The sequence below is a fragment of the Paenibacillus agricola genome (assembly GCF_011440305.1).
GTDB classification, from domain to species: domain Bacteria; phylum Bacillota; class Bacilli; order Paenibacillales; family NBRC-103111; genus Paenibacillus_S; species Paenibacillus_S agricola.
The window spans coordinates 1-57671 of record NZ_JAAOIW010000014.1; the positions used below are offsets into that span (position 1 = coordinate 1).

Annotated in this window: 56 protein-coding genes and 2 riboswitches (1 of these 58 running past the window's edge); of the genes, 50 read left to right on the forward strand and 6 right to left on the reverse strand. The window is 46.9% G+C overall.

Annotated features, from left to right (window positions below; all coding sequences use genetic code 11):
- Together G9U52_RS28620 and istB are read left to right on the forward strand one after the other, a co-directional pair.
- Window positions 1-1055, forward strand: a 1055-nt coding sequence (locus G9U52_RS28620; protein WP_166154098.1) for a Mu transposase domain-containing protein, incomplete at its 5' end; no start/stop codon positions are given.
- The gene (istB, locus tag G9U52_RS28625) at window positions 1052-1831 is read left to right on the forward strand and encodes an IS21-like element helper ATPase IstB (RefSeq protein ID WP_166154100.1); all 780 of its coding nucleotides are present in this window, start codon (window positions 1052-1054) and stop codon (window positions 1829-1831) included. The genes G9U52_RS28620 and istB, both read left to right, overlap by 4 nt.
- Window positions 1832-1886: 55 nt before the next feature.
- On the opposite strand, the gene G9U52_RS28630 is transcribed toward istB, so the two are convergent.
- Window positions 1887-3800 (reverse strand): histidine kinase, encoded by a 1914-nt coding sequence (locus G9U52_RS28630; RefSeq protein WP_166154102.1) that lies wholly within the window; start codon window positions 3798-3800, stop codon window positions 1887-1889.
- 85 nt (window positions 3801-3885) lie between these two features.
- On the opposite strand from G9U52_RS28630, the gene G9U52_RS28635 reads away from it, so the two are divergent.
- From G9U52_RS28635 to G9U52_RS28655, 5 genes are all read left to right on the forward strand, one after another.
- Window positions 3886-4101, forward strand: a complete 216-nt coding sequence (locus G9U52_RS28635) for a hypothetical protein (protein WP_166154104.1) — start codon at window positions 3886-3888, stop codon at window positions 4099-4101.
- Between the two features lie 349 nt (window positions 4102-4450).
- Entirely contained in the window at window positions 4451-6193 is a 1743-nt protein-coding gene (locus tag G9U52_RS28640) for a HAMP domain-containing methyl-accepting chemotaxis protein (RefSeq protein WP_166154106.1), read from the forward strand.
- A gap of 203 nt (window positions 6194-6396) precedes the next feature.
- Window positions 6397-7017 carry an RNA polymerase sigma factor gene (locus G9U52_RS28645; RefSeq protein WP_243767623.1) on the forward strand — a complete coding sequence of 207 codons (621 nt, stop codon included), beginning with the start codon at window positions 6397-6399 and terminating at the stop codon, window positions 7015-7017.
- On the forward strand, window positions 7014-7544 hold the full coding sequence (locus G9U52_RS28650) for an anti-sigma factor (protein WP_166154108.1): 531 nt from the start codon (window positions 7014-7016) through the stop codon (window positions 7542-7544). Before G9U52_RS28645 ends, G9U52_RS28650 begins: the two co-directional genes overlap by 4 nt.
- Window positions 7544-8680 (forward strand): hypothetical protein, encoded by a 1137-nt coding sequence (locus G9U52_RS28655; RefSeq protein WP_166154110.1) that lies wholly within the window; start codon window positions 7544-7546, stop codon window positions 8678-8680. Before G9U52_RS28650 ends, G9U52_RS28655 begins: the two co-directional genes overlap by 1 nt.
- Before the next feature lie 36 nt (window positions 8681-8716).
- On the opposite strand, the gene tadA is transcribed toward G9U52_RS28655, so the two are convergent.
- A complete protein-coding gene (tadA, locus tag G9U52_RS28660; protein WP_243767624.1) occupies window positions 8717-9175 on the reverse strand; it encodes a tRNA adenosine(34) deaminase TadA in 459 nt (152 codons plus the stop codon).
- Window positions 9176-9311: 136 nt separating this feature from the next.
- Entirely contained in the window at window positions 9312-9749 is a 438-nt protein-coding gene (locus tag G9U52_RS28665; RefSeq protein WP_166154112.1) for a thiol-disulfide oxidoreductase DCC family protein, read from the reverse strand.
- 166 nt (window positions 9750-9915) lie between these two features.
- Window positions 9916-10006, forward strand: a riboswitch (cyclic di-GMP riboswitch).
- 86 nt (window positions 10007-10092) lie between these two features.
- On the opposite strand from G9U52_RS28665, the gene G9U52_RS28670 reads away from it, so the two are divergent.
- From G9U52_RS28670 to G9U52_RS28695, 6 genes are all read left to right on the forward strand, one after another.
- Entirely contained in the window at window positions 10093-10809 is a 717-nt protein-coding gene (locus G9U52_RS28670; protein ID WP_166154114.1) for a PilZ domain-containing protein, read from the forward strand.
- 165 nt (window positions 10810-10974) lie between these two features.
- The gene (gene ychF, locus G9U52_RS28675; protein ID WP_166154116.1) at window positions 10975-12075 is read left to right on the forward strand and encodes a redox-regulated ATPase YchF; all 1101 of its coding nucleotides are present in this window, start codon (window positions 10975-10977) and stop codon (window positions 12073-12075) included.
- Window positions 12076-12178: 103 nt separating this feature from the next.
- Window positions 12179-13252 carry a peptide chain release factor 1 gene (gene prfA / locus G9U52_RS28680; protein ID WP_166154118.1) on the forward strand — a complete coding sequence of 358 codons (1074 nt, stop codon included), beginning with the start codon at window positions 12179-12181 and terminating at the stop codon, window positions 13250-13252.
- Between the two features lie 3 nt (window positions 13253-13255).
- Window positions 13256-14365, forward strand: coding sequence for a N5-glutamine methyltransferase family protein (locus G9U52_RS28685; protein WP_166154120.1), 1110 nt, complete (start codon window positions 13256-13258; stop codon window positions 14363-14365).
- Window positions 14366-14631: 266 nt separating this feature from the next.
- Entirely contained in the window at window positions 14632-15468 is an 837-nt protein-coding gene (gene spoIIR / locus G9U52_RS28690) for a stage II sporulation protein R (protein WP_166154122.1), read from the forward strand.
- 99 nt (window positions 15469-15567) lie between these two features.
- Window positions 15568-16638: an L-threonylcarbamoyladenylate synthase gene (locus tag G9U52_RS28695; RefSeq protein ID WP_166154124.1), complete on the forward strand. Its 1071-nt coding sequence runs from the start codon at window positions 15568-15570 to the stop codon at window positions 16636-16638.
- A gap of 131 nt (window positions 16639-16769) precedes the next feature.
- Here G9U52_RS28695 and G9U52_RS28700 read toward each other — a convergent pair whose 3' ends face one another.
- Together G9U52_RS28700 and G9U52_RS28705 are read right to left on the reverse strand one after the other, a co-directional pair.
- The gene (locus G9U52_RS28700) at window positions 16770-17873 is read right to left on the reverse strand and encodes a ligand-gated ion channel (protein WP_166154126.1); all 1104 of its coding nucleotides are present in this window, start codon (window positions 17871-17873) and stop codon (window positions 16770-16772) included.
- 120 nt (window positions 17874-17993) lie between these two features.
- Window positions 17994-19115, reverse strand: coding sequence for a cache domain-containing protein (locus G9U52_RS28705; RefSeq protein ID WP_166154128.1), 1122 nt, complete (start codon window positions 19113-19115; stop codon window positions 17994-17996).
- A gap of 446 nt (window positions 19116-19561) precedes the next feature.
- Here G9U52_RS28705 and G9U52_RS28710 point away from each other — a divergent pair, with 446 nt between their 5' ends.
- The 36 genes from G9U52_RS28710 (at window position 19562) to murA (ending at window position 55909) form a co-directional block, all read left to right on the forward strand.
- On the forward strand, window positions 19562-20401 hold the full coding sequence (locus G9U52_RS28710) for an ion transporter (protein WP_166154130.1): 840 nt from the start codon (window positions 19562-19564) through the stop codon (window positions 20399-20401).
- Window positions 20402-20631: 230 nt separating this feature from the next.
- On the forward strand, window positions 20632-21195 hold the full coding sequence (locus G9U52_RS28715; RefSeq protein WP_166154132.1) for a manganese efflux pump MntP: 564 nt from the start codon (window positions 20632-20634) through the stop codon (window positions 21193-21195).
- A 164-nt stretch (window positions 21196-21359) separates the two neighbouring features.
- Window positions 21360-21944, forward strand: a complete 585-nt coding sequence (locus tag G9U52_RS28720) for a low molecular weight protein arginine phosphatase (RefSeq protein WP_166154134.1) — start codon at window positions 21360-21362, stop codon at window positions 21942-21944.
- A gap of 103 nt (window positions 21945-22047) precedes the next feature.
- Window positions 22048-22127, forward strand: a riboswitch (ZMP/ZTP riboswitch).
- A 161-nt stretch (window positions 22128-22288) separates the two neighbouring features.
- Window positions 22289-22750, forward strand: coding sequence for a ribose 5-phosphate isomerase B (gene rpiB / locus G9U52_RS28725; protein ID WP_166154136.1), 462 nt, complete (start codon window positions 22289-22291; stop codon window positions 22748-22750).
- Window positions 22751-22785: 35 nt separating this feature from the next.
- The gene (locus G9U52_RS28730; protein ID WP_166154138.1) at window positions 22786-23355 is read left to right on the forward strand and encodes a TIGR01440 family protein; all 570 of its coding nucleotides are present in this window, start codon (window positions 22786-22788) and stop codon (window positions 23353-23355) included.
- Window positions 23356-23397: 42 nt separating this feature from the next.
- A complete protein-coding gene (gene glyA, locus G9U52_RS28735) occupies window positions 23398-24645 on the forward strand; it encodes a serine hydroxymethyltransferase (RefSeq protein WP_166154140.1) in 1248 nt (415 codons plus the stop codon).
- Between the two features lie 388 nt (window positions 24646-25033).
- Window positions 25034-25894, forward strand: coding sequence for an ABC transporter permease (locus G9U52_RS28740; RefSeq protein ID WP_243767625.1), 861 nt, complete (start codon window positions 25034-25036; stop codon window positions 25892-25894).
- 12 nt (window positions 25895-25906) lie between these two features.
- Window positions 25907-26782: a carbohydrate ABC transporter permease gene (locus G9U52_RS28745; RefSeq protein WP_166154144.1), complete on the forward strand. Its 876-nt coding sequence runs from the start codon at window positions 25907-25909 to the stop codon at window positions 26780-26782.
- 33 nt (window positions 26783-26815) lie between these two features.
- Window positions 26816-28456: an extracellular solute-binding protein gene (locus tag G9U52_RS28750; protein ID WP_166154146.1), complete on the forward strand. Its 1641-nt coding sequence runs from the start codon at window positions 26816-26818 to the stop codon at window positions 28454-28456.
- 141 nt (window positions 28457-28597) lie between these two features.
- Window positions 28598-30817 carry a helix-turn-helix domain-containing protein gene (locus tag G9U52_RS28755; protein WP_166154148.1) on the forward strand — a complete coding sequence of 740 codons (2220 nt, stop codon included), beginning with the start codon at window positions 28598-28600 and terminating at the stop codon, window positions 30815-30817.
- Window positions 30818-30983: 166 nt separating this feature from the next.
- Entirely contained in the window at window positions 30984-31613 is a 630-nt protein-coding gene (gene upp / locus G9U52_RS28760) for a uracil phosphoribosyltransferase (protein ID WP_166154150.1), read from the forward strand.
- 52 nt (window positions 31614-31665) lie between these two features.
- Complete coding sequence (gene wecB, locus G9U52_RS28765; protein WP_166154152.1) at window positions 31666-32808, forward strand: non-hydrolyzing UDP-N-acetylglucosamine 2-epimerase; 1143 nt, start codon at window positions 31666-31668, stop codon at window positions 32806-32808.
- A gap of 173 nt (window positions 32809-32981) precedes the next feature.
- Window positions 32982-33215, forward strand: coding sequence for an AtpZ/AtpI family protein (locus G9U52_RS28770; RefSeq protein ID WP_166154154.1), 234 nt, complete (start codon window positions 32982-32984; stop codon window positions 33213-33215).
- A 1-nt stretch (window position 33216) separates the two neighbouring features.
- Window positions 33217-33582, forward strand: coding sequence for an ATP synthase subunit I (locus G9U52_RS28775; protein WP_166154156.1), 366 nt, complete (start codon window positions 33217-33219; stop codon window positions 33580-33582).
- 25 nt (window positions 33583-33607) lie between these two features.
- Window positions 33608-34381: a F0F1 ATP synthase subunit A gene (gene atpB, locus G9U52_RS28780; RefSeq protein WP_166154158.1), complete on the forward strand. Its 774-nt coding sequence runs from the start codon at window positions 33608-33610 to the stop codon at window positions 34379-34381.
- A gap of 112 nt (window positions 34382-34493) precedes the next feature.
- Window positions 34494-34709, forward strand: coding sequence for a F0F1 ATP synthase subunit C (gene atpE, locus G9U52_RS28785; RefSeq protein ID WP_054796275.1), 216 nt, complete (start codon window positions 34494-34496; stop codon window positions 34707-34709).
- An 82-nt stretch (window positions 34710-34791) separates the two neighbouring features.
- Window positions 34792-35277, forward strand: a complete 486-nt coding sequence (gene atpF, locus G9U52_RS28790) for a F0F1 ATP synthase subunit B (protein WP_166154160.1) — start codon at window positions 34792-34794, stop codon at window positions 35275-35277.
- The gene (locus G9U52_RS28795) at window positions 35274-35825 is read left to right on the forward strand and encodes a F0F1 ATP synthase subunit delta (RefSeq protein WP_166154162.1); all 552 of its coding nucleotides are present in this window, start codon (window positions 35274-35276) and stop codon (window positions 35823-35825) included. Before atpF ends, G9U52_RS28795 begins: the two co-directional genes overlap by 4 nt.
- 16 nt (window positions 35826-35841) lie before the next feature.
- Window positions 35842-37359, forward strand: a complete 1518-nt coding sequence (gene atpA, locus G9U52_RS28800) for a F0F1 ATP synthase subunit alpha (RefSeq protein ID WP_166154164.1) — start codon at window positions 35842-35844, stop codon at window positions 37357-37359.
- A 120-nt stretch (window positions 37360-37479) separates the two neighbouring features.
- Window positions 37480-38340, forward strand: a complete 861-nt coding sequence (atpG, locus tag G9U52_RS28805) for an ATP synthase F1 subunit gamma (protein WP_166154166.1) — start codon at window positions 37480-37482, stop codon at window positions 38338-38340.
- Between the two features lie 152 nt (window positions 38341-38492).
- Window positions 38493-39899: a F0F1 ATP synthase subunit beta gene (atpD, locus tag G9U52_RS28810; protein WP_166154168.1), complete on the forward strand. Its 1407-nt coding sequence runs from the start codon at window positions 38493-38495 to the stop codon at window positions 39897-39899.
- Between the two features lie 101 nt (window positions 39900-40000).
- Window positions 40001-40402 (forward strand): F0F1 ATP synthase subunit epsilon, encoded by a 402-nt coding sequence (locus G9U52_RS28815; protein WP_166154170.1) that lies wholly within the window; start codon window positions 40001-40003, stop codon window positions 40400-40402.
- A gap of 259 nt (window positions 40403-40661) precedes the next feature.
- Complete coding sequence (locus G9U52_RS28820) at window positions 40662-41027, forward strand: NADH-quinone oxidoreductase subunit A (protein ID WP_166154172.1); 366 nt, start codon at window positions 40662-40664, stop codon at window positions 41025-41027.
- Window positions 41012-41530, forward strand: a complete 519-nt coding sequence (locus G9U52_RS28825) for a NuoB/complex I 20 kDa subunit family protein (protein ID WP_166154174.1) — start codon at window positions 41012-41014, stop codon at window positions 41528-41530. Before G9U52_RS28820 ends, G9U52_RS28825 begins: the two co-directional genes overlap by 16 nt.
- On the forward strand, window positions 41527-42753 hold the full coding sequence (locus G9U52_RS28830) for an NADH-quinone oxidoreductase subunit C (RefSeq protein WP_166154176.1): 1227 nt from the start codon (window positions 41527-41529) through the stop codon (window positions 42751-42753). The genes G9U52_RS28825 and G9U52_RS28830 overlap by 4 nt, the downstream gene beginning before the upstream one ends.
- A gap of 6 nt (window positions 42754-42759) precedes the next feature.
- A complete protein-coding gene (locus G9U52_RS28835) occupies window positions 42760-43860 on the forward strand; it encodes an NADH-quinone oxidoreductase subunit D (protein WP_166154178.1) in 1101 nt (366 codons plus the stop codon).
- Window positions 43860-44891 (forward strand): NADH-quinone oxidoreductase subunit NuoH, encoded by a 1032-nt coding sequence (gene nuoH, locus G9U52_RS28840; protein ID WP_166154180.1) that lies wholly within the window; start codon window positions 43860-43862, stop codon window positions 44889-44891. Before G9U52_RS28835 ends, nuoH begins: the two co-directional genes overlap by 1 nt.
- Before the next feature lie 15 nt (window positions 44892-44906).
- Complete coding sequence (gene nuoI, locus G9U52_RS28845; RefSeq protein WP_166154182.1) at window positions 44907-45350, forward strand: NADH-quinone oxidoreductase subunit NuoI; 444 nt, start codon at window positions 44907-44909, stop codon at window positions 45348-45350.
- Between the two features lies 1 nt (window position 45351).
- Window positions 45352-45876 carry an NADH-quinone oxidoreductase subunit J gene (locus tag G9U52_RS28850; RefSeq protein WP_166154184.1) on the forward strand — a complete coding sequence of 175 codons (525 nt, stop codon included), beginning with the start codon at window positions 45352-45354 and terminating at the stop codon, window positions 45874-45876.
- 2 nt (window positions 45877-45878) lie between these two features.
- Window positions 45879-46205 (forward strand): NADH-quinone oxidoreductase subunit NuoK, encoded by a 327-nt coding sequence (gene nuoK / locus G9U52_RS28855; protein ID WP_166154186.1) that lies wholly within the window; start codon window positions 45879-45881, stop codon window positions 46203-46205.
- Between the two features lie 103 nt (window positions 46206-46308).
- A complete protein-coding gene (gene nuoL / locus G9U52_RS28860) occupies window positions 46309-48192 on the forward strand; it encodes an NADH-quinone oxidoreductase subunit L (protein ID WP_166154188.1) in 1884 nt (627 codons plus the stop codon).
- Window positions 48182-49810, forward strand: coding sequence for a complex I subunit 4 family protein (locus G9U52_RS28865; protein ID WP_166154190.1), 1629 nt, complete (start codon window positions 48182-48184; stop codon window positions 49808-49810). The genes nuoL and G9U52_RS28865 overlap by 11 nt, the downstream gene beginning before the upstream one ends.
- Before the next feature lie 43 nt (window positions 49811-49853).
- Window positions 49854-51329 (forward strand): NADH-quinone oxidoreductase subunit N, encoded by a 1476-nt coding sequence (locus G9U52_RS28870; protein WP_166154363.1) that lies wholly within the window; start codon window positions 49854-49856, stop codon window positions 51327-51329.
- Between the two features lie 297 nt (window positions 51330-51626).
- Complete coding sequence (locus G9U52_RS28875) at window positions 51627-54167, forward strand: S8 family serine peptidase (RefSeq protein ID WP_243767626.1); 2541 nt, start codon at window positions 51627-51629, stop codon at window positions 54165-54167.
- A gap of 24 nt (window positions 54168-54191) precedes the next feature.
- Entirely contained in the window at window positions 54192-54443 is a 252-nt protein-coding gene (locus tag G9U52_RS28880) for a DUF1146 family protein (protein ID WP_166154192.1), read from the forward strand.
- Between the two features lie 134 nt (window positions 54444-54577).
- Window positions 54578-55909: a UDP-N-acetylglucosamine 1-carboxyvinyltransferase gene (murA, locus tag G9U52_RS28885; RefSeq protein WP_166154367.1), complete on the forward strand. Its 1332-nt coding sequence runs from the start codon at window positions 54578-54580 to the stop codon at window positions 55907-55909.
- Window positions 55910-56030: 121 nt separating this feature from the next.
- Here the strand turns inward: murA and G9U52_RS28890 are convergent, their stop codons facing one another.
- Window positions 56031-56693: a DUF2238 domain-containing protein gene (locus G9U52_RS28890; protein ID WP_243767627.1), complete on the reverse strand. Its 663-nt coding sequence runs from the start codon at window positions 56691-56693 to the stop codon at window positions 56031-56033.
- Between the two features lie 321 nt (window positions 56694-57014).
- On the opposite strand from G9U52_RS28890, the gene spoIID reads away from it, so the two are divergent.
- Window positions 57015-57671: the 5' portion of a stage II sporulation protein D gene (gene spoIID, locus G9U52_RS28895; protein ID WP_243767628.1), read on the forward strand. It continues 378 nt past the right edge of the window; only the first 657 of its 1035 coding nucleotides appear in the window; its start codon is at window positions 57015-57017; its stop codon lies off the right edge, out of view.

A 57671-nucleotide genomic window follows, 5' to 3' on the forward strand; every position in this document is an offset into this window, starting at 1 on the left:
TCACAACCGCCTATGGCAACTACCGGTATGCCTGCTTATTCACCAAACAAAAGACAGAATGCTTCCAGGAAGCCCATGCCCGGTTCTTCGGGCATGTAGGTGGTGTGTACCAAACCCTTGTCTATGACAACATGAAAGTCGCCGTCAAAAGCTTTATAGGGGTAGAGAAAGAACCGACGGAAGCGCTTTTGCAGCTTTCTATTTATTATGGATTCCAGTTCCGGTTCTGTAATGTCCGCAGTGGAAATGAAAAAGGGCACGTAGAACGCACGGTGGAAGTGGCCCGCCGTAAAGCCTTCTCGGTTCGGGATACATTTGATACCTTGGAGGAAGCGAACGCTTACTTGCTTGCGGTCTGTGGGAAGCTAAATGGTAAACCCCAGGATAGCCGCGAAGGGAAAAGCGCAGAAGCCTGCCTGGAAGAAGAACGTTCTTGCCTGTTGCCGAAGATGCCCCTATTCGATGCGTCACGCAGCTTTTTCGCCCGTGTGGATAAGTATGCAACCGTCATTGTTGACCAGAACCATTACTCCGTACCGGATCATTTCGTCGGCCAATTAGCGATGGTCAAGGTCTATTCAGGCCGGATCCAATGCTTCCATGACGGTAGGCAAGTCGCAGAACATGCCCGGCTTGTGGGGTGCCACGAATGGCGTTTGGAGCTTAGCCATTACCTGGAAACCCTAAAGAAAAAACCTGGTGCATTGGCCGGTAGCACGGCACTGCAGCAGGCACAAACAAAATGGAAAAACATCTATGAAACCTATTATACCAGACGGGAGAAAGATTTTGTAGAACTCCTGCAAATGATTGCAGATGGAGTTACCCTCGTGGAGGTGGAGCATAGTGTGGCAGAGCTGTGCCGGATCCATCCGAGCCACGTAACTACCGATAAAATTAAGGCGTTGTGTGCCAGGGCACGGGAAGTCCTGCCGCCACAAGCCTTGTCCTCACAAGAGTCCCAAGACATTGAGGCGCATGCCCAGCAACATCTGCGCCTATATGACGAACTGTTCCAAACCCAGCCTGTACCGCCCAAGGAGGCCGTTGCATGAGCCAACTGTCACGCAAAGCGTGGATGGAAAAAGTGACCGCCTACAGCAAGGAATTGAGGCTGCCCATGATGGCCCAGCATCTGGAAATGCACGTACAAGAAGCGAACCAGCTGGACCTGTGTTATGAGGAATTTTTGGCGCACTTGTTGCAGAAAGAGTGTGATGCCCGGGCGGAGGCCGCACGTACCAGCCGCATTCGACTCGCCCAATTTACCCACAAGAAGTATTTGGAGGACCTGTCCCTTGTAGATTTGCCTGAGGATGCCCAGAAAAAGCTAAAGCATCTCCAGTCCTTAACCTTCATCGAGGAAGGCCGAAACGTCATTTTGTCCGGAAATCCAGGGACCGGAAAAAGCCATATTGGGATCGGATTGGGCCTGAGGGCTTGCCAAGAAGGGTATAAAGTGTGGTTTACCACGGTCCCATTGCTCATTAACCAGATCAAGGAATGCCGCTCCCAGCAGACGCTGCGGGCCTTCCAGAACCGTTTTGAAAAATATGACCTGGTCATTGCCGATGAAATGGGCTATATCTCTTTTGACAAGGAAGGCTCCGAGTTGTTATTTACCCATCTGTCCCTTCGTGCAGGCCGAAAATCTACGATCATTACGACCAACTTATCCTTTGAGCGTTGGGGTGAAATTTTCCGTGACCCGGTCATGACCGCTGCGATGATTGACCGTTTGACCCATCAATCCTACCTTGTGAATATGAACGGAAATTCGTACCGGTTGAAGGAAACGAAGGAGTGGCTGCAAACTCAGCAATTAACTTAAAACCATGGCTGGATAGGCCTTTATTTTTTTGACGGAGTGGCTGGTTTTTAAATGACTACGTGGCTGGATTTTCAGTTGACAAATACAGGTGCAGCTCGAAGCAGTTTTGGCGAAGATTCGTATTAATAATTTCTATGTAATCAATAATGCCCTTCATTTGCTCGATATCCTCTTGAGGAAAACGCGGCTTCTCAATCAGCGAAGTAAATCGTTTCTTCAGGAAAAATAAATCCTGCATGGTTGTATCATGGAGATCGCTCGCAATCCGCTTGCGCTCATCCTCCTGAAGCTCGAACATCAGCTTGCGGAACCAAAGCAGATCTTGGGCTGTTTGCTCATTGGGTATCTGTGAGGCGAGATGCTGCAACTTCAGGTTCAGCTTGTGGATCAAATGCATATTTTCCAAGCTTACGGCGAGGTAAGAAATTATAAAATTCAACCATTGGAGGTCTTCCTTGCTGAGAGTTGTGTTCGTTTTTTTATCCGTTAAGATCAAGTAGCTGGTGTAATCTTCATGGTGGTTAATTTCCAAATAGGTGAGTGAGGAGTGATCCCATTGCTCGTCCCTTACTAATAGATCCACGGCCGATAAGGAAATGATACCTTCTGTAACGGTTTCTACTCGATCCTGATACTTAAACACAATGGCAGCACCAAATACTTGCAGCGTCTGGACAATATCGACGAGAACCATTTCTTTAAGCTCCCGGAAGCTGGTGATAAAACGCAGATTGCTAGCGATCTTTTTCAAGGCTTTATTGAGATAGTATTTTCGCGGAAACATAATAGACTCTAGCTTTGTTGCGATATATTCAAACGAATACAAAACGAAAGTAAAGATCAGTAGGGTGCCAATAAAGCTGAATAATACATGCATCCACGAAACATCCTGCTGCAAAATTAGCGCATTGAGCGCGACGATCCCCAGACTTGGAAGGATGGAAAGCGATAAGGTGAACATAACACGACGCAAAACGAGATCAATGTCGTAAAGCTTTTTGGCAAGGATCAAATAGGCAAAGGATAAGGGAAAGAACAGAATGAACCAGGATGTGTATAAGGAGCTAACCCAATCATATCTGAATAATAATTGGGGAATGAAAGATAGGCAGGCAAAAGGAACGAAGGATATGATTAAGGCCCACCAGACAGTTTTTATCATTATGGATAAGTGATAAGACTCTTTAGCATACTTGTAATAAACATACAGAAGGAAAGCAAAATTTAGCGTGAGACCTGTTAAAAAAAACGCAATTACAATGTTTTCGTAGAATGAGTAGAAATAATGGGCAACGTCTTCTATAAAAAACGTTTGTCTAAGTATAAATAATAGTAAGATGCTCATATATAAAGGTTTAACTATTTTTGAAAGAAACGATATTTTCACCTTTTCATTAAAAAATATGATTAAAAAATGTAGGAACAGAATAGGAAGAACCATCATTAAAGTAGATATACAAATTTTTCCGAGTGTATCGCCTCTCTGAGAGGCTCCTAAACTTGCAAAAATAAAGCCAATATTCATAAAAACGAGAGAAAGAAGACGTGCTGAGATAGAGTGTGGTGCTTTCCAATATAATAAAATGGCAAGGTATATAGTCAGAAGCTCCCCCAATAATGGAAGGACATCCGTGCTTGGAGCAGCTCGAACGTTGCCGACTATTACTTCAAACTCCTCGCCATTGCGGAAAATGGTGATGTTGTCTGCTTGATCAATTGATTTCCATTTTCGTATTGAGAAATAATCATTCGGATGCTCGCCATTAACTTTCTCGATCAGATCCCCAATTTGTAAATTCATTTTTAAGCTAGCACTATCCGTCTCTAGCGTTCGTATGGCCCATTCACTTTTTTCATTCTGTGACAGCAGTATACCTAAATACGGATATTGTAAAGTAATATAGGTAAGCCACCCATGCAAAATAACAAGTGAGATAAAGGTTAGCCTGAAAAAAAATTTAGATTCCAACGCTATTTACCCCCTTGCTTTTTCATATTTTCTGATATAATAAAAATGTAATTAATGTAAATAATTGTAGAAAGGAGGTGGTAATATGTCAACTGTTGTATATTCTTCCGAACTACATCAAGTGATTCGTAATTTAAAACAAAGCGATCCTCAAGAAATTTCCAATTTGTTTAAAGATAGTAATTGGTTCCAAGCATGGTCTATCACAGCAGAAGAGGCTCAAAATATCGTAAAATTATTTTCCCAATCCGCTAAGGATTACATAAAGGGATCAAATGGGACAAACACTTCATGGCAATAATTTTATTTCTTAATTTTACCAAAAAAATAAGAGATTGTATATTAGGACAAGTCCTATTATGCAATCTCTTATTGCTTTTTGTCGATAGTCCAAGAATGCAAATATGTTTGTATGTTATTGCAAACATTTTGCGTGAGCCTTAATGATCAATCAGCAGATGAAAGATATAGGATGGCATTACCCTTGGATATATTACCCAATAAGGGACCTTTGGACTATAAAGTAAAGATACAATCCTACCGAAGTAAAAGAGAAGGTAAACGACCTATATAGATAGGAACTGCGATTTTTTGTGAAATAGTAGTTTTTAATGGGACCTTACTAGAGAGAAATAATCGGAGGATTAGAGATGAAGCTAACACTGTTTAAAAAATTGTTATTCAGTTTTTTTGTGATCTTGCTGCTATTGTCAGTCACAAGTATAACGGCCATTATGAACATGGGAACGATGGGCAACAAGTCGAAGCAAACCACGCAGGTAGGTCTGCCGAATGTCATCCTGCTCGGCAATCTGAACCATGAGCTGATGGAGCTCGACGATCTTATCCTGCGGATCCAGTTAAACCTGGAGGATCCATCGAATAACCAAGATTTGGGTGATTCTATGAAAGGAAGCAGTGAAGTCGTCACCCAACCGGAAAATGCGAGGCGTATCTTCCAACAGATTCAAGCTAAAGTGGCAAAGATGGACGGAATAGCCTCACAAGCCAGTGATGGTAATCTTGTTAAATATTTTAATGAGAATTGGGGCAAATATGCAGCCTTGTTCCCCTCCCTCCTGAGTGCGGTAGAAAAGCATGGACCAGAAGGGCTAGCGCTTATTCAGCAGGCCAATGGATATGTAACTGGATGCACAGTAGTGATTAATGAGCTCACGAAGAACAACCAGAAGTATGCAAATGAATGGGGAGAAGAATTAACAGATTCCTATCGCACTGGTGTGATTTGGGTCATTATTCTCAGCGTGCTTGCCATTCTTTTAGGATTGGCGATTTCCTTTGTAATCGCGCGCCATGTTTCTTTGCCAATAAGGCAGATGAGCGTTGTTGCTAAGCGGGTGTCAGCTGGAGATTTATCGATTGCCTATGTAACCATGGCCCGACAGGATGAAATTGGCGATTTGAGTGGGGCTTTTGGGCAAATGACAGAGCATATGAAGCAAATGATCTTGAAAATTAATGAGCATGCCGGGTTAGTTGCCGTTTCGGCAGAGCAGCTTAAGACAAGCTCCGGGGAGATGCAGACGGCATCCCGGCAAATTGCCCAAACGGTTAAAGGTGTAGCGGAGGGTGCCAGCGAGCAAACCGTCAGCATGGAAGAAACCTCGCGTTCCATGGAGGAAGTGGGCGCAGGGATTGGGCGTCTTGCGGAGAATGCGTCGACCATTGCCGAAACGGTCGAATCGTCGAGGCTGCAAGCGGAAAACGGCGGTGCTTTGGTGCAAAAGACAGTCGAGCAAATGGACTCGATCAACGATTCCGTTTCACAAACGGATCAATTGATCCAACTGCTGGACCATAAGTCGCAAGAGATTGGCAGCATTCTTCATGCGATCCAGGATGTTGCCCAGCAAACCAATCTGTTGGCGCTGAATGCGGCTATAGAGGCAGCACGCGCTGGCGACCAAGGGCTAGGCTTTGCTGTAGTCGCTACGGAGGTTCGCAAGCTAGCCGAGCAATCGCGCTTGTCCTCAGAGGAAATTGCCTCCTTGCTAGGCGAGATCCAGTTGGGTATCAAAGAGTCAGCTAATGCCATGCTGAAGGTCAAAGAAGAGGTCATGACTGGAATCGCAAGCGTTCGTGAGACGGAGATCAACTTCGACCATATTCTGCAGTCCACATCGCTTATTGCTTCGCAGGTTCAGGAAATGGCGGCGACCTCGCAAGAAATGTCTGCGGGTGCGGAGCAAATTACGGCCTCGGTCTACCAGGTAGCCGACATTGCCAGAAGATCAGCCTCCGCCTCACAAGGCGTGTCTACCTCTGCGGAGCATCAATTCCAGGCTACAGAGGGTGTGCAGTCGTCAGCGCAGTCTTTATCCGAAATGACTGAAGAGCTGCACGAGCTTTTATCCCAGTTCAAGGTTTCATAAGGGAGTAGGGGCGGGCAATAGCACATCGGCATAGCTTATAATAACCGTACTACCATAAAGAGGATCCTCCATCATCAGTGGGGATCCTCTTTATGAATTAAGCGGCTGGCGATTCAAAATTCGCTCAAGGTGGCAAAGCCGATAAACGCACGCCGGCAATCGCTGGAGCGGGCTTTTTTTGCTTACTTGATTGGTTTGCCGATATGATTGTCGATAAGTGCAGTGATTTTACACTAATGTTCGTCTATGTTATGGAGAGGAGGGGGAGAACGATAACTGAAGAAACCGATTGGATTAAACGGATTGTGGCTGGCGACCACGAAGCATTTCGATTATTGATGGACAAGTACAACACCTATTTATTCCACGTTGCCTATTCTATACTGCGGTCCACTAAAGATGCAGAGGATGTTACACAGGAAGTGCTGCTCAAAATTTATGCTTCTCTCCCTCACTACCAGCATAAAGGGCTGAAAACCTGGATGACCCGGATTGCCATTAATAAAGCGATCGATTACAAGCGCTCCTTGGAGCGCAAGCGGGAACAGCTTACTGGCCAAATGGAAGAGCTGGACCTACCAGAAGCGTCGGAAACATCCGTAGAGGATGAAGTGATATACGTCCAGCTCCAGCAGCGGGTCAAGGATTACTTGCACGAGATTCCGGACAATTACCGCCAAGTGGTCGTTGCCTACTATATTGAGGATAAAAGCTATCAGGAAATTGCTAGCCAACAGGGTGTTGCAATCAAAACCGTAGAATCTAAGCTATACAGGGCCAAACAATGGATTCGCAAGCATTGGAAGGAGGAGGAGTGGAGATGAGTCACGGTACATTGGAGCAATGGCTTGCCTACGTAGAACATAGACTTTCTGAGGGAGAAAGTGATACATGGGAACTGCATCTTGAGGCCTGTGATGCTTGTATGGAGCTGTATATACAAAGTTTGGAGCTTGCTTCAGCTGCTTATCCCTTGCTGCTTCATGAGGCGGCATTAGCGGATAACGTTATGAAAGCCATCCAGAGTAGCTATGACCGGCCAGCTGACAGCTTATCTAGGGACAAGGCAGCTTCCTCTATAAGCAAAAGGTGGAGCCTAGGAACATGGACTTGGACGCGACATCCTCTATTCCATTATACGGTGGCTGCCAGTATTACGATGCTGCTGATGGGCTCGGGGTTATTTCAATCCATTGCCGTTGGGGGGAGCCCAGAGGAGCCGCTAACTTCAGGCACCATGCAGGCGGAACCAGCACCTATGCCTATATCTGTTTCCCAACAATTGCTGGATAAAACAATCGTCATGCTGGACGCGATCCAGCCTAAACATGAGAGAGGGGGAAGTCGCTAATGCGGTCTAAACATCCGATGACAGCTCTGCTGTTATCCTTCATTCCCGGACTAGGGCATTTATATTTGGGTAGGATTATAAGGGGATTATTATATGGGGCTTGTTTTTTCGGCCCCTTAATGTTGGTATTTCTGGTGGCTATTTTGGGAGAGGCGCGCCATTATGAGCTGCCGCTGATTGCTCTGCTTATTGTTGCCTTTCTAGTGGGTGTTGTTAATTTGCTGGATATGATTGTGGCGGTTGTCAATAGCAGGCAGCCTGGTCCAAGGGGATCGGCGGCTGGGGAGGGGCCAAACCCATACGCTGGCACTTCCCCTTCCCAGGAGCCAGGTTCCTATATAGCTTGGCAACCGATGCAGGATAAAGAGCGGTTTTTTACGATATTGCTTTCGTTGGTTCCGGGGCTGGGTCATCTCCAGCTAGGCATGGTGCAGCGCGGCTTGGCGTTTTTGGCCACTTTTTTCGGGTCCTTCACGATGATTATGTTTGTCGCTTCGATATCAAGCAGCGATGTGTTAGTATTTCTGGGCGTATTGCCGATCATTTGGCTCTATGGCATGTTTGACTGCATCCAGCAGTTGAACCGCAAACAACGGGGAGATGCGCTAATAGACCAGACGTTTTTAGAGGATTTCCAGGATATGCGTGAGGATGGCAAAAAAAGCAAGGTCATGGCCACCTTCCTATCCATCGTTCCGGGCGCGGGGCATATGTACCTGGGCCTGCAAAAACGCGGGCTGCAGCTTATGGTTGCTTTCTTTGGATGTATTTATATTTTAGATGTGCTGCATCTTTCCTTATTTTTATTCCTGATTCCGATTTTGTGGTTTTACAGCTTTTTCGATGCGCTGCAGCTCATTTCCAAGCCCAACCATGGGCATTTGCCGGACATCCCGATATTCGATTGGTTGGTAAACCACCAGAGGTGGATCGGCATTGTGCTGCTGGGGCTTGGGCTCTATTACGTAACGGACACGATGCTGCTTAGGCTGTTGGACATTTGGTTCCCGATGCAACGAATATCGACGTACTTCCATCGTTATTTTCAGACGATTGTTGTTTCTGTCGTGCTAATAGGTGGAGGGTTATGGCTAATGGCAGGAAGCAACAGGCAAAAAAAGCAACCATATAGGTGAGAAGCGCAGAAGCCGGCAACGTCCAAGGCTTCTGCTTTATTTTTGGCTCCGCAGCTTGCGAAAAAATTGGGTAAGCAGTAGGCTGCACTCTGCTTGCAGTACCCCACTAATAACATCAACCCGGTGGTTGAAGCGTTCCTCTTGCAGCAAATTCATCAAGGTGCCCGCGCAGCCTGCTTTGGGATCGACAGTTCCATAAATGACCTGGGGAATCCGCGACTGCACAATAGCCCCAGCACACATCGGACAGGGCTCCAAGGTTACATACAGCTTGCATTCGAGCAGCCGCCAGGCCTGCAAATAGTCGCTGGCCTGCTTAATGGCAATCAACTCGGCATGGGCGAGCGGATCTCGGGTAGTCTCACGAAGGTTGTAGCCGCGGCCAATAATTTGGTCCTGCCAGACGACTACAGCACCAATCGGCACTTCTAGCAATTGTTCGGCTTTACGCGCTTCTTCAATAGCCGCTTGCATATAATCGATATGTTCCTGCATATGAAATACCTCCATTAGGCTTGTGGATGAATGGCGAACAAACATTCGTTTGTTAACATGTTGTGGACAACTCTGTGGATAACTGGCTAGTTATGCACAAATTCATATAAATAGCTGTGGAAATCATTAAAGAACGTTAATCCATAAACTTGCTTCTGACATTGGCATCAGGGATCATGCAGCTATCATACTTGCCGAATAACTGGTATCTGCGTTTGGCAATAAATCGGTAAACGGCTTCCCTGATCGGCCGCGGTACTGCCCTGAACCAAGATAGCAAGCTCCAGCCCCCGCCCAATTGCTTGAAAATCTGGAGGACTGCTGAAGAATGGGTATAAACCTTACTGCCATCAAGCAGTATAACCGAATCCATGGATATGTTGTGGAGATGGCCAGCCATCAGTAAGCCTTGTACGAAATCCGATTGCAGTGGGGAAAACCGGAATTGGTCATGCTTATCGTGCTTGAGTATAAACTGTACCCAACCGTTGCAAAAGCGGCATACACCATCAAATAAAACAATGGAATGGCCGGAATCGAATTGTTCGGTTTTTGGTTGTTTTTGTGCCGTCATAACGTCACCTTCTTCATAATTGTGGAGAAATTATATCATAAAGCCTCAAAAATAAATAAAAGTTTTGTAAATTTTCTGAAAATGATTGCGTCCCTTCCAAGGAAACCGTATAATGAGACCAAGGATCTAATGTAAATAAATTACATATTTTAACATAAGTACTGCATTACGGAAAAGGCAAACTTGCCGAAAGGCAAGGACGCAAAGCTTAGGGTCTAAGGTCCTCAACAAAGGGCTAGGGCAGCCTAGCCGCCGATTATTATAAATCCCGGTGCGCAGCAGCTGTTTTCCGAACCAAGGTTCGGACGGCAGTTTTTTCTATTATAACGCGAGGAGCGGGTTTATGGTGATATCTAAATCTTCAGCTGCGGGGATAAACTACGAATATACAAGCGAAATTTTCAAAAACCCGTCAACGGTCCTCATTCATAGTCGTACTGTAGTTGAGAAGGATAATTTTGTATCGACAGGTCTTTTAACCTATGCAGAGGGCGATATCCTGGAAGTTGAAATTCCAGAATTCAAAGTATTTGAGCTGGGCGATTCCGTTAAATTGACGGTCTATTCGGCGGGCGGCATCTTTACTTTTCAATCTACTGTCGTTGCCAAGGACCAAGGCAGCTTAATTATAATTAACCCACCGCAAAACCGGCGCCGTTTTATCGAAAAACGGAGTAATCCACGGGTAGAAGTTAATGAAAAAGGCAAAATCCATGCGCTCACTAGCCAAGATACGAATGAAAGGCTGCCATTGGATGATGCAATAGGGCTGGTTATCTATAATATAAGCATTAGCGGACTTGGCTTTGCTTTAAAGCATGATACCGATCTAGGAAACTCAATGGTTATTGAAGTAGAACTAGATTTGGGTTTCTCGATGCCTTGTATAGCAGAGATTCTCAGGCGTGAGAAGATCGAGGAAGGCTACTATTATGGAGCCCGATATGTGGAAATAGCCGCAGATAAAGCAAATTCATTAAGGGCGTTCGTGTTGAAAAAACAGGTCGAATTGCATTTTAGTAATAAGAAACTAGACCAGATCAAGCGGACATTTAAGTAAGGGAATTGAATAAGCTCGTTCATTCCGCCAATAAGGCGGATTTTTTGGTATTATACGGTTTTAATTGCTTTTAACTACGAGTTTAAGGTGACAACATGGCTCCATTTGCGATATAATAACTATTTAGGGATATTGAAAACAATTAATTAAGGAGTTGTCCTATACATGGCTTTAAAAGCGGGAATTGTGGGTCTTCCGAACGTTGGAAAATCCACTTTATTTAATGCAATAACACAAGCGGGTGCCGAAATGGCGAATTACCCTTTTTGTACCATTGACCCGAATGTGGGTGTGGTGGAGGTTCCCGACGAGCGGCTGCAAAAGCTTACGGAGATTGTGGTTCCTAAAAGCGTCGTTCCTACGGCATTTGAGTTTGTAGATATTGCCGGTTTGGTTAAGGGCGCAAGCAAAGGTGAGGGGCTTGGCAATAAGTTTCTGGCTCATATCCGTGAAGTGGATGCCATTGTCCATGTCGTACGCTGCTTTGAGGATGAGAACATTACGCATGTATCAGGTGGCATTAACCCGATCAGCGATATTGAAACGATTAATCTGGAGCTCGTCTTGGCAGATATCGAATCGGTGGAGAAGCGCATTGAGCGCTCCCGTAAAAATATTAAAGGCGGCGACAAGAAATATGCGGCCGAAGTTGAATGCTTGGAGCGTGTGAAAGAGGCATTGTATAACGATAAGCCAGCACGTAGTGTGGAGCTGACCGATGATGAAAAGCTGCTGATCCGTGACCTGCACCTTTTAACCATGAAGCCCATGCTGTACGCGGCCAATGTGAGCGAGGATGAGGTTGGAAATGCGGACGAGAATCCATTCGTGAAGCAGGTTCGTGAATTTGCCGCTATTGAAGGTGCGGATGTTGTTGCCATTAGCGCCAAGGTAGAGTCTGAAATTGCCGAGCTAGAGGGCGAAGACAAGGCGATGTTCCTGGAGGAGCTGGGCTTGCAGGAATCCGGCTTAAACCGCCTTATCAAAGTAGCGTATAAGCTGCTTGGCCTGTTTACGTATTTTACTGCGGGTGTCCAAGAGGTTCGTGCATGGACGATAGTCGTAGGTACCAAAGCACCACAAGCGGCGGGTGTGATCCATACGGACTTTGAGCGAGGCTTTATTCGTGCCGAGGTGGTTGCTTACCACGATCTAGTAAATGCAGGCTCGATGAATGCGGCTAAGGAAAAAGGCCAGGTTCGTTTAGAAGGCAAGGAATACGTAGTTAAGGACGGCGATGTTATGCATTTCCGTTTCAACGTATAGCTTAGCTACACAAAGAGCACGATGATGGTATGGCTGAATGTCGGGCTGTTAAAAAGACCTATACGGATGAAATGGAAATAACGAGGATAAGAGGTGAACGAATATGATAGACAGACTACAGTCATTAGCTGGGCGGTATGAGAAATTAAGCGAGCTTCTATGTGACCCCGATGTATCTAGTGATACGAAGAAGCTAAGGGAGTATTCGAAGGAGCAATCTGACTTACAGGAAGCTTATGATGCCTATATCGAATACAGAGGCGTAGTTGAAGAGTATGATGCAGCGCGCATTATGCAGAACGAGAAGCTGGATGACGATATGCGCGAGCTTGTAAAAATGGAGCTGGATGAGCTGTCCGATCGCAAGACGGAGCTGGAAGCCCGTATCAATGTATTGATGCTGCCTAAGGATCCGAATGACGACAAGAATGTAATTGTGGAAATCCGCGGCGCAGCGGGCGGGGATGAAGCCGCATTATTTGCTTCTGACCTATATCGGATGTATACCAAATTTGCCGATGTCCAAGGCTGGCGTACGGAAGTTATGGATGTCAGCATGAATGATTTGGGCGGATTTAAAGAAATTATTTTTTCCATTAATGGCAAAGGTGCCTACAGCAAGCTGAAATACGAGAGCGGTGCGCACCGTGTTCAACGAATTCCGACGACTGAATCGGGTGGACGGATTCATACCTCGACTTCTACAGTAGCGGTTATGCCCGAAATGGAAGAATTCGATATTGAAATTCATGATAGTGATATTCGTGTAGATACCTTCTGCTCCAGTGGAGCGGGTGGACAGTCTGTTAATACGACTAAATCGGCGGTTCGCGTGCTTCATGTGCCCACAGGCATTATGGCGACTTGCCAGGATGGTAAATCACAAAACTCGAATAAAGAAAAAGCACTCCAGGTGCTGCGTGCACGGATTTTTGACAAGTTCCAGCAAGAGGAAATGTCCAAATACGCCGGTGACCGTAAAAGCAAGGTCGGAACAGGTGACCGCAGCGAGCGGATTCGTACCTATAATTTCCCGCAAAGCCGCGTGACCGACCACCGTATCGGCCTGACGTTGCATCGTCTGGATGCAGTACTCAATGGAGATATGGATGAGATTATCTCCACATTAACGATTGCAGCGCAATCGGATTTGATGGATAGAGGAGAGCAAGCCTAAGCTATGGTTGCCCTACAAAAGTTAACGATTCGTGAAGCCTATGTGGAGGCTTCTTCTTTTTTTCGGGAGCATGGCGCCAGTGAGGCAGAAGGCAGCGCCGACTTGCTATTGCAGCACCTGCTGGGGCTTAGCCGTAGCGAGCTATTGCTCAGCTGGCAAGAGCCATTCCCGGAGGAGCGGAATGCAAAGTGGCGGGAGCTGCTGGAGCGGCGGGCGGCGGGCGAGCCGGTGCAGTACATCATAGGGGAGCAGGAGTTCTACGGGCTCCCTTTTACGGTGACGCCGGCGGTACTGATCCCGCGTCCGGAGACGGAGCTGCTGGTCGAGCAGATCGTGCTGCTTGGCAAGCAGCTCTGGCCTGAAGCGTGCGGCGAAGGCGCCAAAGCACGGCGCGGCGTAGAGGCACGTGGTACGGAGACGCGTGGCGCGGAAGCACGCAGCACGGGAGCGGGAGTGCGTGGAGTGGAAGTAAGTGGCCTAGCAGAAGAAGTGGAGCAGCACGCGGAGCGCGGCGGACTGGACGGAAACGAGGCAGAGGCGAAGCAACGGCTGGAACCTGCAACGGCTGGCCGCAGCAGGCTGTTGGTTGCTGATATTGGAGCAGGCAGCGGCGCGATTGCTGTCAGCCTGGCCGTACAGTGCCCGCAATGGCGCGTGGTCGGCTCGGACATATCGTCGACAGCGTTAGCTGTAGCTCAAGCGAATGCGAAGCGCCACGCCGTTGATGGGCAAGTCACCTTCATGGAAGGCGACTTGCTCATGCCTTACATCCAACGCGGATTACGGCTGGATGTGGTAGTGTCCAACCCGCCTTACATACCGGAGGCGGATGAAGCAGGGCTGCAAATAGAGGTGCGACATTACGAGCCGCGCTCTGCATTGTACGGAGGCGTGGATGGGCTAGATCTGTATCGTCGCCTTATGGAGCAGTTAGCGATGCTGGAAGTATTACCTTCGTTAGTCGGGCTTGAAGTGGGCTTCGGCCAAGCGGGCGAGGTTGCACAATTGCTGCGCCAAGCCGGGGCATGGGACGAAATCCGTATTGTGCCCGATTTGGCGGGTATTCCCCGGCATGTAATAGGGATCAGGTTTCCAGTCTCGGCAACCTGTTAGCTTTGCGGACACAGAAACCGCTATTAGGGTTAAATCTCTCCGCAGGAGGTCTAAACCTGTCAATAGCGACTTCTATGACTGCCAGCATAGCCAAACAGGCGATTCCGCGGGCCAAATAATGGCTTCTGTGTCCGCTTAGCTTCACAGCGGCTTCAACAACATAATAATTGCTAGATTACTAGAATACGAGGTTTAATCCTTCTCGCATTGGCCGATACTTGTACTAGAAAACAAGGCGCAGCGAGTGCGGAAGGATGGTTGAATCCATGGGTAAACAGAACGGGAATCGTCGTCATTGGTATATGGTTTTTGCTATTATATGGCTTATATGCTGCTGGGAATCGAACCTCGATTCCTCTACTATTTTTGCTTCAGGGATAGGGTCAGTACAAGATAAAGGGGCTATAGGGGAAATGATCCCGCAAGAGTCAATCCGGCTGCGTATCCTTGCTAATTCTGATTCTCCTGCCGACCAATGGATCAAACGCGAGGTGCGCGATGCCATTGTCCAGGAAATGCAGCAATGGGTAAATGAGCCACAAGGGATCGAGGCTGCAAGGGATGCTGTCCGCATGCATTTGCCCGAGATTGGCCAATTGGTTGGTGATACTTTGCAACGGTACGGATTTGATTCGGCTTACCAGGTGGAGCTGGGCCAAGTGGCCTTTCCTGCCAAAATGTATGGAAGCCAAATCTATCCTGCAGGCGAATATGAAGCTTTGAAAGTAAGCATAGGTTCGGCGGACGGGCAAAATTGGTGGTGTGTGCTTTTTCCTCCGTTATGCTTTGTTGATGCCGAAATGATAGCGCGAAAGCCTGATGAGCTGGATGCTAAAGCGGGCTCAGCCCGAAGCCAAGCGGGGCAAAAACCAGCATCGGCAGAGCGGCTTGAGAGTAATACGACAGCCAAGCCAAGCAAACAAGCCGAAGACAATGGCAAGGCTTTAGCTGCCAAGCCGGTAAACTCTACAAATTCGATAAATCCAGAAAAAGCGGGGCAATCGACGAATACAACAGCAATCCATGCCAACGAAAACAAAAGCTTGCCTCAACCAGAAGTGCGTTTCTTTCTGTGGGATTTTTTGGTGAAGCTATTTGCATAAATGATTACTAAGGCACACTACTCACTACTACTAAAACCGATTGACAACCCATTCCCACTAGTAACTACTAACGGAACTTTAAAGACTGGAGCTTCTGTAATGACTAAATATTGGAAAATATCGGCTAGTCAGCCGGATATTCATGATTTGGTTGAACCTGCCCTTATACTTCGCCAAGGCGGACTCATCGCTTTTCCTACAGAAACGGTTTACGGGCTTGGGGCGGATGCCCGGCAAACGGATGCTGTACTTAAAATATTTACAGCCAAAGGGCGCCCGGCAGATAACCCGCTTATCGTACATATTGCGAATCGGTCTCAGATGGAGGAGCTGGCAGCTGCTCCGGATGAGGCTATTTCGCGTTTACTGGATGTTTTCTGGCCAGGCCCATTGACGGTTGTACTGCCAGTTAAGCCTGGCGTCTTATCTCCACTGGTCACTGGCGGTCTGGCAACTGTGGGACTGCGTATGCCCGACCATCCGTTGGCGCTCCAATTAATTGCTGCTTCTGGTTGCCCAGTAGCTGCCCCCAGCGCTAATAGCTCGGGAAGGCCGAGTCCTACATGTGCCGAACATGTGCTGGACGATCTGGCAGGCCGGATCGACGGCATCGTAGACGGCGGGGCAACAGGCATTGGCCTGGAGTCGACCGTCGTGGCGTATACTACGGCGATGGAAGGACGTGAAGCCGTGCTCGACATCCTGCGACCGGGCAGCATCTCAATCGAGATGCTGCGTGCGGCGCTGCCGGGCACCCTGGTGCGTGTGGCTTCGCCGCACCTTGAGGCAACCGAGGCGCCGCGCGCGCCCGGGATGAAGTACGCGCACTACGCGCCTCGCGGTGCGATGACACTCGTTCAGGGGCAGTCCCCTGAACGAGTGCTCGCTCGCCTGCAGCGCGAGCTTGATGCAGCCCGCGCGCGCGGCGAGCGCACGGGCGTGCTCACTTACCGCGAGCACGCCGATGCGCTGCGCGCGGATGCGGTGGTCACCTGCGGAAGCCTTGGTGACCTAGAGTCCATCGCGCACGGGCTATACGCCGCGTTGCGCGAGTTCGATGAAGCCGGCGCGGACTTCATCGTGGCGGAGGCTTGCCCCGAGGAGGGCATCGGGGCCGCCATTATGAACCGGCTGCGCAAAGCCGCCGCAGACCGAATTATATACGTGTAAAAGGCTCCCAATGAATATCCTTTCCACGGGAAGCGAAAAGAACCTGCCAATCGGCAGGTTCTTTTCATGGACATGCACGGAATTTATATGTCTGGGTATACCACTATTCCAAGTGGTTTATTCAAGATGGTTTATTCAAGATTAAGAAACGAGAAAAGAAATAAAGCGGTAATACCGAACACTACAAAAACCGGAACGCTCCACTTCATATAGGCATGTAGCTCCACTGCGACAAAGCGGTCCATAAACGGCTTATAAACATGCTCATTATATACAGTCAATAAAATGACCAGAACGACCAAGTAGAACAAAAACCCATATTCGATCAAATGGAAAACCGAGCTGTCTACACCTAATGCCGGGTAACGAATCGTGGTAGCAAAGCTGAACGTGAGGTACGCCATGATCGCACCCGTTAGCATTTGTATCCGCACCAGCCAGGTTTGGCGGATGGCACCCAATGCAATCAGGGGAACCGCAAGCAGGATCGCTAGCGGAATATAAATGTTAAACAAATGGGCAGTCCATTCCCTTTTTACCTCAAGTGCGGATTCAATATGGGAAACAGGGATGCCGTTCCAGCCTTTCATTTGTGATGCTTGGTAATTGACTCTCTCCGGCTGCCAGCCTTTGAGGTAAAGACCAGATTCGAAACCTGAATATTGGTCATCTACCTCTAAATGCTCGAATAGAACTTTACCTGAGCCGTATTTGAGGGAGGTCACATTAACCATCAGCCTTTGGGTATCAAAGGGGAAGTAATCGAGATTGTAGGTCGACTCAAAATTTCCTTTCAAGCGCAGGTTATATTGGACCGTACCATCCATAAAAATGATTAGCCCTTTTTCCTCTTTCTGCGGCTTGTCCGATTGGTTGGAAACTTGAATATCCGGTGTCCATATTTTACTGAGCATAGCTGCCGCTTCAGCACCTGAAAATTCTTGGCGATCCGCGCCGAAGTCTGCTTTATTAAAGGCAACTCGGGGATCCTGCCATCGAAATCTCAGATCAACATCGGCCTGAAACATATTGCCGAGTTCATTGATCGTATACAATTTATTCACCTTAAGTGCTACACCAACTTTTAACGGAAGCTGGACATTTTGCGGAAAGTCTGTTCTGCTGGCAGACGCTTCCTTACCCATATCCTCTGCAGCCATAATCAAGGTAGGTGTCACAAAGCATGCTGCCCAGCCTGCCAAGAACATTACTAGGAGCAATCTCGTGAATTTCATACGTCTTCCTCCTTCTTGTATCACAGAATCAGTGTTGTACCAGATTAAATGGGATCCATCAGACGGGCCTCTAATCAACCTATTGGCAAGACGTATTTAATTGGTGTAGGTATGATTCCGTTACTTTTTTTGGTTTTCCTCTGAATGGTTCAAGTGTGTTTTTAACTGTAATACCTTCTTGGCAATCGCCCCGATTTCATCGGTTCTAGCAGCAAGCTCTTTGCCTGTTTCATTGCCTTCTTCCTCAACGGCTTTACGCAAAGACATGAAAGGATTAATTAACATTCCCCTCGTGATTAGCAATACAGCTCCTGTGAGGACAATTACCTGAAACACGAGAAGCATCATAGCAATAATAAGTGCCTTCTGAATTTGTTTATCGAATATAGCCATGCTTTTGGTAGCAACAATAACTCCAATTTTTTTGCCGCTGAAATCTACTAAGGGAAACATCAGGGACCCGTAATTGATGCCACCCAACTTGTTGTCATAAAATGTGAGCTCCGTAGTGCTCTTGAGCAGCTCAGGGGTAACAATGCTACTGACCAGATTCCAGTCCGTATATTGGATATTTCTTAAACCGCCCATAATGTATTGCTTTTCCGGTGATGGAACGGACTTGGCGACTCTGGTCATCAATTCATCATCAACAAATACCCCAACATCAAAGCCGGTATTCTTTTTGATTTCAACTCCGAATTTCGAGAAATCGAGGCTTAGCTCCATCACTCCGCTTAGCCCTGCTCCATCCATTATCGGAATCACTCCGCGAATACCGGCACCGGCAGGACCGATTTCCACGCCCTTAAGCGGTTCTTTATTTCGGCTCGCTGCATTAATCATTTCGCGGTATGCACTAACATCCTCGGTCGGTTTTTGCTGGTCATACATATACAAAATTGAATTAGAGGTTGGTGTATAAAAAGCCCATTGCAGAATACCAAACATGGACTTCTGTAATTTCGCCGTTTCGGTTAGCTCTGCAATTAAGGCATCGCGGTCACGGTTTCTCACTGCTTTTTTGACAGTAGGTATCTCGGCGATCATACTTGCACGCCCCAGCATGAAGCCGGCTTGGTCACCAATTTTATTCTGGATAATGCCTGATACCATATCCATTAACTCTCGCTTGCCAACTTCTTGTAAGCCTACTTGCTGCCGATAAAATACATAGGTGATCAGAGATGATGTGACTAGGACTACGATTAATAAGATAGTAGTGATCTTTCGGCTCAGACTCATTCGGCTTAACCTCCCTTTGTTTGTACATAGAATGGGGCAATTGCAAAAAAAGCAGTGTTAACTCTGGAAAATAATAAGAGAGGAAAGTAACTAACATAACCAGGTAGTTATAATAACATCAACACAGTATGAGTATAAGGTCGTAGGAATAAATTGTAAACATTTTGTCGAAACCAATGGGTTTACGAAAAAATAATAGGTTAAACTACCTAGAAGTGTGGGAATTTGTGCATAAAGGGGATTGCCATGTTGGTAAAAATTGAATATCATATAATGGAAGTTTCTATCAATTGGGGGTGATAGTTCATTCACGAGCAAAAAGCAGCATACTAGCATGAGTTTTAAGTCCTATTAACGGCCGACCTTGTAATGAATGTCTACCACTAACATGATCTATATCTTTTGAAGGCCTTAGATGCTTAATTAAATGGGGGTTAAAACTTATTATGAATACGAAGGTGCAACCGTCGGGACTAAGCGCGCTAGTTAGCAGCCCGAAATTTAGTAATTTTATTTTATTTTGTGTTTTCTTAAATGCAATCATCATTGGAATGCAGACTTATCCTGCGATTAACGTTACATACGCATCCCTTTTTAACAAGCTGGACATCGTATTTTTGGGTGTTTTCACAATAGAAGTTATTTTGAAAATATTTGTTTACCGCAAGAATTATTTCAAAGACGGATGGAACATATTTGACTTTATTGTTGTCGCTGCAAGTATTGCCTTCCTGCAATCTGAATTTGTTAGCGTTCTGCGGATATTACGGGTATTGCGGGTGCTTAAGACGATATCCTCCATTCGCTCATTACGCCGGATCATCACTTCCTTATTTATGGCGGTTCCAACGATCGGAAGTATTTCCTTATTGATGGTTATCGTATTTTATATTTACGGGGTAGTGGGTTCTACCTTTTTTGCGGAATTATCGCCCGTTTACTTTGGAGATTTATCGGCATCACTCGTTACCTTATTCCAGATCGCTACCTTCGATGACTGGGCCAACATCTACCGTCCTATCGCTGAATCCTCTCCACTTTCGCTGATTTACTTCGTGACCTTCATCTTTATTGCGGTCTTTGTTATGCTCAACTTGGTCGTTGGTGAAATTGTTAACAATGCATCGAATATTCCATCTGATGTTGTTGAGGATATCGCTGAGATTGAAAAGGATGTACATGACATTAGAGGAGTTGTACTGGAAGTCCAGCAGCTGAAAAGCGAGATCATGGAGTTGAAGCTATTACTGATGGAAGAAAGTCAGCAGCACAAGAAATCCAGCTAATCGCTTTTTCTTTGCAAATTAAGGGGGTCCCTAGGATCCTCTTTTGTTTTTGTGAAAACGATATAAAAGCTTGTTGGTTCTTCGTATTGTTCACATTGTCCACATTGCGCTGCTTATTTCCCTACCTGTCCACTAGCTACTATACCTAGTTGTGAATGAAAGAAAGCACTAGTCATGTTTCTTAACTTGTCCGCATATGTTGGTGAAGAACACGACAAGGGGGACTGGGGATGGGCTTGGCATCGCCACTACTGGTGGGGCAATTCATTACGATATTGATCATGGCATTTGCGTTGGGCCTAGATGCGCTATCGTTAGGCATCGGAATCGGGATGAGAGGTATTCGAAAGCTGGATGTCCTCAAGCTTAGTATGATCATCGCTGTGTTTCATATGGTCATGCCTCTAATAGGCATGTTGATGGGCAGTTATATGAGTGCTTTGTTAGGTGGGGTAGCGACTAAAGCAGGTGGTATTTTACTCGTGCTCCTTGGTGCCCATATGGTATATAACTCCTTAAAGGGGGAGCCTGTCCAATCTATGAATCATAAAAGCTTCATGGGCATGCTGGTATTTGCATTTAGCGTCAGTATCGATTCGTTTTCTGTGGGCGTTTCTCTAGGCATGTTTGCCGGCGATAGGGTGCTGACGGTTATCATGTTTGGAGCAGTTGGTGGATTAATGTCTATTATCGGCTTGATGCTGGGCCGGAAAGCGGGACGTTGGTTAGGTGAATACGGCGAAGCTGCAGGTGGTGTTATTTTATTAGCTTTTGGGGTTCGGTTTTTATTGTAACCAGAACGTTTCTCTGCGTAAGCTGACTTCTTGGGCATAGAGGTGGGCTTTTTTAGTGAACAAATCGCTAGCGCCTCAGCCCCTCCATATTTCACGCGATTTGAGGTACAATAAGAATAGGGCTTTATGCAAATCATTTTGTTTGAGAGAGGCAGGGGACTCTGATGAATCGAATTTTGTTCGTTTGTACTGGCAATACCTGCCGCAGTCCGATGGCAGAAGGAATGCTTCGAGCCATGCTGAAGCAGCAGGGCATAGAAGGCGTTGAAGTCCGTTCAGCCGGAACCTCAGCGGGGGACGGTTTTCCAGTTTCCACGAATGCTGCTGTTATTTTGCGGGAAAAGGACGCTCTCCAGTCCATTAGCTCTTCTTCTTTAACAAGTGCTTTGCTCGATTGGGCTGATCTGGTGCTGACGATGACATCAAGCCACAAGCAGCAAGCGATCCAGCGTTTTCCTGAGTTTGTTGACAAGATGCACACTTTAAAAGAATTTGTGAGCGATGACCAAGCTGCTGAAGGGCGTATTGCGGAGCTAGAGCAGCTGATCGCTGAGCTCCAAGTCAAGCAAGCCTTGTCCCAGCCGGTGACACCAGAGGAGCGTGCAAGGGCCCGCGTGTTGGAGCAGTCGCTACCCAATTATGATATCGCTGATCCATTTGGAGGGCCATTGTCCCTTTATAGGCAATGTGCAGCGGAGATCGAAGCAAGCTTGGTTAAGCTGGTTCTGAAGCTGAAACGACAGCTGTAACCGATTAGCCACTATGAAATTTTTGTGATGCCCGTGCAGTCGAAAGCCTAGGCTTTTTGACTTTACAACTTCCTTTATTTCCGCTATGATAGAAAAAAGAAGCAGGATCTGATGTAACTGGCGACGAGTGGATTAACCACAATGGAGCATCAGAGCATACGGCCGGTCGCCTGGGCAAAGAGCATTGCAGTGCTGAATTAAGCACGCAGTATGCTCTTTTTTCATTTATCGCCAAGCTCCACATTTCGTTTTTGCAGGTCGTTTACGTTATAATGTAGCTGTTTGGGTTATAGTCGATGCTTAAGTGAGAAATGCTTGAAGAAACTTGCTAGGAGGCGAATCAGTTGAAAATAGTAATAGGTGCTGATCATGCGGGTGTTCATTTGAAGGATGGGATTATTAAGCTTGTTGAGTCCCTGGGCCACGAAGTAACGGATGTAGGCTGTAATTGCTCGGATTCCGTCGATTACCCCGATTATGCGATTCAAGTTTGTGATCGGGTCGTTGCAGGAACCGCTGACAGGGGTATCCTGATTTGTGGAACTGGAATTGGGATGACGATTGCCGCTAACAAAATACCAGGCATTCGCTGTGCGCTTGTCCATGACCTTTTCTCCGCCCAAATGACTCGCCAGCATAACGATTCCAACGTATTAGCGATGGGCGAACGGATTATTGGACCTGGCCTAGCGGAGGAAATTGTGAAGGTTTGGCTGGAAACCGAATTTTCCGGTGGTGAAAGACATGTGAATCGAATCAGCAAAGTTAAGGATATAGAAAACCAATCGAACGTCGTTTCATCGTAACCTTTCATAGAGCGTGAGAAGGGAGGCAGAGGAGCATGAATATTCAGCCTCAGGTTGAACTAGTGCTGCGTGAGCTGTGCAAAGCTGGAAATGTCCAGGCAGGCCAGCTGCTCGTAATCGGCACCAGCACGAGTGAAGTGCTAGGTCACCATATCGGCACCTCGGGTACGGAGGAGGTAGCGGCGCCTATATTTGCGGCGGTTGAAGCGGTGCGAGCCGAAATTGGGTTTCATCCTGTTTTTCAATGCTGCGAGCATTTGAACCGTGCCCTTGTGTTAGAACGAACGGCAATGCTCGACTACCGATTAGAGCCGGTTTCAGCAATCCCGGTTCCGCGGGCGGGCGGCTCGATGGCCTCTTATGCGTTTAAGCATTTAAAACAGGCCTATCTTGTAGAAGCGGTCCAAGCGCATGCCGGGATCGACATAGGCGGAACCCTAATTGGGATGCATCTTAAGGCGGTGGCGATTCCGCTTCGCCCTTCGATCCGTATGATTGGACACGCTTCGGTACAACTAGCTTATACTAGACCAAAGCTGATCGGCGGCCCTCGGGCTGTTTATGTATTAGAAGAGAAGCCAGCAGATGCTGGGTTTTGTGAGTGATTTATATACAATAATAATAGCTATAATTAGGAGGATATTATAATGGACCAACTACGCAAGCAAGATCCCAAAATTGTTGAGGCTATGAATTTGGAGATTGGCCGCCAACGCGACAAAATCGAATTGATTGCATCTGAGAACTTTGTAAGTGAAGCTGTGCTTCAAGCTATGGGTACTGTATTGACGAACAAATATGCAGAAGGTTACCCAGGCAGACGTTACTATGGCGGCTGCGAATATGTGGATATTGTTGAAGATATTGCCCGCGACCGTGCCAAGGAATTGTTTGGTGCCGAGCACGCGAACGTACAGCCCCATTCCGGTGCCCAAGCGAACATGGCTGTTTACTTGGCAGCGCTGAAGCCTGGCGATACCGTGTTGGGTATGAGCCTGGCGCATGGCGGCCATTTGACGCACGGCAGTCCGGTTAATGCATCCGGCATCCTGTATAACTTCGTATCCTATGGTGTTAGAGAGAGCGATTCCCAAATTGATTACGATGAAGTCCGTAAATTAGCTTTCAAACATAAGCCCCGCATGATCGTAGCTGGAGCTAGTGCGTACCCGCGTACTATTGATTTTGAAGCTATGGGTTCAATCGCTAATGACGTTGGTGCCTTATTATTCGTCGATATGGCTCATATCGCTGGTTTGGTGGCAGCTGGCCTTCACCCGAGCCCGGTGCCGTATGCCCACTTCGTTACAACAACAACGCACAAAACGCTTCGCGGTCCACGCGGCGGCATGATCCTTTGTCGCAAGCCATGGGCAGCTGCTATCGATAAAGCTGTATTCCCAGGCACACAAGGCGGCCCGTTGATGCATATTATTGCAGCTAAAGCGGTAGCCTTTGGTGAAGCGTTGCAGCCTGAGTTCAAAACCTATGCGCAAAAGGTTGTCGATAATGCAAAAGCTTTATCCGATGCGTTAATTTCTGAGGGCATTAACCTGGTATCCGGCGGTACGGACAACCATTTAATACTGATCGACCTTCGCAATACGACCATTACTGGTAAAGAAGCTGAGCATTTGCTGGATGAGGTTGGCGTTACTGTGAATAAAAATGCGATTCCTTTCGATCCGGCTAAGCCTATGGTGACCAGTGGTGTCCGTGTAGGTACACCAGCAGCAACCTCCCGCGGCATGGATGAGGAAGCAATGAGAACAATCGCCAAGATTATCGCTTTAACCTTAAAAAACCCAACCGATGCTGCCGTGCATGAGCAGGTACGTGGTATGGTGAAAGACCTTACAGCCCAGTTCCCACTTTATCCTGGTTTGTCTTACTAATTTCCGGTTCTTAACTTTACTATAAAAGATCAGTTATATAGAAGCCTCCAAACCCGCCAAAAGCGTGGGCTTGGAGGTTTTTTGCTATCCTTTTACTTTTTAAGCTGGGCATGGAACATGGAATAACAAGAAACGTGTGGCGTGCAAAATAGGTGATTGTGCCTGGATGGGGCTTCAGTAAAAATATGTGGGGTAAATGGAAAATGGTGAATTGAATATAAGGCTCCGATCGGCTAACTTGAGGATAGGCTGCAGCCGATCCAACATGACTACTACAGAAAGGAGAGTGAAAGCCATCTCTTCGCCAATACAATCCAAAGCCACCGTGGCATCCCGCATACACTCCAGAAATTGGAACAAAAAAAGGCTCCGTCAAAACGTTCCAATTATGCTCATGTTTTTGCCGGTTGTGCTTTATTTTCTCATTTTTCGTTATGCACCTATGGGTGGGCTCATTATCGCATTCAAAAGCTATAACTTTCATGATGGCATCTGGGGGAGCCCTTGGGTTGGATTGGATAACTTCCGCTTGCTGTTTACCCAGCCCAAAATGATTGAGATTATCCGCAATACGTTTATATTAAGCTTTTTACAGGTGGTTGTCGGTTTCCCTTTTCCTGTTATGCTGGCCATTCTCCTTAACGAAGCAAGAAAAATGTGGTTTAAGCGAATCGTCCAGACCATCGTGTACCTGCCCCATTTTTTGCATTGGGTCATTATTGGAGGCCTGATTATTCTTATTTTTTCGCAGGAAAAGGGAATTATTAACCACTGGTTGGCACCATTGCTTGGAAGCTCTTTTCCGTTCCTGTATAACCCTAGCTCTTGGATCACGATTTTTGTAGGCTCGGGCATCTGGAAAAGCGCCGGCTGGAACGCGATTATATATTTAGCGGCTTTAGCGTCGATTGACCCCGCGCTTTACGAGTCAGCAGGCTTGGATGGAGCCGGAAAAATGCGGAAGATCTGGCATATCACGATTCCTTCTATTCGACCAACGATCATTATTATGTTTATTTTGTCGGTAGGCCATGTGATGGAGGTCGGCTTTGACCAAGTATATGTGCTGCAAAATTCGGTCGTTTCTAATGTGTCTGAGGTCATTTCCACTTGGAATTTCAAGGTTGGTATTAATGGAGGGCGTTTCAGCTTAGCCGCAGCTATGGGCTTTTTTGAATCCTTTGTAGGTTTATTCCTGGTTATTGCGGCTAACCGTATTGCGCGAAGATTTGACCAAGGTTTGTGGTAAGGGGGTGATAAAATGAAGGATACAAGAAGTGAGAAGTGGTTTTACATGTTCAACTATATTATCTTGTCTATCATTGCCTTAAGCTGCTTGCTGCCCTTGGTGCATTTATTCGCCTTATCGCTTAGCAGCAATGCGGCTATCGTATCCGGCAGCGTAACCCTTTGGCCGGTCGGCTGGAATATAGAGTCGTACGACAAGCTTTTCTTTGGCACACGCATTATGAGCGGATTTCAAAATAGCTTTATTATCACCATTGTGGGCACGGTGCTGAATATGATTTTTACGGTTTTTTGCGCCTATCCGTTGTCGAGAAGCTATATGTATGGCCGCAAGTTTTTCACGATGGCTATTATTTTCACGATGCTGTTTAGCGGGGGCTTGATTCCTTCATATTTGGTCATCAAATCGCTTGGGCTTATCGATACTTACGGTGCGCTCTGGCTTCCCGCTTTGGTCAGTGTATACAATATGCTTGTTATGCGTTCGTTCTTTATGGGCTTGCCCGAAGAAATTGAGGAAGCGGCACGGATCGATGGCTGCTCGGAGATGGGCCTGCTGATGCGGATTATTTTACCCTTATCGATGCCGGTAATGGCTGCCTTGGTCTTGTTTTATGCGGTATCGCATTGGAATTCATTTTTTAATGTGATGATCTACATCAATTCCACAGCCAAATATAATGTTGCGGTACTGGTCCAGCAAATGATTCAAAGCCAAACACTGCTCCAGGATGTCGCTAATCAATCGCCGGAGGACTTGAATTCGGTTACCGAGGAATCAATTAAAGCGGCGGGTGTATTCGTGATGACGGTTCCAATGTTAATTGTGTATCCTTTTTTGCAAAAATATTTTGTTAAAGGCGTGTTGATCGGATCGGTGAAGGGGTAAGCCCCAATTATCAGAAAAACAGGAGGCAAGTTTATGAATAAAAAATCCATTTATATCGTATCGGTTATTAGCTTAACCCTGACCACCGCTTTGGCAGGCTGCTCCGACAGCAAGCCCTCAGAGGGCGCCGCAGCTGGTGGCGATACGTCAAAAGCCAAAAAAAACGTCAGCCTGTCGATGTACGACCGAGGCAATATTCCTCCCGACGTAGGAACGATAGAAAAAAATCTGTGGACGGCGTGGATTCAGGAAAAAACGAATATGAACATTACATTCTCGCCCGTTCCGCGTGGGGAATCGGTGCAGAAATTTAACACCTTGTTTGCATCGGGATCGGCCCCTAACCTGATCCAGGAATATGATGGTGTGTTCCGCAATCAACTATATAACCAGAAGCAAATTATGCCCATAGATGATATGATTAATAAATATAGCACGGTTTATAAGGAACAATTAACGAAGTTTCCGCTGCTCAAAAAATTGGGCATGAAGGAAGATGGCAAGCTGTATGAATTCGGTCGTGTGCTCGGCTATGTGCCTTACCATTACTTGCTTGTCCGTGAGGATTGGTTGAAAAAGCTGAATTTGAAGGTGCCCGAAACGACGGAAGAGCTGTACCTGCTTGCGAAAGCGTTTGCTGACCAGGATCCGGACGGCAACGGCAAGAAGGATACGTTCGGCTTGAATTTAAGCACGACGAATCCTGGAAATGATCTCTGGGTGGATCACATGTTTCAAAACACGACATGGATTCTGCAGGATGGGAATTGGACGAAGGATTGGGACCGGCTTAAGGCGGCAAGCGCGTTTAAGAAAAAGCTTTTCGATGACGGGGTCATTGATAAAGACTTTTTAACGGATAAAAACGGCAAAAAGGCACAGCAGGACTTTGTGCAAGGCAAAACCGGCATCTATGGTTCGGGCGGCGGCATCCGCGGATTTTATAGCAGTGCCTACGAAACCTTGAAAAAAAATGTTCCTGATGCGAAGCTCATCGCTATTGCGTTGCCCAAAAGCGCATTTGGCCAATTTACGCCACCATTTAATCCACCTGTACAAATGACCTCAGTCGTTAATGCCAATGCTAAGGATCCGGAGGCAGTAATGAAGCTCGTTGATTTCCTAAGCTCACCTGAAATGATAAAAGCCTCTTATTTTGGCCAAGAGGGTGTCCATTATAAGGTGGAGAATGGCAAGGAAACGATCATCAGTGCTGATAAAAATAAAAATGAAGTCGATTGGCTCAGCGATTTGCGGATGGTCGGCGGCCAATATTTGTATAATGAGTTTGATACGCAAATAAAATCCTTTGACACCAGCAAGCCTGTGGAGAAAGAATTCGTTGACCTGATGAATGATGTGTACAAAATTTATATCAATAAAGAGCGGCCACTGTCCAATATTACATTAGGAAGCTATATGCCACAGCTACCGTCCGATATGGATTTTATCAATAAGACGTTGAATGATGCGACCAACCCGATTAAGGATTTATTCAACAAGGCTATCGTCAGCGGCAGTGGCTACAGTGTGGACCAGGCTGACCAGGAAGCGAAGTCGTTATGGAAGAAATCCGACGGCGATAAGCTGGAGAAGTGGTACCAGGATTGGTATGGTAAAAATAAAGACCAGCTGGTCACACAGAAGGATTTATTTGATATGAATTTCAAGTAAAAACCTCTCCATATCAAATTGAATAACCAACAAATTCCAATAGGAGCATAAGAGCTGTCGGCAGGTTTCACTGCCGGCAGCTTCTGTTCGCTTTTTCCGCTTACGAAGCAGGTTTCTACGAAAACTTGTAGGAGGTTCCCCATGAGAGCAAAAAACGCTTGGTTTTTTAAGCTGGTTACTACATATCTGCCGATTCTTTATGTGGTTGTGCTTGCACTTAGCTTCCTGTTTTTCATGACGCTGAGTGAATTATCCAACAAACAAACGGTGAAGTCTAACGAGGCTTTTACGCAATATGTGACCCAGCGGCTAGATTCCTTGCTTGAGAATATAGACCAAATCACGATCGCCGAGATCAACACCAACAATGAACTGCAAAGCTATATGTTTCAGAAATATGAGGGCAGCACTCCGTATCTATTGAATAGCACGGTTTCCAATCGCTTTAGCAAAATAAAAACGAGCTTCCCGATGATCCATTCGATTTATTTGTACCGCCTATCCGACCAAAGCATACTTAGTCTCGAATCGACGCATACCTTGGATCGGTTTCCTGACCGTGATTTTATTAGGAAAGAAATAGATACCCCGTTTTCGAGCTATTGGACGGGGAAACGGCTCTACAAGGAGTTTGAAACGCAAGCATCGACAGTTCCTGTGCTGTCCTTAGTGAAGAAGTTTCCGATGTTCACCAATCCCTATGGGATGATTGTGATTAATATTGACATTAACGCGTTTCAAACGCTTCTACAGGATATGTCCAAGCAAACCGTAAGCTATGTGAGGCTTTTCGATAAACAAGAAAATCTGTTGGCTTCGAGTTATGAACCAGGGGGGCGTGACCTGTATAAGCTCGGCTCCAGCTTCTCAGGCCTTGAGGTTCGCAGTGGACTCAAAGACGGCTACGAATACGGTATGCTATCTGATTGGTATTCCAATTGGATTATCGCAGGGATGGTTCTCGTCCTATTAGCGACGATAGGTACCATATATCTTTCCAAAAGGTATGCAAGGCCGATTGATGCAAGCGTGAACCGGATCTCGGATTTTTTTAGCAAGCAGAAAATGGATAACACCAGCCAGGACCTCTTACATTTTGTCGATTCAGCCGTTGACCAAATTATCGATTATGCGAATCGCTACCAGAGCCAAAGTGATACGAATCTGCTTTATCGAAAAAAGCACTTTTTTCATGAACTCTTGGATGGGGATCGGGATGTAGATAAAGTCGAGTTTGCCGAGGAAATGAAAAGCTTTGGTTTAAGGCCAGATGGGGTAGAATTTGCGGTGGTCTTGGTGGAGATCGACCGGATGGCGGGTTTTTTGCATAATTACACTTACAGGGACCAATATTTATTAAAGTTTGTTATTACCAATGTATTGGATGAGCTGGCTGCCGAGCAGGAGCTTGAGGTTTGGAGTGAATGGCTTACTGCGGAAACGCTGGGAGTCATATTCAGCTCGGGAAGCCAGCTTGAAGAGGTGCATTCGGAGCAAATTCGGACGATTGGCGAAAAGCTGAGGGAATGGGCGCAGACGAATCTGGATTTCACTGTAACCGTTGGCATTGGCACTACGCTTGAGCAGGTAACTGGTATTCGCAAGTCGTATCAGCAGGCTAACGAAGCGCTGCAGCATAAAACGTCCATTGGTAATAACCGGGTTATAGCTTACCAAGAAACTATCCGACAGACAGAGGTGGAGCTGTTTGATCTATTAGAGCTGATTAGGTCCATTACACAACTATATAAAAGTGGAAATGAGGATTGGCGGAAGCAGTTCGAGTATTTTTTTGCGGTACTGGGAAAAGGCGGGCATACCTCAAAGGAAATCATCAATTTAATCAATTACATGTCCTTTACGTTTACCAAGGAGCTATCTGATTTTCCGGTGGAATTCGTGGAGATGTGGAAGCAAACCGCGCTCGGGCCCATGACAGAAGCCCTCCAAACCTTCGAAACGGCAGAGGAAATTAAAAACATCTATTTAGCTGTATTAATTCAAGTCGAGGAGAGTTGGAGGGGGATTCGTGAGACACGGAATAACCGCCATCTTATTTATCAGGTGAGGCAATATATTGAGACGCATTTTGCTGATTCCAATATGTCGCTGCAATTATTGAGCGAGCAATTCGGGATGAATAAAAGCTACGTCAGCCGCATTTTCAAGGATGAATTTGGCGAAAATTTTGTGGATTTCTTGGCTGGAATCCGCATTACCCAAGCGAAGAGGATGCTTGAGGAGACACAACTGCCGATTCAGGACATCTCCGTCCAGATCGGGTACCTCCATTATTTTAGTTTTATTCGGGCATTCAAAAAGTCGATTGGGATTTCTCCCAGCGATTATCGAAAAAAATAAAGAGGGTGTCCATACTCCAAGGTGTGCGTATCTTCTACAGTCCATGAGCAGGGAACCAACGTCCAAAATGCGTAAATTAGGCTCTGCAGAAACACGCGAAACTTGTTAGGAAACCAACGGTCAGTGTGTTATAATGGACAAGATTTGGCGTAAAGGGGATCTGTGTATGGGAAAAGTATTTGTGTGCGACCATCCGCTAATACAGCATAAGCTCACTTACATTCGTGATGAATTGACCACAACCAAGGATTTTCGTGAATTAGTTGATGAAGTGTCTACCCTGATGGCTTACGAGATAACAAGAGACATTCCGCTCGAAACCATACAGGTCAAAACTCCTGTAGCCATAACCGACAGCAAGGTCATCTCCGGCAGAATGCTGGGACTGATCCCGATTTTGCGTGCAGGCCTTGGCATGGTAGATGGAATATTGAGGTTGGTGCCTGCTGCCAAAGTAGGGCATATTGGCTTATACCGCGATCCTGAAACCTTGGAGCCAGTGGAGTATTATGTAAAGCTGCCTACTGATGTGCTGGAGCGGGAATTGATTGTCATTGACCCGATGCTTGCTACTGGAGGCTCGGCCAATGCGGCCATTACGGCGTTGAAGAGCAGAGGCTGCACCCAGATGAAGCTGATGTGCTTAATTGCTGCGCCCGAAGGGATTCATGCTGTCCAGCAGATGCATCCAGATGTCGATATTTATGTAGCGGCTATCGACAATTATTTGAACGACCATGGCTATATTATCCCTGGTCTTGGTGATGCGGGCGACCGCTTGTTCGGCACCAAGTAGAGGTGCTGCTAACTGTCTTGATACTACAATATACATAGGGGGATTTCTGTCCATGGGCAAGACCAAAGTGATTACGATTTTTGGTACCCGGCCGGAGGCCATCAAGATGGCACCGCTTGTGCTGGAGCTTCAGAAACATCCGGAATTTATTGAATCAAAAGTCTGCGTTACTGCGCAGCATAGGGAATTGCTCGACCAGGTGTTGGAAACATTTCATATTACGCCTGACTATGATTTGGATGTTATGAAAGACCGCCAAACCTTGAATGAAGTCACCATCCGTGTTCTCCAAGGCATTGACCCGGTATTTCGCGAAGAAAAACCAGATCTTGTGCTCGTCCATGGGGATACCTTGACGACATTCTTGGCAAGCTATGCGGCTTTCTTGCAGCAGATCAAAGTGGGGCATGTAGAAGCAGGCTTGCGCACCTGGAACAAAATGTCGCCGTATCCCGAGGAGATGAACCGCCAATTAACGGGTGTCCTATCCGATATGCACTTTGCACCAACCGGGTTAGCTGCTGATAATCTGCGTAAGGAGAACAAGTCGGAGGCTTCGATCTTCGTCACCGGCAATACCGTCACCGACGTGTTCCAGTATACCGTTCAGCAGGATTTCACCCATCCTGTGCTGGATTGGGCAACAGGAAAACGGCTGATCCTGATGACCGCACATCGCCGTGAAGCCCAGGGAGAACCGCATCGCCAAATTTTCCGCGCTGTTCGCCGGATCGCTGATGAGTTCGAGGATATCGCGATTGTGTATCCCGTCCATCCTAGCCCAGCTGTAAGAGAGCCTGCCTATGAAATGCTGGATGGCCATCCACGTATTAAGCTAATTGATCCACTGGATGTGCTAGAGCTGCATAATTTATACCCGCATACCCACATGATTCTCACCGATTCGGGTGGGCTTCAGGAAGAAGCGCCTTCCTATGGAGTGCCTGTATTAGTTCTACGTGAAACAACGGAGCGGCCCGAAGGTATCGATGCAGGTACGCTGGAGCTTGTTGGAACCGATGAGGAGCAGGTCTATAGCCGCGCCAAAGCTTTGCTCACCGACAGCACGTTATATGCAAAAATGAGCCAAGCAGCCAACCCTTATGGGGATGGAAAAGCGTCGGAGCGGATTGTCCAAGCCATCCTTTACCAGTTTGGCCATAGCGCAAGCAAGCCAGAATCGTTTCAACCGTGACGAAATCATGACAAAGTCAAGACCGTACAGTTGTACTGTTTGGTTTGATATTATGGAATCCCTTGCTGTATAAGGGTTTTCGTGTAATGTCCCAGAATTAATTGGCTTTCTTTTCAATTGACAAATGAAGCCAACCTTCGATAAAATAAATGAGGATTGTAAGGGTGTAGTCTATGAGTCCAAAAGATCCGTATGATCAACCTTGGCGCGCCGCTGCTTTAGTCAGTGCACTTGGAATCGAAGTTGTCCTTTGTATAGGGTTAGGGTATTGGGCAGGAAGCATAGCTGGCAAACAATTTGGCGATGTGAAGACTTGGATAATCGGAGGCGTATTGGTAGGTTTTGCTATCGGTATCGCGACGGTCGTTCTGGTACTAAAAAAGTTACTGGAGGACAAGAAGGAATAACATGAGTGATCAGTTAAAGCCTATCGTTCGAGCCGCATTGTTGTTTGTGTCTGTTGTGCTGATTGTTTGGGTGCTGGTACCTGGTTACAGGACTTATGCTGCCGGATTTCTGCTTGGAATGCTGGTCAGCCTAATTAATGCTTGGATTCTCATGATTAAAATTGATGCGTTTACTCGGAACATTACGGAGAAAACGGAGAAACGGGGCAATCTGGGAACGCTTTCCAGAGTTTGCATGGCTCTTATTGCAGTGATGTGCGCTGTAAAGATACCGCAAATTGACCTTGTCTTCACTATAATTGGATTATTCTTCGTCCAGATGGTGACACTTGTGAGAGGCTTGTTTTTTAGCAAGAACAGTTCTTAATGCATGGAAAGGAGGAAAATGTTAAATGCATGAGTTTCCGGTATTACAGCTTGGTGGATTGAATATCGATATTTCCAGCTTTTTGGGGATCACGGTTTCCTGCGTAATCGTGTTCATTTTGGCGCGGCTATCTGTAAGAAGCTTGTCTGTCACTAGTCCTACCCGCATGCAAAACTTTATGGAATGGGTTATAGAGTTCGTTCATGGGCTCATTGCCAGCACCATGCCACTCAAAAAGGTGAGACCGTTTGTAACGCTGGGCTTGACATTAATTATGTTCATTTTTGTATCCAATCTGCTGGGTCTTCCGTTTGGTATTGTTACCACACACGAGCAACCAGTTACATGGTTTGGATATACAGTTGTTTCCGAGGAAATGATCAAAAATGCACATGGTGAACATGGAGCAGAGGTTGCTTGGTGGAAGTCGCCAACAGCGGATGTGTCGGTTACCTTTGGATTAGCGACCATTGTATTTGTATTAACACATTATTTGGGACTTAAAACAAACAGGAAGCATTATTTAAAACATTATTTCGAACCGTTCTGGTTCTTCTTCCCTCTAAATTTGATTAAAGAGATTTCCAAGCCACTAACACTTGGGCTGCGTTTGTACGCAAATATTTTTGCGGGTGAAGTGTTGATTGCCACGATCTTGATGGCTGGAGTTTTTGGAACGCCGCTTCTGGTTGCATGGCAGGGCTTCAGTATTTTCGTAGGTGCCATTCAAGCTTTTCTGTTCACCATACTTACCATGGTTTACATCTCACAGGCTACTGTACACGAAGAGAACCACTAGTTTTTTACAAGCTTAATCACCATAATGCTATGAAATCATGAATGCTAGATTGGGATTAAGATCACATACAACGATAAACAAATCTAATAATAGTTCTGAGGAGGATTTTACAATGGAATTTTTGGCAGCAGCTTTGGCAATCGGTTTAGGAGCACTAGGTGCAGGTATCGGTAATGGTATGATCGTTAGTAAAACAGTTGAAGGGATTTCCCGTCAGCCTGAACTTCGTGGTACTTTGCAAACAACTATGTTTATCGGTGTAGGTATCGTTGAGGTAGTTCCAATTATCGGCGTAGTACTTGGATTTCTAATCTTCTTTGGTGCTTAATCTATGACGACTAGGTCGGCGCGGAAAGCCTAAGCTGTCCACGCCTTCGTTTTGCCTGAAATCACTGAAAGGAGTGGCTTAGATGGGTTTGCATTGGGAATCGTTTGTATATGCGATCGTTGCATTTGGTGTTTTATATTTGCTATTGAATAAATATGCTTTTGGGCCTCTGTTGGGAATCATGGAAGAACGTAAACGTCTAATATCCGAGCAGATCACAACAACTGAACAAAACCGTCTTCAATCCGAGCAGCTGCTTGCCGAGCAAAAACAAGCCTTGCAAGCGGTTAGACAGGAATCGCAAGAAATTATTGAACGTGCACATAAAATTAGTGCCAAGCAAGGCGAAGAAATTGTTGGTATCGCCAAGGATGAAGCGGCTCGCTTTAAGAACGAAGCCGTCAAGGATATTGAGAACGAAAAGAATAAAGCCATCATTGCGTTGCGCGGCCAAGTAAGTGCAATGTCTGTCATGATTGCTTCGAAAATTATTGAGAAGCAAATTGATGAGAAGTCTCAGGAACAATTGATTGAACACTACTTGCAAGAAGTAGGGGGCAATCAATGAGTCAAGACACAATCGCAGCCAACAGATACGCGAAAGCCTTGTTTGAAGTAGCACGTGAACAACAGCGGGTTACCCAAGTGGAGCAGGAGCTCGGCCACATCATCACCGTTTTTAGAAATAATGTGGAATTGAGCAAGCTGATCAAGCATCCAGGCATCGGGGATGATGTGAAAATCGGGCTGATCAAGAAGATCTTTGAATCGGATGTTTCAAAAGCGGTGCTGCAAGCACTATTGCTTCTGATCGAAAGAGGAAGAGAAGGACTGCTTGAGGCTTTTGTGAATGCTTATATAAAAATTGCCGATGCCTCGCTTAGTCAAGCGAATGCCATCGTGTATACACCTGTCAGCTTGACCCAAGAAGAACTGAGCGGTATTGCAGCTTCTTTTGGCAACTTAACAGGCAAACATATCCGTGTTGAATCGGTTATCGATAAAAGCTTGCTCGGCGGTATTAAAGTTCGTATCGGCGACCGTCTATATGATGGCAGCTTATCTGGTAAGCTGGAGCGGTTACAGAAATCGTTGAATCAAACTCAAGCACTGTAGATAGGGGTGAGGAAGTATGAGTATCAGACCGGAAGAAATCAGTACGCTGATCAAACAGCAAATTGAACAATATAAATCCGATATTGAAGTCGTTGACGTAGGTACGGTTATTACTGTCGGTGATGGTGTTGCTCGTGCACACGGGCTTGAGAATGTTATGGCGGGAGAACTGCTTGAGTTCCCCAATGGTGTTCTTGGATACGCCTTTAACTTGGAGGAAAGCAATGTAGGTATCGTAATCCTCGGAGCTTTCACGGATATTCGTGAAGGCGACCAAGTTAAACGTACTGGTAAAATCGTTGAAGTCCCTGTAGGCGAGCAATTGATAGGCCGCGTAGTTAATGCGCTTGGCTTGCCAATTGACGGCAATGGGCCGCTTAACACAACTAGCACACGTCCGGTTGAATCTCCGGCTCCGGGTGTTATGGATCGTAAATCGGTTTTCGAGCCGATGCAAACCGGTATTAAAGCGATTGATGCTATGATTCCTGTTGGCCGCGGCCAACGTGAGTTAATCATCGGTGACCGCCAAACGGGTAAAACGGCCATCGCCATTGATACCATCATTAACCAAAAGGGTAATGGGGTTAAATGTATCTATGTAGCTATCGGACAAAAGCAATCTACGGTAGTTAACGTTGTAGAAACCTTGCGCCGTGCTGGAGCCATGGATTATACTATCGTCGTTTCAGCAAGTGCTTCCGAGCCTGCTTCGATGTTGTGGTTGGCTCCATATGCGGGCTGCGCAATGGGTGAATATTTCATGTACAAAGGCGAGCACGTGCTGATCGTATATGACGATTTGTCCAAGCAAGCGGCAGCATACCGTGAGATGTCCTTGTTGCTTCGCCGTCCACCGGGTCGGGAAGCTTATCCAGGGGACGTTTTCTACCTGCATTCCCGTTTATTAGAGCGTTCAGCGAAGCTGAGTGATGCCTTAGGCGGCGGTTCGATCACAGCTCTTCCGTTCATTGAAACGCAAGCTGGTGACGTATCTGCCTATATTCCAACGAATGTTATCTCGATTACGGACGGACAGATTTTCTTGGAAGCGGATCTGTTCTACTCCGGTCAACGTCCAGCTGTTAACGTAGGTATCTCCGTATCCCGGGTAGGTAGCTCCGCACAAATTAAAGCGATGAAAAAGGTTGCCGGTACGCTGAAGACTGACCTCGCGCAATATCGCGAGCTTGCTGCGTTCGCTGCGTTTGGTTCCGATTTGGATAAAGCTACACAAACTCGTTTGAACCGTGGTGTCCGCACACTGGAGATTCTGAAGCAAGGCGTTCACCAACCGCTATCTGTTGAAAAACAAGTGGTTTCGATCTACACGGTTGTCAGAGGCCATCTCGATGAGACGCCTGTACAAGACATCGTCCGTTTTGAAGCTGAATTCCTAGCCTTCATGGACGCTGAACATCCAGAGATTCTTCAAAGTATCCGTGATACCAAAGATTTGACAGCGGATAACGAGAAGGCATTGAAGGATGCGATCCAGCAATTCCAAAGAGGCTTCGCTACGACAACTGTATAATAGTAATGAACAAGAGCTTCTCTTCTATGAGAAGCTCGGCGTTCCATTTTAATCTTATATCAGGCTTTTCGAGTGAAGGCTTTTCTTGAGCAGAGAAGCAACGAGTGAGAGGTGACCAAGATGGCAAAAGGAATGCGCGAAGTTAAGCGCCAGATCAAATCTGTACAGAATACCAAGCAAATTACGAAGGCGATGGAAATGGTTGCCGCGTCGAGGTTGAGAAGAGCACAGGCAGCAGCCGAAGCTTCACGCCCGTATACGGATAAGCTTAAGGAAGTAGTATCCAGTATCGCGGCGGGCAGCAAAGGACTTAAACACCCGATGCTGCAAAGTCGCGAGGTCAAGAAGACCGGATATCTTGTTGTAACATCCGACCGTGGTTTGGCTGGCGGTTATAACGCCAACGTATTGCGCAGAGTGATGCAAGAGATTAAAGAAAATCACAAATCGCCTAGTGAGTATGTGATTTTTGTGATCGGTCGTAGGGGCAGGGATTATTTCCGCCAACGTAACATCAGTGTTGCTGAAGAGGTAACCGGTGTACCGGACACTCCGCGCTTTGCAGATATTAAAGAAATCGCAGCTGCAGCAGTTAAGAGCTTCGAGAATGGCTCTTGCGACAAGCTATGCTTGGTATATAGCCGCTTTATTAATGCCATTACCCAAGAGCCCATGATTAAGCAGCTTTTGCCAATGGAAGTTATGAGTGAAGCGGTAGTAACTGCTGATTATGAGTACGAGCCGTCAGCTGAAGGTGTACTCGAAGTATTGCTTCCTAAATATGCCGAGACCTTGATCTACAGCGCTGTATTAGAAGGCAAAGCTAGCGAGTTCGGTGCTAGAATGACAGCTATGAACAGTGCTACGAAAAATGCTACGAAGATGATCGGTTCATTAACACTGGTTTACAACCGTGCACGCCAAGCAGCTATCACACAGGAAATTTCAGAGATTGTTGCTGGTGCAAACGCGCAAAGCTAATAAATATTGAACAGAGAATCGCTTTCTATGGATGTTAGGTCGGTGGAATTCCGGTACAACTCTTGGGAAGTGGCTCAAAGTTTTACTGAGGCTACATTCAGTTCATGCTTACGAAGTGGCTTTATTCCATAAAGCTTTAGGAGGAGAAAACATTGAGCAAAGGGCGCGTTGTGAATATAACAGGGCCGGTTGTCGACATCGAGTTCGAACGTGGGCAGCTCCCTGAGATTTTGAATGCAATCACAATTGATAAAAAAGCGACAACTGCTGGCGGACTGGACATCAAGTTGACAGTTGAGGTTGCAGTGCATTTGGGCGACAATTTGGTTCGTTGCGTCGCTATGTCAACTACAGACGGTTTGGTTCGTGGTACAGAAGCGATCGATACAGGCGCAGCTATCTCGGTACCTGTAGGTGCAGCAACATTAGGACGTGTATTTAACGTATTGGGTAACCCAATCGACAACAATGGTGAAATTGACCGTACATTAACGAACCCAATTCACAGAAATGCACCAGCATTTGAGGAATTGTCGACGCAGGCCGAAATTTTGGTGACAGGAATCAAGGTTATCGACTTGATGGCTCCTTATGTTAAAGGCGGTAAAATTGGTCTGTTCGGTGGTGCCGGTGTTGGTAAAACGGTAACATTGCAGGAATTAATTCATAATATTGCTTCCGAGTTGGGCGGTATTTCCGTATTCGCCGGCGTAGGAGAAAGAACACGTGAAGGTAATGACCTGTATCATGAGATGCAAGAATCTGGCGTTATTGACAAGACCGCGATGGTTTTCGGTCAAATGAACGAACCACCAGGTGCGCGTCTTCGTGTAGCTTTGACGGGCTTGACGATGGCTGAATATTTCCGTGACGAAGAAGGTCGTGATGTGCTTCTGCTGATCGATAACATATTCCGCTTTACTCAAGCGGGATCTGAGGTATCTGCGCTTCTTGGCCGTATGCCTTCCGCAGTAGGTTACCAGCCGACGCTGGCAACTGAAATGGGTCAATTGCAAGAACGTATTACTTCAACTAAAAAAGGCTCTGTAACTTCGATCCAAGCGATCTATGTTCCAGCGGATGACTATACGGATCCTGCTCCTGCAACGGCGTTTGCCCACTTGGATGCAACGACGAACTTGGAGCGTAATATTGCGGCTATGGGTATCTTCCCTGCCGTAGATCCACTCGCATCTTCATCCCGGATCTTGACGCCGGAAATTGTTGGCGAAGAGCACTATAATGTAGCGCAAGGCGTTAAGCAAACCTTGCAGCGGTATAAAGAGCTGCTTGATATTATTGCGATCTTAGGTATGGACGAATTGTCTGAGGAAGACAGACTAACCGTGCACCGCGCAAGACGTATTCAATTATTTTTTGCTCAACCGCTTCATGTAGCCGAAGCGTTTAACGGTATTCCTGGATTGTATGTTCCTATTAAAGAAACAGTGCGCAGCTTTAAGGAAATTCTTGAAGGTAAGCATGACAATCTTCCGGAGCCGGCATTCCATAATGTGGGTGCAATTGAACAAGCGATTGAAAAAGCAAAAACGATGTAAGTTCGCATAAGCGGACTGAATGTATGCTTACGAAGTAAGTTTGCGTACGCAAACCATGCGAATTAAAGCTTTCCATACGAAAGCTTTTAGGAGGAGTCCAAGTGAGTACTTTCTTACTGGAAATTGTTACCCCTGAACGCAAAGTGTATGCCGAGCAGGTGGACATGATTAGCGTGAAGGGTACAGAAGGAGAGCTTGGTATTCTGCCGAACCATATTCCTTTGGTTACTGCCCTAAAAGTGGCACCGGTTATCATCAAGCAAAGCGGCAAACAGCATTATCTTGCGGTGAACGGTGGCTTTTTGGAAGTCCGAAAGGATAAAGTGGTTATATTGGCAGAAAGTGCCGAGTTGCCGGAACAAATTGATGTGATCCGTGCCAATGAGGCCAAAACGCGTGCTGAGCAGCGTCTAAACTCTAAGCAGGATGCTATCGATTTTAAACGTGCGGAGCTAGCTTTGCAAAGAGCAATGAATCGAATTAACGTTTCTGGTAAATCATAAGCAAGCAATAGAAACGAAGGAGCGAAAGTTCCTTCGTTTTTTTGCTATAAAGATTATTAGTTAGACACCTATTCAGGCTTTTGATATAATTGTGTGGCATATATTAACATAAGTTATGTGCGTGATAAGGTTTATGTATGAAGGGTTCACGAAGACGACTTGGGTGCGCTTACAATCCAAATGAACGAGCCTTTCAACTAAATCAGTCAGCATGTATCGAAGCAGATCATCACATTAGTTTGGGGGCGAGCCGTTCACGATGTATATGAATAATTACGTGGTCGTAGCTATTTTTCTCATGCTTGGAGTATTGCTTCCTATCGTAGCGCTTTCGTTTGGCAAATTATTGCGCCCTAATAAACCGATGGAAGCGAAGTATACCACTTATGAAAGTGGTAATGAACCTGTTGGCGGCAGCCATGTTCGTTTTAATATCAGGTATTATTTATTCGCGCTTATGTTTGTTATTTTCGATGTGGAAACGGTGTTTTTGTACCCGTGGGCCGTAGCTTTCAAGCAACTCGGCTTGTTTGCTGTTGTAGAAATGGGGATTTTTGTTGCTTTACTAGTCGTTGGATTAATTTATGCCTGGAAGAAGAAGGTGCTGCAATGGATCTCTCTTTAGAATCAATTAGTCCGGAGGAAAGGGAAGAGCTGGACCGCAACGTATTTATGACCACGCTTGAGCAAGTCAAGGCTTGGGCCAGAAGCAATTCTTTATGGCCACTGACCTTCGGTTTGGCTTGCTGTGCGATTGAAATGATGGGAGCGGGCGGTTCCCATTACGATTTAGATCGTTTTGGCGTCATATTCCGCACATCACCTAGACAATCAGATGTGATGATTGTAGCAGGTACCGTAACCAAGAAGATGGCACCCTTACTTCGACGCTTGTATGACCAGATGCCAGAGCCCAAATGGGTAATTGCGATGGGCTCCTGTGCCACCGCCGGTGGACCCTATGTGAAATCTTATGCAGTGGTAAAGGGCGTAGATCAAGTGGTTCCGGTAGATGTTTATATTCCGGGCTGTCCACCAAACCCGGCGGCATTGATCTATGGCATTAACAAGCTGCAGGAGAAAATTCGGTATGAGGCGAAAACCGGCAAGCAGGTGACAAGTCGATGAGTGATGAGTTTAAAAAGGATAGCCCGGAACCAGGGGCAGCGAAGGAAGCAGAAGGCGCTGCCGTGAAGCCGGATGGTACTGGCAGTGCTACGCCAAGTGCCGAATTGTCAGGGGGCCCTGGCTCAGGTGCAGACAGGCCAAGCGCTGATGCTCAAACGGGCGAAGCGAAGCCAGGCGCAGCCGGAGCAGCTCCGCTGGATGCGGAGGCAGCAGCCAAGGCGAAGGCTGATGCTGAGGCGCGCGAAGCGAGGGCGATAGCACGAGCGCTGCGCAAGGGCACGCCGTTGCCAACGGCAAGCGCCGGAGTGGGAAGTGCCGACGCAGGCGGCGCAGCTGTATCGGACGCAGTTGCCCCAGCAGCCGGGGCGCCAGGTGGCGCCGTGTCAGGCGAAGGTGCACCAAGTGTGGCGGCAGCGAGCGGCGAAGCGACGCCAGGCGCAGCCGGAGCAGCTCCGCTGGAAGCGGAGGCGGCAGCAAAGGCGAAGGCTGACGCTGAGGCGCGCGAAGCCAGGGCGATAGCGCGAGCGCTGCGCAAGGGCACGCCGCTGCCAACGGCAGGCTCGGGAGCCGACGCGCCAAGTGGCGCCGCAGTGCCGGGTGCCGCTGCCCCGGCAGCCGGTTCGGCACCGCTTGACGCGGAGGCGGAAGCCAAAGCGAAGGCAGCGGCTGAAGCCCGTGCAGCCCGTGCCTCTGCAAGAGGCAAAAAGCCGGAGGGCGAGGATGATGGCGCCCCGAAGGTGCCTTCGCCGATGCAGCCCCGGCTGGACCATCTGGTCAAGCTGATCAAGGAACAGATTGGCGAAACAGCCATTGAAGAGGCTTTTATTAATGAAAGAGATGCCCATCTGCCCTATATCGTGGTCAAGAATGAGCATTGGGCTCGTGTCGCGCTGTTGTTGAAGCAGCATTGCGAGCTAAAGCTGAACTACTTGCGTAATGTATCAGGCATTGATCAAGAGACCCATATGGAGGTCGCTTATCATTTGCTTGCCATAGATACCAAATATGAGGTATGTGTGAAGGTAAAGACCTCACGTGAAACACCTTCCATTGCCTCCGTTGCTTTAATTTGGCCTACAGCCAATTGGAATGAACGTGAAATTTATGATTTATTAGGTATTGATTTTCCCGGACATCCGGACTTAAGAAGAATAATGATGTCTGACGATTGGGTTGGCCATCCGCTGCGTAAAGACTATGAAGCGCTTGATCCGGAGGTGTAGGAGCTTTTGATTAGAACGGAAGAACTGTTGCTGAATGTAGGCCCGCAGCATCCCAGTACACACGGGGTGTTTCGGATTGTGGTCACGTTGGATGGTGAAATCATTACCCATGCAGATCCAGTAATGGGTTATCTGCATAGAGGAACCGAGAAGCTTGCGGAGAATTTATCCTATACCCAAATTATCCCTTATACGGACCGGATGGATTATGTATCGGCCATGACGAGTAATTATGTACTGGTGCATGCTGTAGAGAAGCTCATGCAGCTGGAAATACCTTTGCGAGCTGATTTTTTGCGGTTGATCGTGATGGAATTACAGCGTATTGCTAGCCATTTGGTTTGGTGGGGCACGTATTTACTAGATATTGGAGCCATGAGCCCGTTTTTGTATGCATTTCGGGACCGGGAAATTATTATCGATTTGTTTACGGAGCTTTGCGGTGCGCGGTTAACCTACAATTATATGCGGGTTGGCGGCGTGAAATGGGATGCACCTGAGGGCTGGATTGAGAAAGTCCGTAAATTCATTCCCTATATGAAAGATAAGTTAGAAGAATACACGAATTTAGTGAGCGGCAATGAGATTTTTCTGGCGCGTATTAAAGGGATTGGCAAGTATGATGCAGAAACGGCGATTGCCTATGGTCTAAGTGGAGCGAATTTACGCTGCACGGGCGTAAACTGGGACATTCGAAAAGACCAGCCTTATTGCTTGTATGACCGATTTGATTTTGATGTGCCTGTAGGTACAACCGGTGACTGCTATGACCGTTATTTACTTCGTTTTGAGGAAATCAAACAATCGTTGCGTATATTAGAGCAGGCTGTTGACCAAATGCCTGGCGATGGTGAAATTATGGGTAAGGTGCCGCGTGTGCTTCGCGCTCCTGAAGGAGAGGTATATGCCCGTATTGAGTCGCCGCGAGGTGAGATCGGCTGTTATATCGTTTCTAAAGGCAAGGATAAGCCGTACCGCTTAAAATTCCGCAGGCCCTCCTTCGTCAACCTGCAAATATTGCCGAAGCTGTTGGTTGGAGAAACAATGACCAACATGATCACGATACTCGGGGGCATTGATATTGTCGTCGGGGAGGTGGATTGCTGATGGCACAGCTGTTAAATGAGCAACTCACCTGGATCAACTTTGCGATTTTTTTCGCTTGGGGCGTCGTCATGCTGATGGTTGTTTTAGGCTTTGTTACGTATGCCATTTACTTTGAGCGCAAGGTCATTGGTTGGATGCAGATGCGTGTAGGCCCAAACCGTGTAGGCCCATTGGGGCTGCTACAATCGGTAGCCGATGTACTCAAGCTATTAATCAAGGAAGATACGATTCCTGCAAAGGCTGAACGTGAGCTGTTTATCCTAGCTCCCGTCATTACCTTTATACCGGCTTTTGTGGTGATTGCGGTTATACCGTTTAGCGAGACGCTGTTCAGTACGAACCTAAATGTAGGGCTGCTTTTTTATGTGGCGCTCTCTGGGATTTCAACGATCGGCATTGTGCTAGGGGGCTGGGCTTCCAATAATAAATACGCCTTGATTGGCGGTATGCGGTCTGCAGCGCAAATGATCAGCTATGAAATTCCATTGGTCATTTCTGTAATCGGTGTAATCATGATTTCGAGCAGCTTAAACCTAAATGTCATTGCCCAAGCACAGGCTGGTGGTTTTTGGCACTGGAACTTTATTCCACAAATTATCGGTTTCTGTGTATTTATCGTCGCTGGGGTATCTGAGTTAAACCGTACTCCCTTTGACTTGCCTGAGGCCGAGTCTGAGCTTGTAGCTGGCTACCATGTTGAATACAGTGGTTTCCGCTTTGCATTTTTCATGCTTGCTGAATATGTATATGTATTCGCGATTGCAGGACTCACGACGACGTTGTTTCTCGGCAGCTGGCATGCACCATTTGCCTTTCTTGATTTTATTCCGGGGATCATTTGGTTTCTGCTGAAATTTTCCGCTATCGTGTTCTTCCTGTTCTGGATTCGTGCCACATTACCACGGATTCGCGTCGATCAACTGATGGGTTTAGGGTGGAAAGTATTGCTGCCGCTGGCGCTGATCAACATTCTCGTTACGGCTGTTTATATGAGTATTGGCCCGATGTTGTCGGTGTATTTCTTTAAATAGAGAGGGTGAGAATGGATGCAAGGTATAATTAAAGGTCTCGCTGTTACCCTGAAAAATATGACCCAGAAAAAAGTAACCTATGGCTACCCTGAAGTGCCCCTGCAGATGCCGGATCGCTTTCGTGGTATCCAGCATTTCGACCCGGATAAGTGCATCGTCTGTAATCAATGCGCCCGTATTTGTCCAACGGAATGCATCACGTTAACCGGTAAAGCTAACCCTGATCCAGAGAAAAAGGGCAAGGTTATCGATACTTATGATATTAATTTCGAGCTATGCATCTTATGTGATTTGTGTACAGAAGTATGCCCAACTGAGGCTATCGTCATGACGGGTAACTTTGAGCTCAGCGCATACAGCCGCGATGATTTGTTCAAAGACATGGCATGGTTAAACGAAAACAATGTGAATGTGCGGAAGGAAAACAATTCAGCACTTCCGAAAGGCGGGGCGAAGTAGGATGTTAAGCAACATTGGGACTTTTTTGTCCAGCGGCGAAAATATTGCCTTCTTCGTATTTGCTTTAATGGCTATCGGCGGCGCTATTTTTATGCTCAGCTTTACGAAGGTTGTCCATATGGTGGTCGCCCTTGCGATGACGTTTATTAGCTTGGCTGGGTTATACGTCATCTTGGATGCGGAGTTTGTCGCTTTTGTGCAAATTCTTATCTATGCAGGTGCTATATCCATTCTTATGATATTCGGCATTATGATGACGAAGCATCAAGGCGAGGAGATTGAACCGAAACGCCCACTGTACAACACGCTGCTTTTTATCGGTGCAGCTGGGCTGTTCGGCGTTATCTTTTATGCGATCCAATATTCGACTTTGCCTACCGGCACCTTTCAAGCTGTAGAGGACAATACGATGGAGATCGGGAAATTATTGTTCACGAAGCATGTCATTCCATTTGAGTTAATGTCGGTGCTGCTGACTGTTTCCTTTATTGGGGCTATTGTAGTGGCGAAAAGGGAGGAGGATTAACCGTGAGTGAAGCGAGTGGAAGTGGACTGGCAACTCCCTATCTTACATTAGCAGCTATTTTGTTCTGCATCGGTCTGTATGGGGCGTTATCCAAAAAAAATGCGCTGATCGTGCTGCTATCTATCGAGTTGATGCTCAATGCAGTCAATTTAAACCTGGTTGCCTTTTCCAAACTGGGCATCGTACCGAATTTGACTGGTCAAATTTTCTCATTGTTTAGCATTTCCGTTGCAGCTGCTGAGGTTTCGGTAGGTATTGCGATCCTTATTACTTATTACCGCAACAGAGGAACAACGGATGTTAACGAGATGAACTCGTTGAAACGATAGTTTGCTAAAGCAAATCAAGTAATGCTTTCGAAGTAGCTTGCTATGGCAAGCTTGCATTCGATGTAAGTTTGCTGAAGCAAACTTTTAAGGAGGACTTAATTTCATGGTATCGGCCTACTCACAGTACGCCTGGCTTATCCCGTTGTTTCCCTTGTTGTCTTTCTTAATTTTGACAGCCGTTGGCCGTCAGTTGAAAGATGCTGGAAGCTATATCAGCATTGCCGCCATGTTCGCTTCTTTTATTGTTTCCCTGTTCATTTTTATTGAGCGTGTGGGTGGCAATATCGAAGATTATACGTGGAACAAGCTGCAGTGGATCAAGCTCGGAACGGGCTCCCTCACAATGGGATTCGAGGTAACAAATTTAAACGCATTGATGCTCGTTATCGTTACACTGGTTAGCTTGCTAGTCAACCTTTATTCCAAGGGATATATGCATGGCGACGAGCGGATTAATGTATTTTTTGCTTACATAGCCCTGTTCACTTTCTCCATGCTGGGATTGGTGATTTCAGAAAATCTCATTGAGCTGTACATCTTTTGGGAGCTTGTTGGGGTATGTTCCTTTCTGTTGATCGGCTTTTGGTATTTCAAGCCCGAAGCACGTGCAGCAGCGAAAAAGGCTTTTATCATCACACGAATTGGCGATGTTGGGCTATTAATTGCGATTTTGATCTTGTTCTGGGAGATGCCTAATCATGCGATGGACTTTACCTCCATTCATAATGCCTTCACGACAGGAAAAATATCCGCTGGGACAACAACCTGGATCGCCATCTTGATCTTTGTAGGGGCTGCGGGCAAATCGGGCCAATTTCCGCTGCATTCCTGGTTGCCTGATGCGATGGAAGGCCCAACGCCGATTAGTGCCTTGATCCATGCAGCGACGATGGTTGCTGCAGGTGTTTATCTAGTGGCACGCACGTTTGATATTTTTCAAGCATCGCCTACAGCGTTGCTGGTGGTCGCTTGCATCGGTGGCTTCACAGCTATATTTGCGGCAACGATTGGTACCGCACAGAATGATATCAAGCGTATCCTTGCCTATTCGACAGTGAGCCAGCTTGGCTATATGATGATGGCACTGGGAATTGGAACATCGGTCGCTTATACCGCAGGTATTTTCCATTTGTTTACGCATGCTTTCTTTAAAGCTCTTTTATTCCTTGGTGCCGGCAGTGTTATTCATGCTGTGCATACGCAAAACATCCACGAGATGGGTGGAGTCGGCAGCAAAATGAAGGTAACCGCCTGGACCTTTGGTATCGGTGCCTTGGCCTTGTCGGGCATACCTCCGTTGTCAGGCTTTTGGTCGAAGGATGCGATCCTTGCTGAAGCGTATACCCATAACATGCCATTGTTTTGGGTAGGCTTAATTGCTGCATTTTTTACGGCATTTTACATGTCACGTCTGTTCTTCCTCGTATTCCTTGGCAAGCCAAGACATGTTGCTAAGGTTCATGAATCCCCGATGACTATGACCTTGCCGCTGGTTGTTTTGGCGGTATTAGCGATTGTCTCCGGCTTCGTGTTTACTCCCTTCAACCCATGGCTCGGAACCTGGTTGACAGGGCATACGCAGGCAGAGCATGCCAATGCCGTTGTGATGGTGCTGTCCACATTAGTGGGAGTGCTGGGGATCGGTCTCGGATACTTGATCTACATCAAGCGTTCCATTCCAAGTGATCTGGTGTCCAGCCGTGCACCTTGGTTAGTTCGCCTGCTTGAGCGTAAATATTTTATCGATGAGCTGTACCATGTGGTCATCGTCCAGCCGTTGAAGAGCGTTGGAGCTGTGCTTCATCTATTTGATGTGTATGTCGTAGATGGACTTGTACGTGCAGCAAGCTACTCAGTGATGGGCATAGGTAGAATAGGCTCGCGCTTACAGAACGGCCATGTACAAACCTACGGACTGGCGACATTGTTGGGGCTGCTTATTTTAATCCTGGCTATCGCTGGAAGGAGGTTTATCAATGCTGGATAACTTCCCTTTGCTCTCGCTGATTACGTTCTCACCTCTGCTCGGTATCCTTATCCTTTTATTTGTGCCGAAGCATTTGGGATTTTGGATCAAAACGATTGCGATCATTACGACATTGATCCCGCTTGGTTTGTCTGCTTGGCTTTATGCTTCCTTTAATCCTCAAGTGGCAGGCATGCAGTTCAAGGAAGAGTGGGCATGGATTCAAGTACCGCTTAACCATGAGGCGGACGGTTTAAACCAGCTGACCTCGTTTTTCTTCGAGTTTAAGTATGGGATGTCGGTCGACGGCCTCTCCTTGCCGCTTGTATTCTTGACGGCATTGATTGCTGCCATGGCAGCCCTTGCCTCTGTTTATATTAAGAAACGCTGGAAATCTTATTACATTTTGTTTTTACTGTTAGAGATCGGGATGTTTGGGGTATTTATGGCCCAGGATTTGTTCCTGTTCTTTGTATTTTTCGAGGTTACGATTATCCCAATGTTCTTTCTTATTGGTATATGGGGGTATATGGAGCGGGAGAGGGCAGCCAATAAATTCCTGCTTTACAACGGGATTGGCTCAGCGATTATGCTGATAGCTTTTCTGATACTGGTTACTACAGCAGGATTCGGACAAGTTTCCAATGAAGCGGGTACCTCGATCTATTACAGCGGGGATATTAGCGTAATTACGAATCATTTGTTCGAAAGTGAAGGCTCTTATGTGAACCAGACGGACATTGAGGGCAACCCGTTTTATATGAGTGCTGCTATGAAATGGACATTGTTTATTATGTTATTAGTCGCGTTTGGCATCAAGCTGCCTATTTTCCCTTTCCACACGTGGATGTTGAAGGTGCATACAGAGGCCCCCCCTTCGGTCGTTATGATCCACTCCGGTATTTTGCTGAAAATGGGTGCATATGGACTGATTCGCTTTGGCATTTTGCTCTTTCCGCAGCAGGCGACTGCCTGGGCTACGGTTCTTGCGGTGCTCGGCGTAGTTAATATTTTGTATGGAGCGGTATTGGCCTTTGTGCAAAAAGATTTCAAGCTTGTGCTGGCTTACTCCAGTATTAGCCATATGGGTATCGTACTGCTAGGTATCGCTGCCTTTAATACGATTGGGATGGAGGGCGCTATCTTCCAGCTTGTCTCCCATGGTTTAATATCAGCGCTGATGTTCTTGCTGGTTGGTGCTATTTATGAGCGTACCAAGACAACGATGCTGGATGAATTAGGCGGTTTGGCACGAACCGTGCCATTCATTTCTGGAATCCTGCTGGTAGCAGGTATGGCTTCCTTGGGCCTCCCAGGATTATCCGGCTTTATCAGTGAATTCCTGGCTTTTGTCGGGTTGTTCCAGACTTCCCCAATCATTACAGTGGTGGCAACACTTGGCGTTATTTTAACAGCTGTTTATATCCTTAGAGGGGTTCTAAGCATCACCTACGGGCCAACCGTAGAGCTGCCTGAAGGTACCCGCGACGCAAGGCTTATTGAAGCGGTGCCGATGATAACGCTGGTTGCTTTTATCATCGTATTGGGCATTTATCCAGCTATACTTAGTGAGCCTTTACACCAAACCGTAAGTGGCTTCGATCAATTCATCCAAAGCATTGCAAAGACAGGAGGTTAGACCGGTGGAACAACTACGTCTCCAATGGAGCGATCTCGGATACATGGCACCGGAACTGACTCTAATCATCGCGGCCGTGGTGTTATCGTTGCTTGATCTGGTGCTGCCCAAACAAACGAACCGTATGCTGTTGGGTTGGCTCTCATTGGCCAGTATTCTTATATCCATAGGCTTTGTAATCAGCTTTCTACAGCCTGCAGAAACGAAGCAGCTGCTTGGCTTCAGCTACAGGATTGATGACTTTGCTAATATTATGAAGCTGGTTCTTCTTACGGGTGCAGGCTTCGTTACCTTTATGAGCATAGGAGCTGTAAAGGAACAAGAAGTCCCGCATATCGGGGAATATTTTTATCTGTTGCTCCCAGCCACAATGGGCGGCATGATCATGGCTTCATCGGGGGATCTGATTACCCTGTTTGTCGGCCTTGAGCTGTTAAGCATCACCTCTTATATTTTGGTGGCGATGCGCAAAAAGGATCTTCGTGCCAATGAAGGCGCCTTTAAGTATATGGTGCTGGGCGGTATATCGTCTGCGATTATTTTATATGGGATGTCCTTCCTGTATGGGATGTCAGGTTCTACCAACCTTGCCGAAATCAATACTGCTCTCGCCCAAAATGCGACGGGCTTCCTGCCTTTGATTTATGTGGCATTTTTTCTACTGCTGGCAGGCTTTGGCTTCAAAATAGCCGCGGCGCCTTTTCACATGTGGGCACCTGATGTGTACCAAGGAGCAGCAACGCCAGTCACAGCTTTCCTGGCTGTGGTATCCAAGGCTGCTGCGTTCGCGATTACATTCCGCGTCTTATATGGAGTGTTCGCCGTTGGCGGGCTGAACCAGCTGCCGATCCACGGTGATGTGCTGATGTCTCTGATGGTCGTGGCTGCGTTGGCAATGGTTATGGGTAATTTCACGGCGCTTCGCCAAACGAACCTGAAAAGGCTTTTGGCTTACTCGGGTATTGCCAATTCCGGCTATTTGCTAGTCCCATTGGCTACTTATTTTTCCATGGTGCATTACTCCAATTTCTCGGAGTTTTCCTTTTACCTGATTGCTTACTTGTTCATGAATATTGGGATGTTCGCCGTATTGATGATTATTGAGCATTCGACGGGTGACGAGAACACGAGCGGCCTTGCAGGGTTTTACTATCGTGCGCCTTGGACGGCTGTTGCGACCGTGTTCCTGGTGCTATCGTTAGCGGGCTTGCCTATTTCGGGCGGATTTTTCGGAAAGCTCTACATTTTGTTAGGCACCCTGCAAACCCAGCATTACTGGCTAGCGGCGGTTATGATCGGTACTAGCGTTGTATCGTATTACTACTACTTTGGGCTGGTCCGCCAAATGTTCATGCGCAGTGATGACGAATCACGGCAAGTGGTGGTCACTTGGCCGTTGGGCATTACGCTTTGGCTATGCGTCGCGGCTAGTATTGTGCTAGGTGTAGTGCCACAATGGGTACTGGGTTGGATTGAACGGATTTTCTCGATCTCCCAGGATTTATTGTTCTTAGGTTAGTTTTTAGAGGATAGAGATCCAAAAAAAGCCTGGTAAACAGTGCTCTACGCGCTGCTTTATCGGTTTTTTTTTGTTTTGATTATGATAAAACGAAAAAAATTCTTGAGCAACATTCGAAAGTAAGCTGCCCGTTTAAATGGATGTTTGCCCAACAGAAGCAGTGGGTAATTAAAGGGATGTGTACAATGTTCATAATTCTTCCACTATTTTCTACCCTTTTTTATGGAAATAAGGCAGGTAATTCATATCCCCACATCGAATACAAGAAAGCTAGACTATAAAGAGGGAAAAGAAATCATGGATATGTTTCGTAAAAAAACCACCACTAAGCTTCTTCAATGGATAATTGGGCTTGCATTGTTTGTTTTATTCTCAGGAATAGCCTATGGAAAAGAACCCCCTGTCGTGATTGCTGCCCGTGGAGATGACCCTTTAACAGAGAAACAAACGTACCTCCAGCTAATCCAAGCTGAACAAGCCTGGAATACAGTGAAAGCTAATGCATCGCTTGTCATCGCTATTGTCGACACCGGAGTTGATTTGAACCACCCTGATTTGCAACCGAATCTAGTCCCAGGTGTAAACCTGCTTAATAGCAAAAAACTGCCGCAGGACGATAATGGCCATGGCACCAATGTGGCAGGTGTCCTTGCAGCCGTAGGTAATAATGATAAGGGAATAACCGGTATTATGTGGTCTGCCCAAATCATGCCAGTTAAAGCCTTGGAAGCGGATGGTTCAGGAGGAGAAGCGAAGCTTGCAGAAGGTATTCGTTATGCGGTTGACCATGGAGCCAAAATTGTGGTGCTTTCGCTAGGAATCAACAAATATTCAGCATTGATGAGTGAAACCGTTAAGTACGCTGAAGAGCAAGATGTTTTACTTGTTGCCGCCACAGGCAATGAAGGCAACAGTGTGAAGTATCCAGCCGCCTATTCTACGGTGTTAGCTGTAGGGGGGATGACGGCAGATGGAACAGCAGACAAGCGCTCTAATAAAGGCTTAGAGATCGATTTGGTTGCGCCATGGGACGTCTTTACTACGGCTCTTGGGGGTGATTATGAATATAAGGACGGCACCTCTATGGCTGCCCCTCAAGTAGCCGCTGTAGCCGCCTTGGCATGGAGCCAGCATCCGGGTTTGAAGGCCTACCAAATCCGCCAATTGCTGCGGCAAACGGCAGAGGATTTGGGTGAGTCCGGCTGGGACGCCTCCACAGGCTATGGATTACTTCGCGCTGACCGTGCAGTAACCGAAGCCCCTCTAGTGGATATGTATGAGCCGAACAACCGCAAGGATCAAGCCAAATCGATCTCCATCAGCAAAATGGTTACAGCATCGTTTACAGGAGGCTCCGACCTCGATTGGTTTTACGTGGATGCTCCATATGATGGGACCGCAGAGCTGATGTTCGAGCTGCAGGCAGGCCAACAAATAACCGTCCAACATACGGATGCTGCGGGTACTTTCACAAGTGTGGCCGCAGATCCGGGAACGCCTATACAATTGAAGGTAAGCAAGGGGCGCAGCTACGTATTGCTGCAGCTGGCGAATCGAAACGTGAAGACGGAGGTTTCGTACAGGCTTACGACTTCCTTTACGATTTATCGTGATCAGTTTGAGGATAACGACCGTCAATTTAAAGCTTATGTGCTTCCCTCACAGAGCTTAAGCATTACAGGAACCTTTCATCAAGAGGATGACCAGGACTGGTTTGAATTTCCAGTAGAGCAGTCGGGTAGCTTGAGAATCGAGCTTAGTACCGATACCGCTAGAATCGATCCCGTGCTGTTTGTGCAAAAGCAAGGGGAAAAGGCGTATACGGTAGATGATAACGAAGATGGGGTTTCTGAAACCCTACAACTTCCTAAAATATTTCCGGGCAGTTATTATATTAGGGTTAATAATGTTAAGGAATATTCATTTCCGGTTAATGGTGAGTATACACTTACAATTCATTATGATGCGCTGCACATGGACCCTAATGAACCAAACGGTCGATCCTACCAAGCAACAACCGTTTCCTTGGGCACTCCCTATTATGGACTGGTCGATAAAGCTGAGGATTTGGATTGGTATCAATTCGTGTTAACCGAAGAAAGCTTGGTTCAGGTAGATGTCACTGATATTCCTGATGGTACGAGTATGTACTTAACCATGTATGATGGAACAGTGAAGCTGCTGTACAGCACCAGCGGTGCAGAAGCTCTGCAAATCGCACAGCAGCTGCCGGTCGGGACTTATTATGTGAAGCTGAATGCGAATGTACCGTTTGACCGAAGCTTCTACAAATTTGTGGTCGACGGCAAACCAATAGTGGGTGGGTTTACCGATATTCGTGGCCATTGGGCACAAGATGCGGTTCTGGCCTTGACCCAGAAACAAATTGTTAATGGCTACGACAATTTTACGTTTCGTCCCGACCAGACGATAACGCGGGCTGAAGCCACGGCCATCTTGGGACGAGCATTTAAACTGACCCAAGCTCAAACCATCAGCTATACGGATGTAAGAACTGCCCATTGGGCCTATACATGGATAGCCCGCGCTGCGAGTAAAGGAATTGTCAACGGATATCCCGATCAAACGTTTGCTCCCGACCAGCCGGTCAGCCGGATGGAAATGACTTCAATGATTGCCCGCAGCATGAACCTAACAGGCGAACCACGAGGTACGGTTCCTTTCACCGACGTGGATGACAGCTATTGGGGCAGCGGCATATTGAAGCAAATGAAGGCTGGGGGCTGGATCAGCGGCTACGATAATGGTGCGTACCGTCCAGACCAACAAGCAACACGTGCGGAGTTTGTTACGATGCTGACCAAAATCATGCCATAACGGCAGTAGAAAGGGACTTCGCACATGGATTATGTAGATCAAATGAATTCTTCACTGGGCATGAGTGGTTTAATCAATATTACGATTGTTCTCATCTGCATTGGATGCTCATGGTGGGCACTACAGGAGCTAAACCTCGAGAAATTATTAAAAAGGCCGCGAAGCGCACAAGGCAAGCTGCTGCAAATTTTGTTTTCCATAGCGTTAGGTTACCAAACAGCCAAGTTTATCATCGATTATTTCCATTGGTCAACATGGCTTTCAGGAATATTTTGAGTCGAAATCCGAATAATCAAGGTGGATTTTGTCAACAATGTTTAGTATACAGGGCATAAAAGGGCATAAATTCATTGCAAGCGCCGAACTATATTTTATCCATAAAATGAAACAGTACAGATAGGGGGACCATGATGAACAAAATTATCGTCCGCGGCGGCCAAAGTTTATCAGGCAGAGTGAAAATACATGGGGCCAAAAACGCCGTACTGCCAATTATTGCAGCCTCGATCCTAGGATCAGAGGGTGACAGTGTTATTTATGAAGCTCCTCCTTTAGACGACGTTATGGTGATTAACAGCGTTCTCGAAAGTCTTGGGATTGAAGTTGAATATAAAAATGAAACCTTGCGTATCAACGCACGAAATATTCGTACTTGCGAGGCTTCTTATGAACTGGTTCGCAAAATGCGCGCTTCCTTCTTGGTCATGGGGCCTCTCTTAACCCGCATGGGGCATGCGCGAATTTCACTGCCTGGGGGCTGTGCTATTGGTACACGGCCAATCGACCAGCATTTGAAGGGCTTTGAAGCCATGGGAGCGGAGATAGAGCTAGGTCAAGGCTACATTGAAGCCAGGGTAACAGGTCGGCTGAAGGGCGCCAAAATTTACTTGGATGTAGCAAGTGTGGGAGCTACCGAGAATATTATGATGGCCGCCACATTGGCAGAGGGTACAACGACTATCGAGAATGCTGCCAAAGAACCGGAAATCGTCGATTTGGCTAATTACTTGAATGCAATGGGGGCCAAGGTAAGGGGTGCCGGTACAGGCATGATTCGGATTGATGGTGTGGAGGGGCTTAGAGGTGCTGTACATACAGTTATACCGGATCGAATCGAAGCGGGTACATACATGATTGCAGCCGCGATCACGAAAAGTGACCTTTATATCGAAGGTGCGATTGCTGACCATTTACGCCCTGTTATCTCCAAGCTGCAAGAGATGGGTGTGCATATTGATGAAGACGAAAATGGGCTGCGAGTTTACGTGGATAAGCCGCTTCGTGCGGTTGATGTTAAAACCTTGCCCTATCCGGGCTTTCCGACCGATATGCAATCCCAGATGATGGCCTTATTATTAACGGCTGACGGCACGGCTATTGTAACAGAAACCGTTTTTGAGAACCGTTATATGCATGTGGAGCAGTTCGCGAACATGAATGCTCAGATTAAAGTCGATGGCAGATCTGCAGTCATTAGTGGAGGCAACAGGCTGCATGGTGCCAAGGTTTGCGCGACCGACTTGCGTGCCGGTGCTGCTTTAATTCTTGCCGCGCTAGTGGCAGAGGGTGTGACTGAAATTACGGGAGTCCATCATATTGACCGGGGTTATGTGGACATTACACATAAGCTGCGGCTGCTCGGTGCGGATATCCAATGTATATCCCGCGAAGCCGTCCATATGGAGGAAGAACAGGAGCAAGAGGCTATGCAGTTGTTCAACGTTAGTCCAATTATGGTTTAATCGCAGCTTGAGCCTCAGCTAGTCGATTCCAACAAAAACCCGCCAGCTTAAGGTAGCCTCCTTAAGCTGGCGGGTTTTTGTTCATCTAGCGGCGGACTACCTGCCTGCATTCGATCTCGATCTATGATCTTGCTTGGACTCCGGCGGCGTTTACCGACCGGCCTCTCGCGCCAGAAGCAGCAATTAGCATCGCAAGAACCGCCCCGTATAAGGCCAACTCCATATCATGCTGGGTGTCCCAGGGATCGCCTTGCGTCCCGAGAAATAAGGTGCCAATCTCTGGTGCTACGATAAGCGCCACCCACATTTCTATCAATTCGTAAAAGGCGCCACTCGCCAGTACGATTACAGGAGCAAACACATACGCCCATTTTGCCCGCAGCATGATGGTTCTCGCTACTAGCTCCTTGATGGGATATGCAAGCAGCAGCCCATAGGAGAAATGAACAATCCGGTCGTAGCCGTTGCGTTGGAAATGGAACAGCTCATGAAGCCAGGTATCCAAAGGCGTCGTATTGTACGAATAGTGGGCGCCAACGGTATGGAGCCCCATAAATATTAAGGTTAACAGATAAGATAAGTTGGAAAAAGCAAACCGATAATACGTTCCTGCCGCTACAAGAACCGCTACGAATATTAATAAGTTTTCCAAAAGCCAGTTAAACCGGCTGTACGGCTCTACGGACAGGATGGCCCATAATAAAGCATACCCGACTAGCATAGCTTGCAGCAGCCAGTTGCGGCAGAAAGGAAGGTTACAGTCCAATAAGCTAGCTGGCAACATATGACATGCCCCCTTTTTATTCATCGTAACATCCGGTTCATCCTGAGATAAGTACTAACTTTTACTAGTACTCCCTGTGGCCTACACCCAACATGTCCTAACTGTCCCAAACTCCCCCTGCTAACTGCCAACTTCTCCCCGAGTCACCCTTAACAGCTGTCCTAGCAAGTCTGCGAAGTACCGCCGCCGCTCCATCTCTGCACGCCATTGCACGCTACGTCTCTTGTTCTATTCTACTTTTTTGATTCATAAGATGATGTTACTAAGCAGAGCTATACGCTATGCAATCTTAGAATCAACAGATGGTAGGAGGTACTGGAGTTGGGTAATACAAAAGCGGTCCATTTAGTGCTCCTATGTCTATCAAGCTTTGTTGCAGTTTTAGTGATCATGCCGTCCATTCCCAAGCCTAATAGCATTCAAGCGCCTTCTGTGGCAATAGCTCCTTTGGAAGCGATCGAGCCCAATGTCGGCCCACAGCCCGCACCGCTTTATGTTCCTGTCTATCTTTCTAGGCAAAAAAAGATAGAATCCATGCCCTTGGAGCAATATGTCCGTGGGGTTTTGGCCGCCGAAATGCCTATTGAGTTCGAGTTGGAAGCGTTAAAGGCACAAGCAATGGCCGCTCGGACATATATCATCCGCAAAGAGGTTGAGCAGGATTTCAGTAATGTTCCGGTAAGTGGGGCATGGGTAACGGATACCATCGCCCACCAGGCTTATACCAGCGAGGCAGATTTGAAAGCGCGATGGGGTGAGCGGTATGCGAGCAATTCGGACAAGCTTAACCAAGCAATTGCCCAGACTGAGGGCGTTATTTTAACGTATGAGCAAAAGCCGATCCAAGCCAACTTTTTTTCTACCAGCAATGGTTTTACGGAAAATTCGGAGGACTACTGGAGTGCCTATATTCCTTACCTGCGAAGTGTACCTAGCCCTTGGGACATCCAGCTATCCCCGCGCTATAAGGATACGGTT

Bases quoted from the DNA above. Each gene is read 5' to 3' on its own strand.
- G9U52_RS28635 (WP_166154104.1), top strand. From the start codon at position 3,886: ATGTCAACTGTTGTATATTCTTCCGAACTACATCAAGTGATTCGTAAT.
- atpB (WP_166154158.1), top strand. From the start codon at position 33,608: ATGCATGAGTTTCCGGTATTACAGCTTGGTGGATTGAATATCGATATT.
- G9U52_RS28770 (WP_166154154.1), top strand. From the start codon at position 32,982: ATGAGTCCAAAAGATCCGTATGATCAACCTTGGCGCGCCGCTGCTTTA.
- G9U52_RS28755 (WP_166154148.1), top strand. From the start codon at position 28,598: ATGAGAGCAAAAAACGCTTGGTTTTTTAAGCTGGTTACTACATATCTG.
- nuoI (WP_166154182.1), top strand. From the start codon at position 44,907: ATGCAAGGTATAATTAAAGGTCTCGCTGTTACCCTGAAAAATATGACC.
- G9U52_RS28880 (WP_166154192.1), top strand. From the start codon at position 54,192: ATGGATTATGTAGATCAAATGAATTCTTCACTGGGCATGAGTGGTTTA.
- glyA (WP_166154140.1), top strand. From the start codon at position 23,398: ATGGACCAACTACGCAAGCAAGATCCCAAAATTGTTGAGGCTATGAAT.
- G9U52_RS28820 (WP_166154172.1), top strand. From the start codon at position 40,662: ATGTATATGAATAATTACGTGGTCGTAGCTATTTTTCTCATGCTTGGA.
- ychF (WP_166154116.1), top strand. From the start codon at position 10,975: ATGGCTTTAAAAGCGGGAATTGTGGGTCTTCCGAACGTTGGAAAATCC.
- G9U52_RS28795 (WP_166154162.1), top strand. From the start codon at position 35,274: ATGAGTCAAGACACAATCGCAGCCAACAGATACGCGAAAGCCTTGTTT.
- atpG (WP_166154166.1), top strand. From the start codon at position 37,480: ATGGCAAAAGGAATGCGCGAAGTTAAGCGCCAGATCAAATCTGTACAG.
- wecB (WP_166154152.1), top strand. From the start codon at position 31,666: ATGGGCAAGACCAAAGTGATTACGATTTTTGGTACCCGGCCGGAGGCC.
- istB (WP_166154100.1), top strand. From the start codon at position 1,052: ATGAGCCAACTGTCACGCAAAGCGTGGATGGAAAAAGTGACCGCCTAC.
- atpE (WP_054796275.1), top strand. From the start codon at position 34,494: ATGGAATTTTTGGCAGCAGCTTTGGCAATCGGTTTAGGAGCACTAGGT.
- atpF (WP_166154160.1), top strand. From the start codon at position 34,792: ATGGGTTTGCATTGGGAATCGTTTGTATATGCGATCGTTGCATTTGGT.
- G9U52_RS28695 (WP_166154124.1), top strand. From the start codon at position 15,568: ATGACTAAATATTGGAAAATATCGGCTAGTCAGCCGGATATTCATGAT.
- G9U52_RS28750 (WP_166154146.1), top strand. From the start codon at position 26,816: ATGAATAAAAAATCCATTTATATCGTATCGGTTATTAGCTTAACCCTG.
- nuoL (WP_166154188.1), top strand. From the start codon at position 46,309: ATGGTATCGGCCTACTCACAGTACGCCTGGCTTATCCCGTTGTTTCCC.
- G9U52_RS28640 (WP_166154106.1), top strand. From the start codon at position 4,451: ATGAAGCTAACACTGTTTAAAAAATTGTTATTCAGTTTTTTTGTGATC.
- nuoH (WP_166154180.1), top strand. From the start codon at position 43,860: ATGGCACAGCTGTTAAATGAGCAACTCACCTGGATCAACTTTGCGATT.
- G9U52_RS28730 (WP_166154138.1), top strand. From the start codon at position 22,786: ATGAATATTCAGCCTCAGGTTGAACTAGTGCTGCGTGAGCTGTGCAAA.
- G9U52_RS28645 (WP_243767623.1), top strand. From the start codon at position 6,397: ATGATTGTCGATAAGTGCAGTGATTTTACACTAATGTTCGTCTATGTT.
- G9U52_RS28890 (WP_243767627.1), bottom strand. From the start codon at position 56,693: ATGTTGCCAGCTAGCTTATTGGACTGTAACCTTCCTTTCTGCCGCAAC.
- G9U52_RS28655 (WP_166154110.1), top strand. From the start codon at position 7,544: ATGCGGTCTAAACATCCGATGACAGCTCTGCTGTTATCCTTCATTCCC.
- G9U52_RS28705 (WP_166154128.1), bottom strand. From the start codon at position 19,115: ATGAGTCTGAGCCGAAAGATCACTACTATCTTATTAATCGTAGTCCTA.
- G9U52_RS28850 (WP_166154184.1), top strand. From the start codon at position 45,352: ATGTTAAGCAACATTGGGACTTTTTTGTCCAGCGGCGAAAATATTGCC.
- G9U52_RS28865 (WP_166154190.1), top strand. From the start codon at position 48,182: ATGCTGGATAACTTCCCTTTGCTCTCGCTGATTACGTTCTCACCTCTG.
- G9U52_RS28740 (WP_243767625.1), top strand. From the start codon at position 25,034: ATGCTCATGTTTTTGCCGGTTGTGCTTTATTTTCTCATTTTTCGTTAT.
- G9U52_RS28715 (WP_166154132.1), top strand. From the start codon at position 20,632: ATGGGCTTGGCATCGCCACTACTGGTGGGGCAATTCATTACGATATTG.
- G9U52_RS28720 (WP_166154134.1), top strand. From the start codon at position 21,360: ATGAATCGAATTTTGTTCGTTTGTACTGGCAATACCTGCCGCAGTCCG.
- atpA (WP_166154164.1), top strand. From the start codon at position 35,842: ATGAGTATCAGACCGGAAGAAATCAGTACGCTGATCAAACAGCAAATT.
- G9U52_RS28875 (WP_243767626.1), top strand. From the start codon at position 51,627: ATGGATATGTTTCGTAAAAAAACCACCACTAAGCTTCTTCAATGGATA.
- G9U52_RS28700 (WP_166154126.1), bottom strand. From the start codon at position 17,873: ATGAAATTCACGAGATTGCTCCTAGTAATGTTCTTGGCAGGCTGGGCA.
- G9U52_RS28870 (WP_166154363.1), top strand. From the start codon at position 49,854: ATGGCACCGGAACTGACTCTAATCATCGCGGCCGTGGTGTTATCGTTG.
- G9U52_RS28830 (WP_166154176.1), top strand. From the start codon at position 41,527: ATGAGTGATGAGTTTAAAAAGGATAGCCCGGAACCAGGGGCAGCGAAG.
- upp (WP_166154150.1), top strand. From the start codon at position 30,984: ATGGGAAAAGTATTTGTGTGCGACCATCCGCTAATACAGCATAAGCTC.
- tadA (WP_243767624.1), bottom strand. From the start codon at position 9,175: ATGCAGGAACATATCGATTATATGCAAGCGGCTATTGAAGAAGCGCGT.
- G9U52_RS28775 (WP_166154156.1), top strand. From the start codon at position 33,217: ATGAGTGATCAGTTAAAGCCTATCGTTCGAGCCGCATTGTTGTTTGTG.
- G9U52_RS28670 (WP_166154114.1), top strand. From the start codon at position 10,093: ATGGTGATATCTAAATCTTCAGCTGCGGGGATAAACTACGAATATACA.
- spoIIR (WP_166154122.1), top strand. From the start codon at position 14,632: ATGGGTAAACAGAACGGGAATCGTCGTCATTGGTATATGGTTTTTGCT.
- prfA (WP_166154118.1), top strand. From the start codon at position 12,179: ATGATAGACAGACTACAGTCATTAGCTGGGCGGTATGAGAAATTAAGC.
- G9U52_RS28685 (WP_166154120.1), top strand. From the start codon at position 13,256: ATGGTTGCCCTACAAAAGTTAACGATTCGTGAAGCCTATGTGGAGGCT.
- G9U52_RS28825 (WP_166154174.1), top strand. From the start codon at position 41,012: ATGGATCTCTCTTTAGAATCAATTAGTCCGGAGGAAAGGGAAGAGCTG.
- G9U52_RS28665 (WP_166154112.1), bottom strand. From the start codon at position 9,749: ATGACGGCACAAAAACAACCAAAAACCGAACAATTCGATTCCGGCCAT.
- G9U52_RS28650 (WP_166154108.1), top strand. From the start codon at position 7,014: ATGAGTCACGGTACATTGGAGCAATGGCTTGCCTACGTAGAACATAGA.
- G9U52_RS28710 (WP_166154130.1), top strand. From the start codon at position 19,562: ATGAATACGAAGGTGCAACCGTCGGGACTAAGCGCGCTAGTTAGCAGC.
- G9U52_RS28745 (WP_166154144.1), top strand. From the start codon at position 25,907: ATGAAGGATACAAGAAGTGAGAAGTGGTTTTACATGTTCAACTATATT.
- murA (WP_166154367.1), top strand. From the start codon at position 54,578: ATGAACAAAATTATCGTCCGCGGCGGCCAAAGTTTATCAGGCAGAGTG.